The following is a 57671-nucleotide window of genomic DNA, read 5'->3' as shown; positions in this document are numbered from 1 at the left end:
CTGGAAGCCAAACCGCGCAATACATGCGGACGCTCTGAAATATTGAACCATTCAGGCAAGACTTGTTTACCCAAGTGATCCAGTAAGAAAGAAGATTTGCGGTACAGGTTGCCACCGCTGATCGCCATCACTAGGTGACCAATCAAGCCAGTTGCCACATCTGCCGCAAACATAATTGGGTATTGGCCCGTTTTCAATCGTTGAGCATCCAGTCGGCTTACAGTATTTTCCGCCGCTTTGCGGCCGACGGTTTCTGGCGTCCACAAATCATCACGATGGCGGGCAACGGTATAGCTGTAGTCACGTTCCATTTCGCCATTTTTGCCTACGCCAATAACGCAGCAGCTTGTGCTGTGTCGGCTAGACGCGTAGCTTGCTAACAAACCATGGCTGTTTCCGTACACTTTGACGCCGTAGTGACTGTCGTAGCTTGCACCGTCACTTTGCTTGATTGCATCGCTGTAGCTTAGCGCTTCTTTCTCAGCGGCAATCGCCACTTGTGCTGCGTAGTCTGGATCTGGAGAGTCTGGGTGGAAAAGGTCAAGATCTGGCACCTCTTTCACCATAAATTCTTTCGGCGCTGGGCCTGCGAACGGGTCTTCAGATGTGTAATGAGCGATATCAAGCGCGGCATTCACTGTCTGTTCAATCGCCGCTTCACTCAAATCAGATGTGGAAGCGCTGCCCTTACGTTGGCCTCGGTAAACGGTAATGCCAAGCGCACCATCACTGTTGAACTCGACATTTTCTACATCACCCATTCGAGTGGAAACACTCAAACCTGTGCTTTTAGTAATTGCGACTTCTGCTGCATCCGACTTCGCCGACGCGAGCTCCAATGCTCGTGCCACGGCTTGCTCTAGCTCGGTACGTTGCTCAGCAACCTGCTGTTTAATATCCATTGTCTTTCACATCTTGTATTCAATACGCAATAGAATAACAAGAATTTCGCTTTCTCCCCACGATTCTTGTTAAAATAGTCATAATATTAATCAAAACACAGGCAACTGAAATGGCACGTAAGAATCAAAAAGCGCCATGGGAACCAGAAGAAGAGATCATCTGGGTAAGTAAATCCGAGATGAAGCGAGACATGGAAGAGCTGCAAAAGCTTGGCGAAGAGCTTGTCGGCCTAAAGCCAGCAGTTCTCGAAAAGTTTCCATTGAGCGAAGACCTGCGAGAAGCAATTGCCGATGCACAGCGCTTTAAGAACGAAGCGCGTCGTCGTCAGCTACAACGTATCGGTAAATTGATGCGTTATGAAGACCCAGAACCAATCCAAGCGGCATTGGACAAAGTACGCAACAAACACTCACAAGCAACAGCAGCGCTTCATAAACTGGAAATGCTGCGTGATCGCGTTGTGGAAGAAGGCGACAAAGCCATTGATGACGTCATGGAATTGTACCCAGAAGCGGATCGTCAGCGTCTACGTCAACTTGCACGCCAAGCAGCGAAAGAGAAAAAAGCCGGTAAACCAGCAAAATCTTACCGTGAAATTTTCCAAATCCTGAAAGCGTTAAACGAAGAAGAAATCTAATCTTCCTTCGTAAACCATAAAGACAAAGCAGACCACTAGGTCTGCTTTTTTAATGCGGATAATCAACGCCCACTAAGCGAGGCGATTGAGGAGCTCTCCGCGCTGAAACGCGTTAATGTTCTCAATCAGAATGTCAGCCAAGCGTTGAATCGACGAATCACTTCCCCACGCAACATGAGGCGTTAACAGCAAATTCGGTAAGTGAATATTAGCGATCAGAGGGTTGCTCTCATCGGCAGGCTCCTGAGTAAATACATCAAAACCCGCAGCTGCGATCTCACCCTGTTTTAGCGCATCCACCAACGCTTGCTCATCAACCAAACCGCCACGACCGGTGTTGAGTAGAATCGCGTTTGGTTTCATTTGCTGTAACTCGGCTTTGCCAATCAAATTCTGCGTATGCTCGTTAAGCGGACAGTGCAAAGTCAACGCGTCAGAGTGTTTCAACACTTCCTCAAATGGCACATAACCTGGTCGACATCCTGCCGCCCCTTTACGCTCCGCAAATAAAACGGTCATACCTAGCGCTTGAGCCAGATTCGCCGTGGCTTGCCCCAATGCACCACTACCGATGACACCTAGCGTACTGCCGCCAACATCCCCGATGGAATGAGTAAAAAAGCAGAACTGCTTATTACGCAGCCATTCGCCAGCCGTAATGTCTTGATGGTACCCAAACAAGTTTCGACGCAAAGCAAACAACATCGCGATCACATGCTCAGGCACAGATCGAGTGGCATAACCACGAACGTTCGCGACTGCAATGCCATGTTCAGCACAATAGTTCACGTCGACATTGTTAAACCCTGTCGCCGCAACGGCAATCATCTTGAGCTGAGGCAGCTGCGAAAGTACCGATTGATCCAACACCACTTTATTGCTGATGACGATATCGGCATCAGCCAAGCGCTCAACCACGAACTCAGGCGGTGTCAGTTCATACTCCATCCAATGATGCGGAAACTCAGGGCGCGAGACTTGAATGTGATTGGGAATGGTGGCGCGGTCGAGAAAGACCACTTTAGGCAGTGACATAACGGCTCCTTGTTCACTGCCTAATGAAATCTATTTATGGACGTGGCAGTGTTTTGTAATCAGGTAATTTACGCTCTGGATCGAAATAGTCAAAGATCATCTCTTCGGCTTCCGGGTAAAAGTCACACGGAACAAAAATACTGCGGAGCCAGTGACTTTTCGGGTGGTAGAAGCTCAGTTCAGAAGCGTGCAGTTCCAAACGTTCAGAGAAGGCTTTGGCTTCTTCGGTCGCGTAAAACTCGTCACCAACAATAGGGTGACCCAACGCTTGCATGTGCACACGCAATTGATGTGAGCGGCCAGTAATAGGCAGTAAGCGCACGATGGTCGTCTTTGTGCCGTCTTCGTGATCTTCTCGCTTCGCGACTTGGAAGAGAGTTTTTGATGGCTTACCATCTTCAAAACACACTTTTTGCAGCGGACGGTTCGGCCAGTCACAGATCAATGGCAGATCGATTTCGCCCTCTTCCTGCTCGACATGACCCCAAACGCGTGCGTAGTAAATTTTATGCGTTAAGCGGAACTGGAACTGCTTTTTCAACGCACTTTCTGCTCGCTTGTTTTTAGCCAGTACCATCAATCCCGACGTCGACATATCTAAGCGATGCACGACTTGGATATCTGGGAACTCTTCCTGTAAACGACTCCACATGCTGTCATGGTGCTCTGCAAGACGTCCCGGAACTGATAACAAACCAGATGGCTTATTCACAGCCAAGATATGGTCGTCCTCAAAAACGATGTCGATCCAAGGATCAGTCGGTGGGTTGTACTCAAGCATTGCCATGGGTGGGATCTCTAGAAAATAAAAACGCCGCGATTATAACGAGGGCTCAGTCAAAACGCATTTTAATTTCGCGACCAATGAAAACACCAAAACCAACAGGGTCGACCAAGTCAATAAATTCGAAAAATAAAATAAAAACTGATTTGTAAATATAGTTTGACAAGTACTGCGGGAGTGATATTTATAGAGTGGTTACCCAAATAACTTTATTCCGTTCGGAAAAGTACCCCATAACATTAAATAAGGTTTCACGCCGTTTGGATTCCCGCGAACCGTTCTCGCGGGGGAAGGTTATGTCGCTATACACAACATCAAAGGACAATAAGAAATGGAATCCGCCGTACCAGATCAACCCCAATCCAGAATATCGCTATTTTTCCGCTCACTTGGCCCAGGCATCCTAATGGCTTCTGCGGCGGTGGGTGGCTCTCACCTTGTAGCCTCAACCAAAGCGGGTGCCATCTATGGCTGGCAACTTGCCGCACTCATCCTGCTCGTAAACCTGTTTAAATACCCATTTTTCCGAGCTGGCGTGCAATACACGATGGGCACAGGGCTTACGTTAGTCGAAGGCTACGCGAGACTGGGGCGCCCTTACCTTTGGCTGTTTCTGTTCTTAAGTGTGGTGTCGGCGGTGATCAACACCGCAGCATTGTTGATGTTTAGTGCGAGCTTGCTGGGTTACTTCATACCGTTTTCACTGTCGATGGCATCGTTGAGCATCATCGTTTTGGTCACGTGTTTGATCATTTTATTCGCCGGCCATTACAAAGCACTCGACACACTTTCGAAAGTGATCATGTCCGTGCTCACCATTGCAACTCTGCTTGCTGTTGTAATTGCGTTTGGTAACCCAGTGGAACCCGTCGCGAACTTTGAATCGCCTTCCCCTTGGTCAATTGCGGCAATTGGTTTCATCGTGGTTACGATGGGGTGGATGCCAGCACCAATTGAGATTTCGTGTTTAACCTCAGCGTGGCTAAAGCGCCAGTCGAGTCAGCAAGAAGTAACACCTCGCTCTGCTCTGTTTGACTTCAACGTTGGCTACATCGGTACAGCCGTTTTGGCGCTAGTGTTTGTTTCGCTCGGTGCATTAATGCTGCACGGTTCTGGAATTGAACTGAAGAGCTCCGGGGTAGGCTTCTCGCATCAGTTGGTTGGCTTGTACGCTTCGACCATCGGTGAATGGTCACGTTACTTAATCGCAGTGATCGCTTTCTTCTGTATTTTCGGCAGCACAATTACCGTTATTGACGGTTACTCGCGCGTAATTGCCGACTCACAACGCCTGTTGCGCTCTCAAGCGGAAACCGATCCAAAAGCAACGTCGGCGATTATGTTGGCGGTATCATTGCTGGCGCTGGGTATCGTCGTATTCTGGGCATCGGCACTGCTACCTATGCTCGACTTCGCGATGGTTCTGGCGTTTATGACGACACCATTCTTCGCGTTACTGAACTACATCTTAGTGAGCAAAACGGACTTGCCGGAACCGCTGGCTGTGGGACGCAAACTGAAATGGCTATCGATTGCTGGGCTGATTTACTTGTTTGGCTTCTTAGCTTTGTTTATTTGGTGGAAGTGGTTGATGTAATCCGCAGGCAAACCGCAGATAAAGAAAAAGGTCTTCGATTGAAGACCTTTTTTAATGCGTTTAATGCGATTAGTTGTGGCTCACCACGATCAGACGCAGCGAATCGAGCTGCACTTGAGCTTGATTGATGTAACCCGTCAGCTCTTTGATTTGCGCTTCAATCGCTTCAATCTCTTCATCACGAATGTTTGGGTTCACCGCTTTCAAGGCTTGTAAACGCTCTAGCTCCGCATTCAAGCTTTGCTGCATATCTTGCTGTGCTTGCTTGCGAACGGCTTCCACTTTCTCTTCAACCAGCACATCACCTGCTTCAATCAAACGGTGCACGTCTTTTTGCACAGACGTCACCAGCTTGCTGCCAAGATGACGGTTTACTGGGCTAAGTTGACGGTTGAAACCTTCAAACTCTACTTGAGCCGATAGATCGTTACCACGCGAGTCCATCATCAGACGGATTGGCGTTTTCGGTAAGAAACGAGTGATACCGCTGCGTTTTGGTGCTTGCGCATCTACCGCGTAAATCAGTTCAAGCAGAATCGTACCAACTGGCAACGCCTTGTTTTTCAACAGAGATACCGCAGAAGTACCCACACCTTCACTCATCAGAAGATCGATACCACCTTGGATCATTGGGTGTTCCCAACTGATGAAGTGCATGTCTTCACGAGAAAGCGCGGTATCGCGATCAAAAGTGATCGTCGCACCTTCGTATGGCAAACCAGGGTAGCTTGGCACCATCATGTGCTCTGATGGCGTCACCACCAGTGCATTTTCGCCTTTGTCGTCTTGGTTCAAACCAATCGTATCAAACAGAGAAAGCGCAAACGTGACTAGGTTTGTATCACCATCGGTTGATTCAATTTTCTCAACGATTTGCTGAGCTTTTTCGCCGCCGTTGGAGTGCATTTCTAGCAAGCGGTCACGACCTTGCTCTAGTTGCGATTTCAATTCTTTGTTCAGCTTCGCTGATTCTTCGATGATCTCATCCAGAGTGCTGGTATCTCCTGATGCAAGAATCTCAATCAGAGCGTCTGAGTACTTGTCGTAAACCGCACGACCTGTCGGGCAGGTTTCTGCAAAGGCGTTCAAACCTTCATCGAACCAACGCGCTAGGATCGCTTGCGATGTGCCTTTCAAGTAAGGAACATGAATGTCGATATCGCGGTTTTGACCGATACGGTCCAAACGACCAATACGTTGCTCAAGCAAGTCTGGGTTGAATGGCAAGTCGAACATCACCAGTTGGTTGGCAAATTGGAAGTTACGACCTTCAGAACCGATTTCGCTACAGATCAGAACCTGTGCACCGCCTTCTTCTTGCGCAAAGTAAGCCGCAGCTTTGTCGCGCTCAAGAATCGACATGCCTTCGTGGAAGACCGTCGCACGGATGCCTTCGCGTTCACGCAGCGCTTGCTCCAATTGCAATGCCGTGCTCGCACGAGAAGCAATCACGAGAATCTTCTCGCCGCGTTTCTCTTTTACTTTTTCAAGTAGCCAGTTCACACGTGAGTCAAACTGCCACCAGCTTGCGTCATCGCCTTCAAATTCTTGGAAAATTTCTTCCGGGTACAAGTTCTTCATCGCACGCGCTTCAGAACTCATCTTACCGCCAATCATCCCTGCCACACGCATTGACGTGGTGTACTGCTGTGGGATATCCATCGGCATAAGATGCACATTACGCGTTGGGAAACCTTTGATTGCCGCACGCGTGTTACGGAACAAAACGCGCCCAGTACCGTGACGGTCCATTAGGTTATCGATAAGCTCTTGGCGCGCTGATGCTTTCGCCTCTTCATCGCTGTTGCTTTCGATAATGCGGAAAAGTGGTTCTACGTCTTGTTCAGACAACAGCTCAGTGATCTGGTTTTTCGCTTCATCAGGCAGCTTTTCGCCTGAGAATAGTGAAGTAATCGCATCCGCTACAGGCGCGTATTGCTCTTCTTCCTCGACGAAGGCTTCGTAATCATAGAAACGATCGGGATCCAGCAGGCGTAGACGAGCAAAGTGGCTTTCACGACCAAGCTGTTCTGGTGTTGCCGTCAGTAGCAACACGCCCGGAGTACGTTCAGCCAAGCCTTCTACCACTTGGTATTCACGGCTTGGTTTGTCTTGGCTCCACTCAAGGTGATGCGCTTCATCGACAACAAGCAGATCCCATTCGCCTTCTAGCGCTTGTTCAAAACGCTTGCGGCTCTTACGTAGAAAATCGAGAGAACACAGCACGTATTGCTGAGTATCAAATGGGTTTTCAGCGTCCGCGAATGCTTCAATACAACGCTCTTCGTCGAAGATAGAGAAATGCAGGTTGAAACGACGCATCATCTCAACTAGCCATTGGTGTTGCAGTGTTTCAGGCACCACAATCAAAATGCGTTCAGCACGACCAGACAGCACTTGCTGGTGGATGATCATGCCCGCTTCAATGGTCTTACCCAAACCTACTTCATCCGCCAACAAAACGCGTGGCGCGTGACGGCGACCGACTTCGTGCGCGATGTAAAGCTGATGAGGGATCAAACCTGCTCGCATACCACACAAGCCACGCATTGGGCTCTTGTGCTGTTCAAACTGGTTGGTTAGCGCACGGTAACGAAGAACGAAGTTGTCCATGCGGTCGATTTGACCCGCATACAACTTATCTTGAGGTTTGTTGAAACGAATTTGGTTGCTAAGGAAAATCTCACGCAGAACAACTGCGGTTTCTTGCGTATCTTCACGAGTACCGAAATAGGTGTACAGACCTTCATCTTCCAGTACTTCTTCAACTTTCAGAGACCAACCTTCTTGGCAATCGATGACATCACCGACGTTAAACGTTACTCGGGTAACAGGTGCATCGTTACGTGCGTAAACTCGGTTTTCCTCTGACGCTGCAAACATCAATGTCACAGTACGAGCATCCATTGCTACTACGGTACCTAAACCTAAATCGCTTTCCGTATCGCTAATCCAGCGCTGCCCCAAAGCAAATGTCATGAATTGACTACCTCGTTATTAGTTCTTGATTCGTATTTCTTGTTGGTCTACTCACACCCGAGGGCATGGATAATAGTTTAGATCTGATTCTGGCTTCTGCTATGCACATTGAGCTCGTCATGCGAGTGTGGACTGAACATTTTTAAGTCAGCTCAACATGATAAATCGGACGTAGCCTATGCGCAGAAAAAGGTCGCTAATCTTACTTGAAGCTGTGATTTAGGTCACGCCGAAACCGCACCAAGCGGAAACTTTTTTTCCCAAATTACAAATGCAATCAAATTGTAAAAAACTCATGCCAATTATTAACTTGTTGGAAGTAAATATTACGTATACTTCTAATGAGGGGCGCTTAAAGACATTGCATATAATTTGAGCGCATTAGTACACGATTAGGATCAACACGGGTTTGCAGTAAGTTGTCTTGCTACTCGGTTGCTAACTAACCGACGATAGCCCGATAACCTCTATTGCAAGCAATCAGAGTTAGGTCATTTCTTATGTTGAATTTGGCTTAACCACTCGCAAGCAAAGCCGCGCTGCGGCAAGGAGACGCTATGGGCGATACCGATCGGAAACTGTTTGTACTTGATACCAACATCCTTCTTCATGAACCCTTCGCCATCTTCTCTTTCCAAGAACACGATGTCGTCATCCCTATGACCGTGTTGGAAGAACTCGACCGAATTAAAGACAGCAAACGCGATGTCGCAAGAGACGCACGCGTAGCTATTCGCGCTTTGGAAGATCTCTTTAAAGACGCAACGCCAGATGAAATTTCAGAAGGCATTCCCGTATCGAAAGAAAAACCAGACCAAGGCTCTATTTCCATTTTGGCGGATTTTGAATTGCAGGAAACCGTCAAAGCTTTCGCCGACAAAGCCGGTGACAACCGTATTCTCAACGCGGTGCTTTATCTGCAAAACAAACGAGCACCACGAGAAGTCGTGCTTATCACCAAAGACATCAACATGCGTCTGCGCGCGAAAGGAGCCGGAGTTCGCTTTGTTGAAGACTACCGAACCGACCAACTCATCGACGACATTCAATACCTCACTAAAGGCTTCCAGCAACGAGAAGGCGATTTCTGGAGCGGTATTGATGAAGTTGAAAGCTACGCGTTGGGCGGCAAAACCTACCACAAACTCAGTCGTGAGCCTTTTGACCCAACGTTCATCAACCAATACGTCATTGATGAAGACAGCGATTTTGCAGGCCGCGTTGAAACCATCAATGAAGACAAGCTAACCCTACTCGACCTAAGCCGAGAACGCATGATGCACCGCCGAGCTTGGGACATCACACCAAAAAACATTTATCAGGCCATGGCGCTCGATGCCCTGCTCGACCCTGACATTGATTTGGTGATCCTCACTGGTGCGGCGGGTAGCGGTAAAACGCTATTGGCCATGGCAGCTGCGCTCGAGCAAACTATTGAAAAAGGCATGTTTGATAAAATCATCGTCACGCGTAACACGCCAGACATTGGTGAGTCGATTGGCTTCTTACCAGGCTCAGAAGAGGAAAAAATGATGCCTTGGCTGGCGGCGGTAACCGATACTTTGGAGGCGCTGCATAAGCACGATCACTGCACCGAAGGCTCGTTGAAATACATCTGCGATAAAGCCAACATTCAGTTTAAGTCGATCAACTTTATGCGTGGCCGTTCGATTCAAAATGCTTTTGTGTTGCTTGATGAGTGTCAAAACCTCACAGCATCACAAATCAAAACCATCATCACCCGCTGCGGTGAAGGAACCAAAATCGTCTGCTCCGGTAACTTGGCGCAGATTGACTCACATTACCTCACCCCAGTGACGTCAGGTTTGACCTACATGGTCGAACGCTTCAAGAACTTTGAAGGCAGTGCGAACATTCACCTCAACGGCGTGGTTCGTAGCCGCTTGGCAGAGTTTGCAGAAGAGAACCTCTAACCCACATCGTTTCACGCACAAAGTAAAAGAGCGCTCCAATGAGCGCTCTCTTTATCAAGGTTCGAGTGATTTACTCGGTGCCACCAACAGTCAGTGAATCAAGCTTCAACGTTGGCTGACCAACGCCTACTGGCACGCTTTGCCCTGCTTTACCACAAACGCCAACACCTTTATCGAGGCTTAAGTCGTTACCGACCATCGACACTTGCTGCATCGCTTCAATGCCTGAACCGATTAGAGTTGCCCCTTTGACGGGACGAGTCACTTTACCATCCTCAATCAAATACGCTTCTGATGCAGAGAACACGAACTTACCAGAGGTGATGTCCACCTGACCACCACCGAAGTTAGGCGCGTAGATGCCTTTCTTCACGGTCGAGATGATTTCTTCTGGTGTGTGTTCACCTGGCAGCATGTAGGTATTGGTCATGCGTGGCATCGGTAAGTGCGCGTAAGATTCGCGGCGACCGTTACCCGTTGGGTTTACTCCCATTAGGCGCGCGTTCAACTTGTCTTGCATGTAGCCTTTCAATACGCCATTTTCGATCAGCGTGTTGTACTGACCATTCACACCTTCGTCGTCCACATTGAGTGAACCACGTAGATCTTTCAGCGTACCATCATCCACGATCGTACATAGCGATGACGTCACCTGCTGACCCATTTTGCCAGAGAATACCGACGACTCTTTGCGGTTGAAGTCCCCTTCTAAACCGTGACCTACCGCTTCATGCAGCAATACGCCCGGCCAACCAGAACCCAGAACTACAGGCATCATACCTGCGGGTGCAGCTTCTGCTTCTAGGTTAACTAACGCCATACGAATGGCTTCGTCCGCGAAGTGGAAGGCTTGCTTCAGGCCATCTGTTTCAGACAAGAAGAAATCGTAGCCAAAACGACCACCACCACCAGCACTGCCACGCTCGCGACGGTCACCTTTCTGTGCCAGTACACTGATGGATAGTCGAACAAGAGGACGAGTATCACCAGCGAAAGTGCCATCTGTAGCGGCAACTAGCATTTGCTCGTGCACGCCACTGATGCTGATAGAAACTTCTTTGATCAGAGGCTCTTTAGTGCGAATGTACGCATCCAAAGACATCAGTAACTCGGTTTTTTGTTGTTTTTCCCAGCTTGCTAGCGGGTTAACCGCATCATAGTAAGCTTGATTTTCCGAACGTTTGAATGCTTGAACTTTGCCATTTTGGCCCTGCTGCGCAATGCCTCGCGCCGCAATAGCACTTTGCTTCAAACCTTCCGGATTGATTTGATCTGAGTAGGCGAAACCGGTTTTTTCGCCCGTCACCGCACGCACACCGACACCACAATCAATGTTAAAAGAGCCATCTTTGATGATGCTGTCTTCTAGAACCAGAGACTCGTGCCAGCTGGACTGAAAGTAGATGTCCGCATAATCGATCTGGCGCGTAGCAATGCTGGCAAGCGTGTCAGCAATGTCCTGCTCTGTCAGACCATTTGGGGCAAGGAGTGCCTGTTCTATTTGGTTTGTGCTCATAGTTAGCTCTTTTATTTCCGTCTCAATTCATTTTGAAAGCGACTGTGTTGAGTCAGCGGCATATTCTGCCTTACTTGCTGGGTTTGTGACAAATCTATCTCTGCCACCAGCAAACCCACTTGGTCTTGAAGTTGTTTGTGAATGCGTCCCCAGGGGTCAATCACCATTGAATGCCCCCACGTTTTACGGCCGCAAGAGTGTGTTCCCGTTTGTCCACTGGCTAAAATCCAACATTGCGTTTCAATTGCTCGAGCTCGCAGCAACACTTCCCAGTGAGCTTGCCCAGTAACCGCAGTAAACGCGGCGGGAACAACAATGATATCCGCCCCCGCTAAACGCAGTGCTTTGTACAATTCGGGGAAACGAACGTCGTAACAAATGCTCAAGCCGACGCTGCCGATATCCGTTTCTGCCACCACAATTTGGTTGCCCGCGGTAAAAGTATCTGACTCTCGGTAGCTGCCATGGCCATCTTCTACATCGACATCAAACATATGCAGCTTGTCATAATGGGCAATGCATTTTCCGTGAGGTGGTAAAACGAGCGTCGTCGTTGTCACACCACGCGCGGTTTGAATCGGCATACTACCAACGACAAGCGTCTGTTGATGACTCTTCGCGATATTGGCTAAACGCTCTTGAATAGCACCGCTACCTAACGGCTCTGCATGTTGATGGTACTCTTCTCGACTGGCAAACAACACCGCATTTTCCGGCGTGAGCACCAGCTTTACTCCTTGATTGGCCGCCAAAGTACATTGCTGGTCAATAAAGTCCAAATTCGCCTGAATATCAGGCCCCGAAGTCATTTGAATGATGCCAACACGTTCCATGTGTTCTCTTCCTTCTACCACTTAGTCGGGCGATCTATTTAGCCTGCTCACGCAGTTTTTCTGGCAGCTTGTATTCGCCTTTACTACGTGAAATCTCTTTTACGGTTGGTGAATCTAACGGGCCTTTGACCTCGTAATTCACTTGGGTGAACACCTCTACAACAGGAGAAATTACCGTAGAAATCGCCAGCACGTACAGAGCAGTTTGAGGGGCTACCGCAAACGCCGTCAACATTGGCAACCCTGACGTAATATCCGGCGTAAACTTCACTTCCGCATCCACCATTCTGGTGGTCATGTTTGCAATACCACGAATTTGCATTTCACCAGCTAGCGCATCCATCACAATATCATTGGTGATGAACACACCATCTTGGATTTTGCCTGTACCCGTGATGGAGTTGAACGCCATGCCTTTGTCGAATACGTCGGTAAAATCGAGCTGCATCTTACGAATGATGGAGTCCAAGCTAAATAGGCCAAGCAAACGCGCCGCGCCGCTGACTTCACTCACAACCCCTTTGCCAAACTCCGTCGAGACATTCCCCTGCAAGGTTGGTGTCTTCATCGACCAAGGCGCACCATCCCAATTCATATTGGCGTTGATCTCAAATGGCGCTTGCTGGATCCCAGACGTGATACCAAAACGCTCCATCAGATCCGTGTTGTTATCGCCTTTCATTTTTAACGTCAGATTGGAATGGCTACGATCTTTGGTCAGCTCCCACCAACCATTCATATCGATGCGGTTTTTGCCGCTACTGAAGGTAATGTTTTTCCACTCCAAACGATCATCTTGACGCTGTAAGTCGACATTCACTTTGCCAACTTTGTAACCTTGCAGCCAAAAATCGTCGATGTTCAACGTTAAGTTTGGCATCTCTGCGTGAAACTTGCGGTCAAAGTTGGTAATAAGTGGCGCATTCTGATCTTCACTAGCGAAAATCGAACTGCGCTCTTTGGTCATTTCCTCAAAGTCTGGCAAGTACAAATGCAGATGGTCTAGAGACACCGATAAATCGTACGGTTTGAGGTACGTTGCTTTGCCTTTCACCTCTTGGCTACTCACGTCCAACTGCCAACTTAGGTTCTTTTTACTGGCGTTCAATGCCACATCGTGAAACTCAATGCCGCCCAGCAACAAGTTCGGCGTTTCGACTTCAATACGCGTTGGTAAAGGAATCGTAGGCGTCTTCATGTTTGCCAGCACCGATTGCGCTTTACTCTCTGGTGTATCCAGTAACGTCGCCCACTTATCTAGGTTTAACTCATCTAGACGAATCGAAGCATCGTGCCCAACGACAGGACTAATTTTAAAACCGCCTTTGCCTAACACTAAGTTGGTCGCGGTTAACACTGGCACATCGCCCGAGATATCAATTTCGGTCTGATATTTCGCATTTGGGATTTGCAAACGAGCCGAAATGCTCTCCTGATTCCCCGATGCTTGGAGTTTCGCCTGACCAGCTTCACCGACCTTTTTCGTCAATGGGTATGGGTATTCACTGGCTAATCGACCAAGCTGCGCCAACACATCCACTTGGTAAGTAAAACCCACATCGTTGAGCTGCAAGTCAATGTCCATTTGCCAAGGCGCATGACCGGAAACCAAGCTCAACCAACGTTCACCTAAATAAGGCTTGAGAGGCTCTACATCCCAATCACCTAAAGTATTGATGGTCACGTTGTAGCCTTGGTCCGCACTTTCGCCGTGGAAATCGAGTGAAATAGGCTGCGAGAGTAACTCTGCTGAAAAGCCAGATGTCGTCACCACATCGTTATCGAACTGAATGCGGCCTGTGGCTTTTTCTAGCATCATTGGCGGCGCATCAATATCAACACGGTTGTCTTTCAAATCCGCATAACCCCAAGCTCGCGCGTCTTTTTCCATATCAAAAGGAATGTTGAGTTGGAACTCGGAATACACCGGGCCACTGACTTGCAAGGCCGTCAAAGCGGCACCAACCGAGTCAACCAGCGGCGTAGCCATCATGTAGTCGCGAACTTCATTACCCGGAGCTGTGGCTTTAGCTTCAATTTCGATATGGCCATCTTCAGCCAACTCCGGAATGCGCCCCGTGATGCGTTTAGCGTGAACGCCATTTAACGTCGCCGATTTGGAATCCAGATACATGGCGTCGTTTTCAAACAATAGATCAAGCTGCAAGTCGGTAATGGTTGGCCACGCAGTATCAAAACTGAACTTCGCGTCTTTTAAGCCAACCCATGCCTGGAACATGCCGTTGTGCTCTTTGTAAGGAAAATCTCCTAACTCGCCATACCATAGCAATTTGGCCGTGTTTACTTTACCGCCTTGAATTGCGGTCGATAGGTAATCCGTTAGATCTTGGCCTAATGCCAAAGTTGGCAAGTAACGCCAAGTTTCACCAGCGTTGTAGAGATCCGCCTCAGCATAAAACGATAGGAATGGGCTTTGCTCTTTAGGGAAATCGAGTCGAAATGCGCCCAACACTTGAAGGTCCGGAGTCGCAGCCGTGACTTTATCCGACCACAAACGCCAACCTGTCTCATCTTGCTGCCAGATGATGTCGACTTCGCCTTGCTTGATGTTCAATGGGGCTTGGAATACATCGCCGTACGGGAAAACATCATCAATGACCGTGACTTTCGCTTTCGCTTGCTTCAAGTCACCCGCAACGCTGCCTTGCACATGTTGAAAGCCCGGCAACAGTTCCCATTGAGTCATAGCTAACTCATCGAGGTCTGCCGAATAACGCAGCGTATCTAAGCCACCATTCATGGCTAAACGAATGTCTTCAACACGACCTTTCGGCGCTAATTTATTGAGTAAGTCACTGGTTGATTCCGATTCCGGCGCGAGCTTAACGAGTGGAATCAGCGCCTCAATGTCGAGCTGAGAAAGATTGAGCATCCAGCCATCTGGTTGCCAATCAAAAGCCGCATCAAGTTCAGGCCAGGATTTGTCATCGGTGCGAATTTGAAGTGAGTGACCATTTACTTTCCAACCTTGCTTATCAGGCAAGAGCTTAAACACTCCCGATTCGATAAACAGTTCATGGCGGCCATTTTCATTCCATACGAGCTCAGATGGTTGCAGCTCTACGTACGCATAATTAGGTTGGCTGTGTTTGAGAGTCAGCCAGGTATTCAAACTGACCTTGCCAGACTCCGCACCCGATTCTTCTTGCATGTACGTGGTAAGCCAAGGTGTTACCGAGACATCTTGCGCACTCACGTAAAACTCACCAGACACATCACGCAGCGAACCATGGTCTTTAAAGTTAGCATTTACTAACAGTGAGTTCAGGCTAGCGTCTGCAATACTGACTGTGCCTTCCACTAAGTGACGTTTACCTTGATTACTCCAGCGAAGCTGTTCGATATCGAGTCGACGAGTTTCGCCCGATACCGATTTGTACCAGACGCGTGAATTCGTAATGGTGAAGTCTTCAAACTGACGCAGCAATAGTGAGTCCAGCTGATCAATCAGCTTAATTTCATTTTGATCAACATCAGTGGTCGGCTCTTGATTGCTCGACGTAGGTAGAAGATCGACCGTGCGAATATCTAATGCCAAGTTATGAATGGTTAAGTCTGCCACGACGGGCTTAAACTGAAGTAATGATTGAATCAAATCGAATTCAATTTGAATTTCATCAACGGCGAATCGAGCTTCTTGGTTATTCGGTAAGTTAGCTTCTAAGCCGAATAACGCGATAGAGGGATGGCTATTACGCCAAGAACCAGCAACGCTGGAGATAGAAAAGTCAAAACCTGTGCCTTGTTTGACCCAGGTTTTGATCTCATCTTGGAAGTGGTTAAGTTGTGGCAATGTGACGCGTAGAGTGGTCACTAGAATGGCTAAAAAAACCAAGACAGTGACTAACGTCCACGCGCAAAAACGCCCAAAACGGTTAAAACCAGAATTCACAAATGTTCCAATTACATCATCACGACGTCAAACTGTTCCTGAATGTACAGGGGTTCAGCCTGAATACGGACTTGCTTACCAATAAATACTTCAAGTTCTGCCAGCGCATGAGACTCATCACCCAAAAGCGCTTCTGCAACAAATGGCGATGCGTATACGACAAAGTTGTCTGCATCGTACGCTCGGTTTACACGAGTGATCTCGCGCAGAATCTCGTAACACACCGTTTCAACCGTTTTCACGGTGCCACGGCCTTCACAAGTAGGACAACCAGAACAAAGAATATGTTCAATACTTTCGCGCGTACGCTTACGCGTCATTTCAACCAGACCTAACTGCGTAAAGCCATTGATGTTGGTTTTCACGCGGTCTTTCGACAATGCTGCTTCTAACGAAGTTAGTACTCGCTGACGATGCTCTTCTGACGCCATATCGATAAAGTCGATAATGATGATGCCACCTAGGTTACGCAGACGTAACTGGCGAGCAATGGCTTGAGTCGCTTCAATATTGGTATTAAAGATGGTCTCTTCTAAGTTACGACGACCAACAAACGCACCCGTGTTGATGTCGATGGTGGTCATCGCTTCTGTTTGATCGATGATTAAGTAACCACCCGACTTGAGCTCAACTTTGCGCTCCAAAGAGCGTTGAATTTCGTTCTCAGTGTCGTACATATCAAAGATAGGCTTGTCACCTTCGTAAAGCTCAAGCTTATCGGTCAGCTCCGGTACGTACTCAGAAGTAAACTCTTTGAGGTTCTCATATTCTAAACGTGAATCGACCAAAATCTTGTCGAGTTCCGTTCCAACGAAGTCACGCAAAATACGTTGTGCAAGACCAAGCTCGCCATACAGCGTTGAACGTGTCTTGTACTTAGAACGACGCTCCATGACTTTCAGCCATAAGCGTTTTAGGAACGCAGCATCTTGAGAGAGTTCTTTCTCGTCTGCCCCTTCTGCGGCCGTGCGGATAATGAAACCACCGTGCTCATCGCAGTAGTGATTCACCACTTTTTTAAGGCGCTCACGTTCGCTTTCGCTTTCAATACGTTGCGATACACCAACGTGGCTAGCGCCAGGCATAAAGACGAGATAACGGGAAGGAAGTGTGATGTCAGTAGTTAAACGCGCACCTTTAGTGCCAAGAGGATCTTTAACTACCTGTACGACGATATCCTGACCTTGGCGAACCAGTTCAGAAATGTCACGAACTTGAAACTGCTGTTTCTCGTTCTCTGCCACACATTCAGTATGCGGAACGATATCAGACGCATGTAAAAACGCCGCTTTATCTAAACCGATATCGACGAAAGCCGCTTGCATGCCAGGCAGCACTCGGCTTACTTTGCCTTTGTAAATGTTGCCCACAATACCGCGACGAGATTCGCGCTCGATATGAATTTCTTGTAGTACTCCACCTTCAATCATGGCCACACGAGTTTCACTCGGGGTCACGTTAAGCAGCAATTCTGCACTCATGTGCACACCTCAAAACAATTATAAAAATTCTTGAATTAGCTGATCGGTTTCGAACAAAGGTAAGCCTACTACAGCGTGATAACTGCCTTCGATTCGGGTGACAAATCGCCCTCCGAGTCCCTGAATACCATAACTTCCAGCTTTATCGCATGGCTCTCCTGACTGCCAATATTGTTCGATTTCTTCGTGAGTCAGTGGCTTGAACCATACGTCAGTGGTGACGACCACCGAGTGTTGTTGTTCCGATGATACGACGCTCACCGCTGTCATCACTTGATGACGACGACCGGATAAGTCAGTAAGCATACGCTTTGAATCTTCAAAACTTTTGGGCTTCTCTAACACACGGTCATCGCATACTACGACCGTGTCTGAGCCCAATACAACGGAATCAGGCTTAGCCAACGCTAAGCCTGCCTGAGCTTTTTCCAAAGAAAGACGCAGCACGTAATCTTGTGCTTGCTCATCAGCCTGTTTGGCTTCTTCGATGTCCGGTAATACGATATCAAAGTCATAGCCTAGTTGAGCAAGCAGCTCTTTTCTTCTCGGAGAACCCGAAGCGAGAACGAGAGATAGGCTCTTTTTCACCGCATTACCTTACGTGCCAAGCGCGACGAACTCGTCGCATTAATAAAAACATCCATGGCCAAAGTATACAGTTTATTGCCGCCGTCCACAGAGATAATGGATTAAATACTACGTCCTGGTTCAAATATTCCCCACAGAATATCAAAACTTCCAATAACGCAGTAAAAAAGGCAATTAAAATCGACTGTTGCCACAATGCCATGTTACGAATTAGCAAGAAATTCAGTGCCACCAAGTAGATGACAATGGACATCATCATGCCCCGAATTCCTAGCGTTGAACCAATGAGAATGTCCCACAATAAGCCCAACACTAACGCCGTGCCGACGTTTACTCGATGCGGCAATGCCAGCACCCAATAACACGTCACCAAAAATAGCCATGAAGGACGAAGTAGGTCCAATACACCTGGCCAAGGAATGGTTTGCAGTACTAGCGCAACGAAGAAACTAACACCAATCACCATTCTGCTACGCAATACATTACTGGCCATTAGTTACCTCTTGTTCTTGCTCTAACCCGTCATTCGCATTGGATTGCAATACTTTGTGCTGACGATCTTCGTTTGGCCAGATCAACAGCAAGTATCGTAGACGATCAAACTCCACCACAGGTTCGGCTTTGATTGATGCAAACTCTTGACGAGTATCGTGATCCACATTCGTGACCGTCGCCACAGGGTAGCCTTCAGGGTAAATGCCTCCCAGACCGGATGTCACAAGTAAATCACCGACTTGAATATCTGTACTGGTTGGAATGTGTTCCAGTTGGATTTCATCCATTTCACCATTACCTGATGCAATTACTCGAATGTCATTACGAATGACCTGAACTGGAATGGCATTTTTTGCATCTGTCAGTAGCAATACGCGCGCATTGTGCGCCGCAACAAACGTAACCTGACCGACAATACCTTTTTCATTAATGACTGGCTGACCAACGTACACACCGTCAATTTGGCCTTTATCAATCACCACTTGATGACGATAAGGTGAAGTATCCACCGCCATTACTTCGGTCACGACCTTCTTCTCATCACGAACAAAAGACGAGCCAAGCAACTTACGCAAGCGTTGGTTCTCTTCTTTATATTGGTCGAGCAAGATCAATTCGCTTTTTAGACGAAGCACTTCGCGCTTTAAGTTGCGATTGCCTTCTACTAATGCCTGACGAGTATTAAAACGTTCGAATACACCGTCAAACATGCTACGAGGCATATTCGCTGCGTACTGAATTGGCGCAACCATACTGTTGAGTAGGTAGCGAACGTTGGAAAACGTATCTAGACGACTATCAGCCAGCATCAAGCTCGCCGACACGATGACAGCAAAAAACAGACGTAATTGCAGAGACGGGCCTCTGCCAAAAATCGGTTTCATCTTGTTTTTAACCTGATTGCTTCCATGATTATTGAGCCTTACTTGGCAACCTGAAACGCGTTCAGATATGGAGCATGTTTGAATTACAGAGAGAGCAGAAAAGAAGGTGAAGCCCGTAATGAGCTTCACCTACATTTTTATTCTTCAGAGAACAGATCGCCACCGTGCATGTCGATCATTTCTAGTGCTTTACCACCACCACGTGCCACACACGTTAGTGGATCTTCAGCGATAACTACCGGAATACCCGTTTCTTCCATAAGTAGGCGATCAAGATCTTTCAGTAGTGCGCCACCACCGGTTAGCACCATGCCGTTTTCAGAGATATCTGAAGCTAGCTCTGGTGGACACTGCTCTAGCGCAACCATGACTGCAGAAACGATGCCTGATAGCGGCTCTTGAAGCGCTTCTAGGATCTCGTTTGAGTTCAAGCTAAAGCTGCGTGGCACCCCTTCTGCAAGGTTACGGCCGCGAACTTCAATCTCTTGAACTTCATCACCAGGGTAAGCTGAACCGATTTCGTGCTTGATTTTTTCTGCCGTAGCTTCACCAATCAAACTGCCGTAATTACGACGCACGTAGTTGATAACGGCTTCATCAAAGCGGTCACCACCGATACGTACAGAAGACGAGTAAACCACACCATTTAGAGAGATAACGGCAACTTCAGTAGTACCACCACCGATATCGACCACCATCGAACCTGTTGGCTCAGAAACACGCAGACCTGCACCAATCGCCGCCGCCATTGGCTCGTCAATTAGGTAAACTTCACGTGCGCCCGCACCCAATGCTGATTCACGAATCGCACGGCGCTCAACTTGAGTAGAACCACAAGGAACACAAACTAGTACACGAGGACTTGGCTTAAGGATGCTGTTGTCGTGCACTTGCTTGATAAAGTGCTGAAGCATTTTTTCGGTTACGTAGAAGTCAGCGATTACACCGTCTTTCATTGGACGGATAGCTGAAATGTTACCAGGTGTACGACCCAGCATTTGTTTTGCTGCATGACCGACTGCAGCAACGCTTTTTGCAGAACCTACACGATCTTGACGAATAGCAACTACAGAAGGTTCATCAAGGACAATACCTTGTCCCTTTACGTAAATTAGAGTGTTGGCAGTACCCAAATCGATAGATAGATCGTTAGAAAACATGCCACGAAGTTTCTTAAACATACTCTTCGCTCATCCTGCAAAAATTTAGAAGACAAAAATTGTCCTAAATGTACCAATGCCTCGCTGTCACAGCAAGGCATTGGTACACAAACATGAGCAGAAAGCCTCAATTTCTTGCAGTTTCCTTACTTAACGCAAGAAACCGAAGTTGTTACTGTCCGGTTAATCCCGGCTCGCCACGATAAATCACGCGATCATTACCACGGTGAATACCAAATGTGACAACGGAAGATGGATTTTCTTCTCCAGCGTTCTTATTATCCCAGTTGTATTTGAGCCAAGGTAAACCATTGGTTGAATCATCAAGATCTAACCAAACGCGCGTTTGCTGACGGTATGGTTCAGCTTGAGTTGCAGTTACAGAGCGAGAAGAACCAGAAGACACTTCACCACCAGCTCCTAGTGTAACAGCTTTAGGATCAGCATCAGCACCTGTTGGCCAAATATGCCTTTCAGCGGCAGTGACACCTTTCACATCGGTTTGATTGTCATTAGGGTTGGCAATAAAGCGGCTACCATTCCAGTATTCAACTCGAAGTGGCACATGCAATGTCGAGCCTTGGTTACCACCAACATCATCTAGATCAATACGACCGAAGCGGATATCGGGTTGTTTAACTAAACGCGAATTAGAGCCTTCGTTAGAAATGTACTCAACCGGATCGGCATTATTGGTATATATCAAACCGATTTCTGATTTAGCGGTACCGATCACTGAGTTAAATGGGCCATCAGGGTAGTTGCCACCCAGGTCTTTGTTCCAACAAGCGCTGCCAATGCATTGCCCACTATTGCTGATTGAGAACTCTCCGATACTTTTATCCGACTCATTACTCCAACTACCGGCACCAAAACTTGGCGCATCAAAGCGACCGGAGTAACGGTCAATATCATCTAGATTGAATTCGGCTTTCGTCGTAAAGCCCGCATAGTTCTTAATAGCAGCTTTATTTGCATTCAAGGCTTCTACGCTGAACTCGACAGCATCGAAAGGCTGGTTCATGTAAGCAAAGCTTTGTGAACCAGGGTAATTCCAATCACTGGCGATGACTTGGAAGTATTTAGGATAAAATCGACCAATAACCCGACTATCTTCATCAAGCTTAAAGTCGCTAGCTAAATAAGTCGCATTAGTCGTCAAACTTAATGAACCGACCTCATTCCAAACGTATTCTCCTTCCTTACCTGACGAGGCTTCAGCCTTAGTAAAAGTCGAAGAACCAATAAAACCATTGTCTTCAGACAAGTTCGCCAGATCACCACCAGCTGGGTACGTAACACTAAACTTAACTTCTAAGGGAGCATTGGTATTATCACTTGAGAAATAATTTTGAGTCAGTGGGTAGTCACAAATTTCCGTTGCATTGCCTCGAGATTGACTATGAACGACAGGCTTGTATGTAACATTGAAGCTTGTCGCTGAAGGAATAAAACCATTCCCTGCACCTTGAGTACTAGGATTGCTCACATCGCCCTCTTTAGACTTCACGTCACAAATAGCAATTTTCCAAGGACGAGATTTAACATTAAACGAGCCATTTAATATGACAGTTTCCTGTTGAGATTCATCGCCTTCTTTAGGCGCGATTGGACAATCATCGGCATATTGCGGATCACAAACAAAGTTTGGGTCTGTGAGCGTTACTGTATATTCGCCTGACTCCATCAATTTGAAGTCTTCAGTCGAACTGCCATTATCATTTTTTACAAAGTTAGGCTCGTAGCTCAATAAACTAGCATCGCTACGACCACTATTTGGTGTTTCCAGCTTGAAAGAAACGTCAGGTGTGCCAATATAGCTTTTGACTACAGTTTGCTCGCCATCACTACATGCTAAGACTTGTGCAGTAACAGGTTTCGTTTGTCCAGCAATAACCCTCTGTTCATCGACGTGGAATTTAAATGGTACATACTTAAATGTAGCTGTTTGAGATTGGTTTCCGTCTTCTTCTAATGTCACCTTTAATGAGTATGTTTGGTCAAGATCGACTTTCACAGTATTTTTAACTGAGACAGATATTTCAAGTTCACCTTTACTCCCCTCATTCATACTGGTACGAAAACGAGGGTAAGTACCTGAACCGATGTCATTTGCTACAGATATCGTAAAGTTATTCGCGCTATTCGCAGGAAGTACTTCGACACTAACCCAAGCACTTTCAAGTTCACCTTGGTTTCTCGTTTCGATAGTAAAGGTTGGCTTTTCAACGCCACACATCAGTGCATATTGTGCTTTTGGTGATACTGTCAGTTCATAATCATCTAACGGCGGTAAACACGATGTTGCGGCATGCACTTCGGCGTTGTTGTTCATGTCGATATCTTTCGCCGTGACCGCACCGTATATCACGCTATGGTCACTCAGATAAACTTTGTCTTCACTGTAAATCAAGCCGACAACTTTAGAATGGTTGGCGATATCAACCCGATCATGAATTGTACTTCCTGCTACAGGAGTTAAGCCGTAAACATTTACGCGCATGTTCCCGCTAAAGACAGGGGTATTCTCAACATTCACATCCATCCCCATATAGGAATAGTTTGCTAAAGCGAGCGCCTTAGTATTAATGATAACTTCAGTCCCCTCTTTTATGAGAAGCTTACCGCCAGTATTGATTTTGACTGAATCAAACCAGTATTTACCTGGCTCAAGTGTTAGCACACCATCAACATTCAAGTGCTTAACATTGGTACCTTCAGAAAAGGTGACTCTGTCATTTGCACCTATGATTTGGTTATTCCAACTAGTAGTTATCGGGAAGTTCTCTAACCCCTCTTTACCTATCAACAAGCCCTCATCACCGTGACATTCATATCCATCACAGGCATCCGACTTGTTTTCTCCAGAGACAGTACGAGGCATGAAACCAACCACTCGCTTCCGGTCCCCACCGACTGTTAAGACTGGAGCTCCCAAGATTTTTGATGTATTGGATAGAACTAGAGTGCCATCAACAGCATCATTAACTAACTCTCTTCGCCATGTCTGAACCGGAGCATTAAATGCATCACAGATAGGGTTAGGGTTGGCCTTCTCAAACATAAACCAGCCCACATCCTCATCCAAGTGGCCACGCTCTCTATCTTTCTGCATGTCTTCTTCAACGATAAATGCAACAGAGTCCTTCTTAATGTCACAACGGCGTAACCAACCACCGTTATTACCACGTCGGGAATTTTTATTGGCCACTAAAACAGGTGGGCTAACAAACCCTGCTGTATTAGGGAAAGGAGTGTAAACCTTACATCCCTCATAGATTGGATCGATTACCGGATCTTGCTGATCTAGCGTGTATTTTGTCCTACCTTGCCCTAACCAGAAACGTTGTCCATTGATATAACCAAAGCCTTCACCAGCCACAAACGCAACAGTCTCGTTATCGCTGAGAATATTGAAGGTTTCGTGCCCTTGGTTATTCTTCTTATAAACTTCTGACTTTTCCAAAGCGAGTTTAAAGGACGTTGTATTCGCATCCCTAGCCATACCAGTAAACCAGTTATTAATACCGCCATTATTTTTGGTTTGTGGTTGAACTAACACGCCGGGTTTCCCATCAAACCCCGTCAAACCATAGTCGTCAAAATCAATGGTGATGCCATTATTCTGCTCATTGATGCCTTTGTTATTATTTTTATATTGAGATGCAGCAACGTTGGTCTTGATAGTACCCGCGACAATTTTTGCACCATTATTCAGCTCTAAAACACCGGGCTCGATAACAAAGTAATCAACCTTCGCCAGTTCCTTTTGTACCTGAGAACTATTCTTATCTAAAAAGATAACATTTCGATCTGCTTTTTGATGCGGAGGGAACTCCTGCACGATAGTTGCGGAGTTATGTGTCGTGTGAACAACAGAGATACTCGATGGATACTCTGTTTTACGAGGATTCTTGCTAGACAATGTTTTATCGATGGTAGGCATGACAAACACAAGCGGTTTAGGATGGCTTGCGTCGTACGTATTTTCAAAGTGGATAGTACAAGTGTACTTACCGCCGGTCATGCTACAGGTGCTATTGTCAACCGTACCAAATTCAAAATCAGGTGAACGATTAATTGGACCTCCAGGATTGCCGGGATCCACAGTGTTAGAACACTGAATATTGTCGACATCATCTCCAACATCAACAACCCAATACTGACCATTATCCAAATTCACGGTTTGGGTTTCTATTAGCTTATAATTCGCCGCACCTTCAAATTTTCGGTAATACTTCAACGTATTTGAGCCAGCCTCATGAGTAATCTGTATGTTGTAATCAACATCATTAATGAGCTGCTGTTCATTGAACAAGTAGTCATAGTTATTGGTATTATTTCTTTTGTAACCGGTATACCACAGTACGTAACCATGACTTCCTTGCTTTAGCTTTACAGCCTGGTATTCATCATCTCCCTCGACATCAAAGCTGACTGTAAAGTTATCTTGACCTTTAACTGAGCACTGTGAAGCATACACAAAACTCGGCAGCATGAGCATGAGTGCTAATAAAGCATTTAGCGTTTTCATTATTTTTTACTCCCTAACCCAAATCTCTTGTTGTCGCTGTACTTGTGCAACCCCGGAACCACAAATTGCTGTGGCTTGCACCCTAAAGAGAGATTCAGCTTCAGAGGTACCTACATTAAAGGTACCAATGTTTGAACATGTCATAGCACTTAATTGGCAACCAGTGCCTTGTGTAACATTTGGTATAGCGCCACTCACCGTATTGGCACAAAAATCAGCCACATCTGGAGTAGTGTCGTTTAAAGGATACAGCTGAGTAAGCGCCCACTCATTGGCAGATTGCGCAATAAACCAAGCTTTCGTTCCTAAGAACTCTCTGGTTAATGTGCTTTGGTTTGACCAACTCACCTTCATTAAAGATGCAGCTAGATAGCCCATCACAATGATGACGAACAATACGACGATCAGGACATTACCTTGCTGAGCTTTTTTATGGGACATTGAGCACCTGTACGTCTTGTTGGTAAACACTACGCTCCCCATTTTGAGTGAACTCTAAGTTAATATGCACGATACCGCCACGTTGAAGGGTTGGCTCGAGGTAATGCATATCGCTAACGGAAGTATCGACACTGTCCGCAACCGTAATGCCATTACGCGTGATTTGACTGTTGTCAAAACAGTAACGTACTTCTGAATTGTTCTGGTAGATGTAATGACGGCTAGAAATGGAAGTTCCACCAATCGTACTAGCTGCACCACTGACAACAAAAACATCACCAGTTTTCGCTAGATTGCCAACCGCCAAACTCTGAGGAGAGGCAGATTGCAAATCTTCATAGCGACTTGGATTGATCACCATCCAACGATCCTCAGGAATAGGATTCAATGTAGAGTCATTGCCTAACAGAAACTCTAAATTGTTATTCGTCAGCGTGTAAAAACCAGAATATTCAATCGGCATAAATTCCAAACAATTGGTAGCTCCGGTAGGCACATGAAAGCTGTTTGGTACGGCGTGACGAATTTCTCGCGACATTTTCTCTAGCACAAATTGCGCTTGCATTTGCATTCGTTGGCGCTCAATCGTGTCTGCGTACCCCTTCATGCCTAACTGCACATAACCTGCAATACCAAGCATGATGAAGCTACCAATTACGATGGTGACGATCATTTCCATTAAGGTGAAACCACGAGTTTTCATTCAGTAGTTACCTCTTATTGCAGTCAGTGTCAGAGGTTGAGTGTTACTAGCAAAAATCGTAATCGTGACTTTTTTATAGTTAGTGATTCCTGTCGGTGGTGTAGCAGTCAGATTGTCATATTCCACGCTGACTTCAACTCGGAAGTTTCGGTACTTGTCTTCACTACTTGTACCTAATATGTCTGAGATATTGCCACGACTGGTTCCTTGGCATTGACTCGCCGTCGTTGGTGTACTCCAACAACCGATGTAATCATCTACATCGTCAAAATTTTCGGGAATAGACTCACCAGAGTCAGGACCAAGATTGGCTGGTAGGGTGCAGGAAGTCGAGTTCTCCCCACAACGTAATAGGCCGCCATCAAAGTCGCTGTTCTCATCAAAACCACGCGCCAAAATTTGCGACATAAAACTTTGCCCAAGCGCGGTTGCTCGGGTTTGGTAATGTGGCATTGCAGAGTCGCGAATTTGAGGAACAAGAAAAGAGGTGAACGCAACCATCGCAATGCCCATTAGGACAATAGCAATGATCATTTCAGCTAAAGTCATACCGAGTTGCTTTCTCATGAGCATGAACCCTCAGAGACATAACCTTGAGAGTTAATCAGCACTCGACATTGGCTTTGACCGTTTACATCACGGATAAGAATAGACACGCCACCAGAAGCAACACTCAATGGATTCCCTAACAAATCAAAGCTAATTGGGCTTGTTGCGCCAGTTAGACTAAACGTTGCAGCGGAATCTTCAACCAAGTCACTACGAGCGTCCTTCACGTTCCCACTCAGCGAACAAGCCGCAACGGAGCCGATACAACCAGAGGAGACTTGTAATTGGAAGTTGGTATCCGTGGTTGAGGTGTTTGATTGCATACGATTCACCTGCACTTGGCGAATCACTGAAATAGCTTGTTCTTGAAGTGCAAATGCAGACACACCACCTTTACCCATAAAACGGCTGGCTGCAAAAAGTGAAAGGATAGAGAGGAGGACAATCACTAGGATTAACTCCATTAAAGTGAATCCTAATGCAGAGCTGCGAATTTTCATAACCCAACCTTAGGCTTAGAACAAGCGAGATAAGTATACGATGAAATTATGAGAATAATGATAGGTTTATAATTTTTCGATTCGAAGTGTGAACAGACGAACAAATAACCAATGTCTAGTTATTTTGCCCTTTTGAACGACCAATCTCTTCTTCAATTCGATCGTAAGTTTCTTTATTGCTCAATGTTTCAGAAACGTGCTCGGCGGTTTGCTTGGTTTGCTCCCACTTTGCTTCATAAGTTTCTGGCTCAAAGCTGATAAATCTTGGTAATACCACATAACCGATCACACCCAAGATAACCAGCACAACGACAAACTCAATTGCACTAAGACCCGATGATTTACGCATATGAACCATTCCGAGATTAATCAAAATATGGAGATAAAGGCCAGACTAGCTGGCCTTTATAACACCGATTAACAACCAGTATCTGTTACAGCAGTTGTAGAAACTGCTGCAGAAGTTGCTTCAGTATAAGTCACGTAACAGTTACCTGCTTTTACCTTAGCTGCAGTGTTGCCTGCGTCTAAACCTTTTTTAAGGTCACCACTAATAAACGTAGCAACAAGTTTATTAGGAGTCGTACCCTCTAAAGCTAGAGCCCAATCTTCATCCAAACCAGTTACTGCATTGTTAAGACCGTTATCTGCTGCTACTGGGTAACCGTAACCAACTAAAACATCCTCAACTTTAACGTCACTTGCTGGAGCTTTCGTCTCGATACCCTCAATTGCTGATTTACCGAAAACAATACCAGAAGCACCATCAATCGCACCTTTTAGGCCTTGAAGCGCAGATTCTCGAGCATCTGATTGTAGGTTAAGGAAACGTGGTGCTGCAGTTACCGCTAAAATACCTAGGATTACAATAACCACTACTAGTTCGATAAGGGTGAAACCACCTTGTCTTTTCATTGTTTACTCTCTCTATGTAAGCATGCAGTGTGACTGCAAGGTTTCGTTTAGGTCACGCGACCATTTTGGATATTGTCAAAACGGTTTGGGGCAGCAACGTTCACTAAAACTGACCGTGAAGTGGATACTGTATCTACCGCTTGAGCAGAATGACGAATCGCCATTATTCCGAAAAGGTTTGATAACAAAGGTAATCATTTTATGGTTTACCTTTTATTACAACCTTAGGCTTATGGTAATGTTTGCATTATACCGACTTTCATTCCCATTTATAGTACTTAAGTGTCAAAAAATTCACTCCGCCGACATTTCGACGTCTATTATCAGTCGATTAGCGGTAGACATAACTACAATTGTTTGGCCACTTTCGTAAGTATAGTTGCAGATATAACGATTACTTTTGATTGTTCCGCTAATATCTAATAACTCACTAGCCATAATCTTACGTTGCGGATAATGAACAGCTAACCAATATCCGCAATCGAGTACGCCTTGTTGTGTGAATGGCGACACCAATCCCCCTTCAGTCATGGTGAGTTGAAAACCATCCATTTCCATATGATTGGGCTCACCTTGCACTAACCACGCTTGGTGATAACGCTGAACACTGTCTAGCATCCAAACCTTTGCGAGTTTTGCACCTGTCGCTTGTGCTTCTTCAGTGACTGGCTGCAATTTAATCGCCATTCCAACCACGATGATGACCGCAACTAAGCCAAACATAATGAGCGTTGCTCGGCTTTGATTCTCAACCACGCATTAGCCGCCTTTGATGATGTCCAGCATCCCCCACATTGGTAAGAAAATACCCAATGCAAGTACCATCACCATCCCAGCGACAATGACCAAAAGTAATGGTTCTATTCTTGCCGTCAGTGTTTTAAGGTCATAATCCACTTCTCGATCATAAAAATCTGAGACTTCGAGCAAAAGTTCATCAATACGACCCGTTTCTTCACCAACTGCAATCATTTGAATAACTAATGGCGTAAAAATATTGCTGTTGATGGCAGTAACAGAAATGGTGCTACCCGCTTCGATGGCTGCTTTCATCTCTAAAATTCGATTTTCTAAAAAGCGGTTACCCAATGCTTCACCAGCAAGTGCCAAAGATTGATTGAGCGGCACACCTGATTTCAACATCAACGAGAATGTTCGAGCAAAGCGCGACAATTGAGCGCGATTTACGATATCACCGACGATTGGTAAGCGGAGGCGAAATTTATCAAACTTCTCCCGTCCATCTGCTGTCGCAACCCAAGCTTTGAACACAAAGAATGCACCGACCATAGCGGCAATGAGCAATCCCCAGTAGTGAACAAAGAAGTTGGACGTCGCAATCAAAATCCGAGTTGGAAGTGGCAACTCAACCCCAAAACGAGTAAACATCGATGCAAACTCTGGGATAACCAGAATGTTCAGAATGAACATGGCGATGGTAATAAATACGATAACGAACGTCGGATAGCGCATCGCGGCTTTAATGCGTTTACGTGTTTCTAGCTCTTGCTCATAATAGTTTGCTAGCTGCAGCAATGCCTCATCGAGTCGACCGGTATTCTCACCCACGTTGATCATGGAAACGAATAACGGACTAAACACTTTGTTGTGCGGCTGCATCGCAGACGACAAGCCACGACCATTACTCAACTCAGAAACCACATCTTCTAGCGCTTCTTTAAGCTGTTTGTTTTCACAGTTTTGCAGTAAGCCGCGCATTGAGCGCAGCAAAGGCACACCAGCTTTAGTTAAGCTGAACAACTGACGAGAAAACAGAATAATCACTTCCAGTGGAATGGCAGGAACCAACAATTTAGACAAACTAACGTGGTTCTTTACGCCTTCTTTCTCTAAGCGCAGATTGAGCGGGATGATCCCTTTATTCATCAATGCTTCCGCTGCAGCTTCTGAATTCACCGCATCGATTTTGCCACTGGTTGATGAGCCGTCTAATGTGCGGCCTTGATAACGAAAAGTTGGCATTCACTTACCTACATGAAAATGGGATCAGTTTTACCCGAAGCGTCACCCTCGCCGAGGGTCATCACTTCATCCAGGCTCACAGCACCTTGCAGCGCAAGCTCCATTGCTGAGGCAAGAAGCGGTTTGTAGTTTTCTGAACGTCGAGCCGCTTGTGCAAAGCCAACCGCATCATTCGCACGCAGCTTGTCCATCATCTCATGTTCCAGCTCAAGCATTTCAAACACACCGATTCGACCTCGATATCCCGTCAAGTTACAGTTTTGACAACCTGCTCCTTTGTGGAAAGTCACCCCAACTTGATTTGGAAAACGCCCCGCTAACCATTGTTGACGCGACTCATCGAGATGATCTTGGGTTTTACAATCTGGACAAACACGGCGAACCAATCGCTGAGCCACAACGGCACGCACGGCACTGGCAACGAGATAGCCTGGCGCTCCCATGTCGATCATACGCAGTGCGCTGTCGACCGCATCGTTGGTGTGCAACGTACTCAATACTAAGTGGCCGGTTAGTGCTGCTCGCAAGCCAATCTCTACCGTCTCTTGGTCGCGCATCTCACCAATCAAAATGATGTCTGGGTCTTGGCGTAAGAAGGTGCGTAGCACGCGTGAAAATGTCAGGTCGATCTTGCTGTTGATCTGTACTTGCGTGATACGTGGTAAACGGTATTCCACCGGATCTTCTGCGGTGATGATCTTTTTACCCGGCTCATTGAGCTCACTCAACGCACCGTAAAGTGTCGTGGTTTTACCCGACCCCGTAGGGCCAGTTACCAAAATCATGCCATGAGGACGAGATAACTGACGACGTAAACGCGCCAGTAGCTCAGGCGGTAAACCCGATTCTTCTAATGGACGTAAACCTGACGACTGGTTAAGCAGACGCATTACGACCGATTCACCGTACTGAGTCGGTAACGTCGACATACGAATATCAATCGATTGACCACGAACTTTGATGTTGAAGCGACCATCTTGCGGCAGACGCTTCTCAGAAATATCCAAGTGCGCCATCAATTTAAGGCGTAATACCAATGCAGAAGCGATGTTCACTTCGTTCAGAATGGTTTCATGCAGCACACCATCGACACGCTGGCGTAAACGCAGGACTTTATCGTCTGGTTCGATATGGATATCCGATGCACCAACTTGCACCGCGTCTTCAAACATCGAATTAACCAGTTTTACAACAGTGACTTCTTCACTGTCAGCTTCATCGATGCCATAGTCAAAGCTTTGTACGTCTTGGTGCTCGGCTTGTAACTGCTCAGCAAAGGACGCGATCTCTTTGGTACGGCGGTAGTAACGGTCGAAACTGCTGATCAACTGACGCTCAGAGGCTATGATGAACTCAAGGTTGTACTCACCTAGCAAGTTCATTAAAGACTCTTGGGTAAACAGATCCGCCGGATCACTCATCGCAACACGTAAAGTGTCACCATTACGAGCCACCACCATTGCACGTAAACGACGAGCATGCACTTCTGGCAGTATTTGCACCGTATCCGCATCCACTGGAGCGCGTCCAAGATCGATCAACGGTAATCCTAGTTGCTGAGACAAGAACTCCAGCATTTGCTTTTCGGTAATAAACCCGAGGTCAATCAGGGCATCACCTAATTTTTGTCCGGTACTGCGCTGAGCGGATAGAGCTTGCTGGATTTGATCTTCCGATACGATGCCTTCTTCAACGAGTAGGTCACCTAAGCGTTTTCTCAACTGAATTTTCATTGTGCGCTCTCCAGTTGCTTTAAGATGGTTAATCGATCGCGAATGAAAGCTTGCGACTGATTCGAGATCCCTACTTTACCTAACGCTTCGTTGTAAGAGTTAATCGCAGCAGTAAAAGTGAGCGCTCGCTCTTGCTGAATCGCCAAACCAAGCCACCAGCGGGCATTGTCTGGCTCGCGTTGAGTCAGTAACTGGTAGCTTTCTAATGCGATGTCGTTTTGCTTTTGTTTCTGCGCAAGGGCTGCGCGCATTGCCAAGTAATCTCGACTCGGCATTGGAGGCAAGTGAACCAGTGGGCTCAGTGCCGCAGAAGGCTGATTGGCTTTAACCAATAGCTTCGACAACGCGAGTCTTAGCGGTTGGTTATCCTTATCAAGGTTGATGCCTTCTTGCAGGATTTCGTAAGACTTTCTGGTATCACCTTTACCGAAATAAAGCGCCGCCAGCTTTTGACGCGTTTCGATATTACTTGGTTCATAACGCAATGCTTCGGTATAAGCAGAAAGCGCCGTTTCCATATCGTTTGCATCAATGGCTTTTTCTGCTCGACTGATCGCTTTCAACGATAACTGACGGTGTGAAAGTTCAACTTGCTCAATGTGCATTGAACTCTCTTCAACCAAATTGGCTGTCGTATTGCTCGGTGCATTCGCTACTTGCGCGATCAGCATCGGAGCGTCTGAACTCATATCCACATCCGCACGTGAACCAAATACGCCCTCACTAGGTTGAGGCGTTGGTAATGCTGCAACAGCTTGCGGTTTTTCTACAGGTTTAGAATAAACCACGTTGCTGGTTTCTGGCGTCATCTTATTGGTAGGAGAAGATGCCAGACGGTCAGCATTAGTGGTGTCTAAAGGTTGCGTTGCGCTTGGTTGGAACGATGTGATCTCATCCGAAGGTGCAGGGCCTTGGGACACAGCCCAGCCGCCGACGGCAAGACTTAATGAAAAACCAGCAACCAACCACAGCCAAGGCTTACTGCGTGAGACATTCGGAATCTCAGCACGAGTAAGTTCACTCGGTGATGTTTTTTCAGCAAGTTCAGATAATGCTTTATTGATGGCACTCAAGGTTGACTCCATCCCCAAAATACGGGTGTTTTAAACTTAGGTTTACGGGCATCAAACGTATCGTGCATGGCCGCATAAACGTGATGATTTTTCAGTAAGGTACAACGGTCGTTAAACGCAGCTAACAGAGCTTTATGGCTAATTTGGTTGATTAACCTTGGTATGCCCATGGCAGAACGCCAAATCGCTTTTTTCTGTTCAATGGAGAAGATGTGCGACCCATTGCCCGCTTTGTCTAAGCGATTATTGATGTACGCAACCCCTTCATCGACAGATAACGGACGCAGCCCACAACTGAACGTAATGCGTTGACGAAACTGCCGTAATTCGTGCATGGACAAGCGTTCATCCAATTCAGGCTGACCGAAAAGTACCAACTGAATCAATTTGTCTTGCTCGGTTTCTAAGTTGCCGAACAAGCGCAGTGTTTCTAAAGCCTCAGGAGAAAGAGCTTGAGCTTCATCGACGATCAGAACGGTTTTCTTCCCGGTTGAATGCACACGAATCAAGTGTTCTTGAATTAAAGAAACAATGCGCAATGGATCGTCATTATCAATACCTAGCTCTCTTGCCACGGCAAACTGCAATTGCTCTCCGTTGAGCACAGGATTGGGTAGATAGACCAATTCCACTTGCGATTCGATCTGTTCAATCAGCTTGCGACAAACCATGGTTTTGCCCGTACCAACTTCACCTGTCACCTTAATCACCCCTTCACCCATCTGCACGGCAGCTAAGATGGTTTGAATCGCCTCATAGTGAGGCACTAACCCCAAAAACATTTCCGTATTTGGGGTCAGTGAGAAAGGTTGAACTCGAAATCCAAAATGCGACAAGTACATAACGAATCACAAACTCTTTGAAAAGCTAACGTTTCTTCTGCGCTTATTGCGCATCAGGGAACCACTCTTGCAGCATATCACGCGAGCGCTCTAGCTCTTTTTGCCAAGAGTTCACGCCAACAACGGTCGGTTTAAGCAGAATAACTAGCTCGGTTTTTTGTGTCACATTCGAAGTGTTGCGGAACAAGTGACCCAGAGCTGGCACGTCGCCAAGGAATGGGACTTTTGACACTTGCTCGACATTTTGTTGCTTCATCAAGCCACCGATAACCACAACATCGCCATCTTTCGCACGAATGACCGAATCTGATTCGCGAATCGAGCTTTTTGCCAATGGCAATTGAATGTTTTGGAATTGACCGCCAAGGTTTAGCTGTTTTACCTCTTCCGTTACTTCAATAACTGCTGGGTGGACGTGCAGGAACACGTTGCCCTTGTTGTCGATTTGTGGCGTCACATCAAGTGAAATGCCCGAGAAGAATGGCGTCAGCTCTACTTCAGGAACCGCATTAGAGTTTTCACCATTACCCGCATTACTGGAAAGCTCAGTCACAAAGTACTGATCGGTACCAACTTTGATCACTGATTTTTGGTTGTTCGCCGCCGTAATACGTGGGCTTGAGAGTACATTGAGGTCGCCTTGCGTCGACATAAAGTTTAATACAGCCTCGAAGTTACCATCAGATATCGTAACGTTGGTTTGACCGCCAAGAAGCGTACCAATCGCATCTAATGGAGGCAGAGCAGAAGCGGGGCGATTAACAATGATACTGCCTGAGTTACCAATTGACGCCGATAAGTTCGACCAGTTAATACCTTGCTGGTAACCATCGCTAAGCGTGACTTCTAAGATTTTCGCTTCAAGAATCACTTGGCGTTGCATTCGTTCTTGAGACACACCCAAAAACTCGCGCACTTCACGAATATCATCAGGGAAAGCTCGCACGGTGATCACGCCAGCTTGTGGCGTAACTACCACACTTTGACCTTTACCCGAACCAATTAAGTTCGCCACCGCTTGTTGCAACATTGGCCAAAAATCACTTTCGGTGATGGTTTCAATGCGCGTTCCGCCTGTTGATGTCGTCGAGCTATCATTGCCGTTATTGCTGTTGTTGGAATCTGAAGAGTCTGAGCTGTCAGAGCTACCACCAGAATTGGACGTACCAGCCGAAGTAACGGAGCCCGTGACAATGCTCGTCAGTGAGCGACCTGAGCGTTTAAACTGTAGGTAGTCGACTGGAATCGTCACCGTACGCATACCTGCCGGATAAACTTGGATTACTTTGCCCGATTTCATGACATCGTAACCGTACATGTTTTGTACAACGCTAAGCACTTCATCTAATGTCACGTCAGAAAGGTTGACCGTGATATTGCCTTGAACCGCTGGATGAATCGCGACGCTGTATTCTGTCCCTTTTACCAATGAAGCAAAGAAACTTCTCGCCTCTACTGCATTGGCTTGGATACGAAAACGCTTTGACGTTCCGTTATCGGAAGAAACATTGGAGTCTAAGTTAGGCATAAGATCCGCTTCTACCGAAGAAGGAATTTCCTCCAACGCGCGGCTATTCGCTTGATTGATAGATTCATTGAGAGCTTGCTTCACTTCAACCGGATCGCGGTGACCCATCGAACATCCCATTAAAGAAGCAATCGTTATTCCTACAACTAATTTGCGCATATCTGATCAGGCTCTGGTTATTATTTTTTTACGTTTAAACCAAAAAGCTCAAGGTTCCACTGACGGCTACCACGCTTTAAAGTTACAAATTCACTATTGATGCTTGCTACTCGATAACCGTTAAACAGTTCACCCTGTTCGACAAGCCGGTTATTCATGATTGCGACACATTCGGTATTTGGCTTACAGACAATGCTGTTCAGTGTCGGCAAGCGGTATTGTTTCGCTTTGGGCTTGGCAGACACCTCTGCTGGTTTTTGCCAACCAAGTGGTGCAGTTGGATCCTGATTTGCCAAGACTGAACCAGACAAGGCGATAGCCGCGATTGAGATAATGAGTTTTTTAACCACCGATAAACTCCTCTCGAGAACCTAATGTGTACACTTCAAGCACTAACTTCGCTTTTGGATATTCTTCTACTTTGTAACTGAAGCTACGCCAAAAATAGCTGGCAGGTAAGCTCTCTAACTTGTTTAAGTAGTTGGCGATAGAAAAGTAGTCACCAGTTAGCTCCATGCGTACTGGGTGTACGTAGTAGCCAGAGTATTGTGATGCTTCTTTATCTTCTGTGATCGGCTCAGATGGCAGAGTCTGCAATGACACCAAGTGAATGCCACTTTGCTGCTCTAATACGCTCTCTAATACGCCCGCCATTTGTGAAGGCGTTACCAAATGTTCAATAATTTGTGACAACTGCATCGAAAGATGCTGACTTTCCGTCAACAGGTTGGAAATTTCCAAATCAATATCCGCGTTTGGATCTTTCTTCAATTGAGCCTTAACACGTAAAATATCAATTTCTGTTTTTTGGTTTGACTGCTTTAAGTTACTCAGCTGTCTTTCATTGTTTGAGATCTGATTGAGCTTAGGTTCTAGCACCAACGTAAACAGCAACATAACTACGGTCACGAAGCCACACAGCGCCACCAGCATTTTCTCGCGCGCGCTCATGTCTCCAAAGCGCTCTTCTAATGAGCTCCAGAATTCGTTCATTTCTCTTTATCCTCGCGCGTTTTCAACTCAAACGTCACTATGTCTTTCTCATTGCGACCGATTTTCACGTCGTCAAATGTTCGCCCAACAAGACTGATCTCATTCTTGAACTGGCTTACCCAACTCGGCACTGAACTCGGAGCTTTCGCTAAGCCTTTTAAATCCAAGGTGTTGTTGTTGATGCGAATTTCGGATAAAGAGATTTCTTGGTTGCCCAATTTTGCTAATGACTGCATCACACCTGAGTAACCCGTGCGTTGCGAATCATCGTACTTGCCCACCGCTTTCAAGGAATCTCGCTTAGCTTTGACTTCACGCTCTAGACGCGCTTTGGCCGCTAACTTATTTGGATCAGGTTGATGCTTACGCAGCTTCACTTGGTAGTAATCTAAGTCAGATTTAAGAATATCGCCCTTGCCTTTCACAATCGCGATTTCATCTTCCAAACCTTCACTTTGCCAAGACACGTAGCCGTAAGACAACAGAATCACAGCCGCAGCCGCACCCCAAGAAATCGCCACATTTTTTAGCGTAAGGAGATCTTTTTTCGGCTTTAAATGATCAGGATATAGATTGACGCGTCGATTTGTAGACGCCGCCGCCGCATCCGCAAGCACATGACCAGAGAGTTCATGTTCTTCAGGCAGTAGTGACGATACTTTGGTGCTTAAGCGGTAGTTAAGCGACTGAACCAATTCGTTCTCATCTTCTTCATCACAGCACACTTTCAATTGGTGCAACTGAACCTGACGAAGCTGAGCAGAGAGGTAGTCTATCGAACGTTGTAGCTCCAGAGACAAACTGTCCATCTGTAGCTCGCTTGACGGTACGCCAGTAAGAGGAGGTGTCACGCTACGAATCGAACGATGGAATGCAATGGTGTGCTCAACAAAAGCACTGATGCGGAAATGCCCACGCGCGCTGCGTTGCAGCAACAAAAAGTTACCAAGCTCACCAGCGGTATCACCCCAAACATCATCTTCCGGAATGATCGCTTCTAACGGCAATTGAGCACGACTAGCCAGTAGCACAATTTTATCAAGCATCTTTCTTGATAAAACATAAGCTTGCACTTTACTTGAGTTTGGTAGCTCTACCGCATCAGCGATGATGTCGATGGCACGCTCAGAAATAAGCTCTTTGAGTAAAAACGGCAGCGCCGCCGACCACTCTTGGCGTGGCATGGCTGGCTTGTCGATTTGATACATCTGATAGTAGTTGTGTGACAGCACTACGGTCAGAGAATCATAAGCGCTCGCGGCAACGCTTAACGCTTGCTCAACAGCGCGTTCCCAATTTGATTCAGAAATTTCAAACTGAGACGGACGGCCACTTTTAGCTGGTGATGATAAATAAACTGCGTCTGGCTGAATAACCAAAAAGCAAGAGCGACCACCACCAGACGATCGCATCAGCTTGTCGAATACTGCTTTAAATTCCATGATTATTATCTTTATTTTTTCCGCCAGCGATTTCGTCTTCCCAATTTAACTTGGGATTCTGATTGAGAATGTTGCGCTGTTTGTGGGCGAGGAAGATATTGCTGCTCTGCAGAAAAATAGCGTCCTTGTCCGCCGTACACACCTAATTCAAGAAGCGTGTTTAGCTCTTGTTGATTCTCAATTCCCACTGCTATGATTTTGGTTTTGCTGTTCGCCGCTGCACCTAGCATACTGCGGACAAAAAGCTGGTTCTCATGTCGCTGATCGATTTTTGCTACCAAGCTGCGATGAAGCTTGAGATAACGAATGTCCACTTCTTTTAGGTAGTGAGTGCTGACGATGGTTCGTCCCGCTTGCCCCACCATGAGATGGCATCCCAAACCGGCCAGCATTTTAGCGACTGGTCGCATAAAGTCTAAGTGTCTTACAAATTGTGCTTCCACAAACTCAAAATTGAGACACTTTCTCTGCTCGCGTGACAACTGTAAAAGTTCATCACGAAACCACTTGAAGTATTCGCGACTCGAAAAAGGCGTCACATTTAGATTGAGAGCATAATTTTTAGAGCTGTCAAAATTCTCTTTAAAGTCTTTTAAGAATTTATGAAGTACAGCTCTATCCATTTGAGCTTCATAGCCCACTTGTCTGATAGCAGAGATAAACCGGGACGCTTTAACAATGCCATTTTCAGGATCCCGAATTCGACATGTTAACTCTTCGTGTAAGGCTTTTTTATGCGTCGCATCACTTATTGAGTGAACCGATTGTGCGTAGAGTATCACATTTTCTGATGTAAGTGCCGTATCAAATAACGTACGCCATCTCACACTTCCGCGCGCTTCTTCATCGTGGTTCCATTTCTTAAAACGGCTCCAGTTATTGTTGTTTTGTAGCTGCGCACTTCTGAGTGCCGTTTCCGCCTCATCAATAATTTGGCTGTGTCGCTCTCCCTCTTTGTACATAGTGATACCAATATGGCACCAGTTGTCGGGGTCGAGCGGATCTGGCGGCGTAAGTTTCTCTAGTTGACGAATACATTGTGAGGCCAAGTTGGCAACATCTTTGGCGCTTTGATGAGGTAAGAACAGTGCAAAATCGGCATCGTAATAACGAGAGAACACCACGTCTGGGTAACGCTGCACTAAATTGGATAACAAGCTGCCGACTTCAACAATAAACTCGTCGGTGATTTGCTTATCTTGCTCTTCTTCCACGAGCTTCCAATCTTGAATACGAATCAGCAAGACCGCGCCACGTGCGCCACTCTCTAAAAGAGCCGATTCCAGCTTGCTATCAAAGAGCACTCGATTGGCTGTTCCAGTGAGCTTATCGAGAAAAGTTTGAGTGCGGATAAAGGTATCAAAGCGGCTACGCTCCTGGCGCGCATCCTGTAATTCTTCGATCAACACATCGAGTGCTTCACTCGCGGTGTAAGGCCACTCTTTTTTATCTCCCTTGGCGTATTGCTCAACTCGCCCCGCCAAGATCATTCTTCCTCGCTCTTCCAGCATTTCTGAACCAGCAAGCTGCTCTTTTAGCCACGCAACACCGCGCATCAAACAAAAGATGATCAAAATAACGGCGAGAGTGATCGACCACAACGCCTGCATGGAGTAGCTGTAACCTAAGTAAGGAGGGATGGCTTTAAAGCGGATGACATAGTCTTGATTGTGAGTCAGCTGGTACTCAGTTTCAAACAAGGCCGACGCTTCTATTTGATGCGAAGTGTCTTTGAACCGATAAACGACGGCGTTGTTTGTCGAGAGTGTCATTTCAACGATGTTGCTTGCTTGCAACATTTTGGGCATCCAACGCTGCATAGAATAAGCTGCATCAGGATCTTCCATCTCTTTATCAACAACCTCGACAATCCCTTCCAAGTAGTGGGTAAGATATTCTTGCCCAAGTCGTTTGAAAGAGAGGGTGCCGCCGACAAACAAGATAAACATTGCGCATATAACGATCATGGTGACAAAAGCCACCAGCCGCGTGCTTAGCTTAAGAGTTGGGGTATACCTCATGAATACCAAATTCCTTTTCTATTCATCATATACCTTATTGAAATATTTATACTTGATAAGTGCTCGGCAAACAATCGGATTAGTCTGATTGTGAGAGTTTGAAGCATATAGAGAATTGCTTTCATTGATAAGCTTTATCGTTAGTGCGAAGTGATTAAAAAGATCGGGCTCACATGCTGAATTCAGGCAATAAAAAAGCCGCGATATTCGCGGCCTTTTCGATTCAAACATAGCGGGGATTTAGAACGGAATATCGTCATCAAAATCCATTGGTGGCTCGTTGTATTGCTGCTGTGGTTGCTGCGGAGCCTGTTGCTGCTGTTGAGGTGCATTGTACTGCTGCTGAGCCGGTTGTTGAGGTTGACCCCAACCGCCTTGCTGCTGTTGTTGACCGCCCATTGCAGGAGCGCCACCTTGAGCACGGCCACCAAGCATTTGCATTACACCATTGAAACCTTGAACCACAACTTCTGTTGAGTAGCGATCTTGGCCACTTTGGTCTTGCCATTTACGAGTTTGAAGTTGGCCTTCAACGTAAACTTGTGAACCTTTACGCAGGTATTCACCAGCAACTTCTGCCAACTTACCGAACAACACAACACGGTGCCATTCTGTTTTTTCGCGCTGTTCGCCAGTCGCTTTGTCACGCCATGACTCAGAAGTAGCAATCGTGATGTTTGCTACCGCACCGCCATTAGGCATGTAACGAATTTCAGGGTCGTTACCTAGATTCCCCACCAAAATAACTTTGTTAATTCCACGGCTGGCCATGATGTGCTCCGTTTCACTCTGGATCTGTATATTAATTTTAGCGCAATAGAATACACGCTTTGATGTTTTGGTTAAAGCCCAATGCCATTGTGTTCGATCACGCCCTACGCTAGAACCAAAATCTCAGTTCAACTTTCATATGTAGCATTTTTGATTCGCGTTGCAGACTTCATTCGTGAACCTTTGAATCTCAACGCATTTATTCACCAAAGCTATAGCTCTCCCCATACTTTAATGCCAACTTACGGCCTCTACTGAACCTTGGGAGATTTGAACACGTGAGAAAGTCGGCTTACGCAAGAAAGCTATTTCTGATTAGTATGGAAGACGATGCTGCGCAGAAAGTCGCATCATTAGAAAAGTACATCGATATGAGCATTCCTGTAATCTCAACCGATGCCCTAATGGAAGCGAAACCCGAACATCGAAATAAAATTCTACTCATTGACTTCAGTGAACATAAATCACTCGTTCAATCGATTAAAAACCTGCCATTGGTTTGGAAGAACTTTGAGACGGTCGTGTTCAACGTTCCAAAACGCCTCACTACGGATGAACTGCTCGCCTTCGGTCAATTAAAAGGCTTGTTTTACAGCGAAGATTCTTTAGAACAAGTAGGCGAAGGACTGAAAGGCATTGTCAACGGGCAAAACTGGCTACCACGCAACGTAACCAGCCAACTGCTGCACTACTATCGAAATGTGATAAATACTCACACCGCGCCAGCAACCGTCGATCTCACCATTCGCGAACTGCAAGTGCTGCGTTGTCTGCAAGCTGGGGCATCGAATAGCCAGATGGCAGAAGAACTGTTTGTTAGCGAATTTACGATCAAGTCGCACCTGTATCAGATCTTCAAAAAGCTCTCGGTGAAAAACCGAGTTCAAGCCATTGCTTGGGCCGATCAAAACTTGATGTCTTAACCTTACATTCATGTATTAAGACGACTAATAGAACCAGAGATTACGAGCCCAGCGAGTCGAATAGTGAACACAAGGAGAGGGTAAGTTTCCTGATTATTGTTAGACATAGCTCCTCAACAGCGGCACGGCCTGACTGATCATGCTTTTTTCCGCACTGCGTCTCACATTTTTTCCTACTTTATTCATGATTCATGCGCGACTCTCGTGTTAAAGTGTTGCGCAGATTCTTGATAATGACGAGAAAGGATATTCCCCCAATGATTAAAAAATGTCTGTTCCCTGCTGCAGGCTACGGCACGCGCTTTCTTCCAGCTACAAAATCAATGCCAAAAGAAATGATGCCAGTAGTGAACAAACCGTTGATTGAATACGGCGTTGAAGAGGCAATTCAAGCTGGTATGAACGGTATGTGTATTGTGACAGGCCGTGGCAAACACTCAATCATGGATCACTTTGATAAGAACTACGAGCTTGAGCACCAAATTAGCGGTACCAACAAAGAAGAGTTACTTGTCGATATTCGTGAGATCATTGAATCAGCGAACTTTACCTACATTCGCCAACGTGAAATGAAAGGTCTAGGCCACGCGATTCTAACGGGGCGTGAACTGGTTGGTGATGAACCTTTCGCTGTAGTACTTGCCGATGACTTGTGTGTGAACGAGGAAGAAGGCGTTCTTGCTCAAATGGTTGCGCTGTTTAAGCAATTCCGCTGTTCTATCGTGGCAGTACAAGAAGTACCTGCTGATGAGACGCACAAATACGGCGTGATTTCTGGTGAAATGATCAAAGATGACATCTACCGCGTAGATGATATGGTAGAAAAACCAGAACCAGGCACAGCGCCAAGCAATCTTGCGATCATTGGTCGTTACATCCTTACCCCTGATATTTTTGAACTCATCGAAAACACAGAACCAGGTAAAGGTGGTGAAATCCAAATTACGGATGCGCTGCTGAAACAAGCAAAAGCAGGTTGTGTTCTCGCATATAAATTCAAAGGTAAGCGCTTTGATTGTGGTAGCGTAGAAGGCTACATTGAAGCAACAAACTACTGTTTCGAAAACTTGTACCTAAAAGATGAAAAGAAGTCTGAATTAGGTAAGCACGCGACAAAGAAAGAAGTGTAAACCTTTCATCAGCCTAGACTCTAAAGCCCGGTTTTATACCGGGCTTTTTGTTTACTGTTTTTTTGTCCAGTATTCCTTTGCACATTTCTCACACTATGTAATACTTGCCCAACTTGGTTATACATAGAGCAAAAATGATGGATAAAATAGAAGTTCGCGGTGCCCGAACCCATAACCTCAAAGACATCAATCTGACTATTCCTCGCGATAAACTGACAGTAATTACTGGTTTAAGTGGCTCCGGTAAGTCCTCTCTCGCATTCGATACCTTATATGCAGAAGGCCAACGACGTTATGTCGAATCACTGTCTGCTTATGCTCGTCAGTTTTTGTCTCTTATGGAAAAACCAGATGTCGACCATATCGAAGGTTTATCACCGGCGATTTCTATTGAACAAAAATCGACATCTCATAACCCTCGCTCAACCGTCGGTACCATCACCGAAGTTTACGACTACTTACGCCTGCTTTACGCTCGTGTTGGTGAACCACGCTGTCCTACTCACCACGCCCCATTAGCCGCACAAACTGTCAGCCAGATGGTGGATAAAGTATTGGAACTGCCAGAAGGCAGCAAAATGATGCTGCTTGCTCCAATCGTAAAAGAGCGCAAAGGCGAGCATGTAAAAACACTAGAAAACCTTGCAGCCCAAGGTTTTATTCGAGCGCGTATTGACGGCGAAACTTGCGATCTTTCAGATCCTCCAACACTTGAGCTACACAAAAAACACACCATTGAAGTCGTGGTCGACCGATTCAAAGTTCGCCCAGATCTGCAACAACGTCTAGCAGAGTCATTTGAGACGACGCTAGAGCTTTCTGGTGGTATTGCGGTGGTTGCTCCGATGGATGGCGATGGGGAAGAAATCATCTTTTCAGCGAACTTCGCTTGCCCGCAATGTGGCTACAGCATGCAAGAGCTGGAACCGAGATTGTTCTCATTTAACAACCCAGCAGGCGCGTGTGGAACTTGTGATGGCTTGGGTGTACAACAGTATTTTGATCCAAGCCGAGTGATTCAAGATGACTCACTCAGTTTGGCACAAGGTGCCATTCGTGGTTGGGATCAAAAGAATTACTATTACTTCCAAATGCTGACTTCATTGGCGGATCATTATGGATTTGATTTGCATGCTCCGTTCAACTCTCTGCCAAAGAAAACGCAAGACGTTATTCTCAAAGGCTCAGGCCGCACCGAGATCGAGTTTAAATACATCAATGATCGCGGCGACATTCGCGTAAAGCGCCACCCATTCGAAGGGATTTTAAATACGCTTGAACGTCGTTACCGCGACACCGAGTCCAACTCAGTTCGAGAAGAGTTGGCTAAATACATCTCGACAAAATCATGCTCAAGCTGTGGCGGTACTCGTCTACGTCTTGAAGCACGTAATGTATTTATTGCCGATACCACCTTACCTGAGATCGTTGAGCTCAGTATTGCAGATGCCCTTACCTTCTTCCAAACACTCAAGCTAGAAGGTCAACGTGCGCAAATTGCAGAAAAGGTCATGAAGGAGATCAATGATCGTCTACAGTTCCTTGTAAATGTGGGCTTGAACTACCTTAATTTATCCCGGAGTGCAGAGACGCTATCCGGTGGCGAAGCACAACGCATTCGCTTAGCGAGCCAAATTGGTGCAGGTCTTGTTGGTGTCATGTACGTCTTAGATGAACCGTCAATTGGCCTCCACCAGCGTGATAACGAACGACTCCTAAAAACACTGACTCATTTGCGCGATTTAGGTAATACCGTACTCGTGGTAGAACACGATGAAGATGCCATTCGCTGTGCCGATCACGTGATTGATATTGGCCCGGGAGCGGGGGTACACGGCGGTAATGTGGTTGCCGAAGGAACGATGGATGAGATCATCGCCAACCCGAACTCTCTCACAGGTCAATATCTAAGTGGCGCAAAAGAGATAGCAGTCCCTAAAGAGCGTACCCCTCGCGATCCAAAGAAAACCGTCGAGCTACTAGGTGCAACAGGTAACAACCTGAAGAACGTCGACTTGTCTATTCCTGTCGGATTGTTTAGCTGTATTACTGGCGTGTCTGGCTCCGGTAAATCAACCTTGATTAACGATACTTTTTTCAAAATTGCACACACCCAGCTCAATGGCGCTACTACTGCACACCCATCGCCTTATAAGTCGATTAAAGGTCTAGAACATTTCGATAAGGTTATCGACATCGATCAAAGCCCAATTGGCCGAACACCGCGCTCGAACCCAGCGACATACACGGGAATCTTTACCCCTATTCGCGAGCTGTTTGCTGGTACGCAGGAATCACGTTCACGTGGTTACAAACCTGGCCGCTTTAGTTTTAACGTTCGCGGTGGTCGCTGTGAAGCTTGTCAGGGGGATGGTGTTATCAAAGTCGAGATGCACTTCTTACCAGACGTGTACGTGCCATGTGATGTGTGTAAAGGTAAGCGCTATAACCGCGAAACACTGGAAGTACGCTACAAAGGCAAAACCATCGATGAAGTACTGGAAATGACCGTCGAGGATGCTCGCACCTTCTTCGATCCTGTTCCTGCGATTGCCCGCAAGCTGCAAACTCTAATGGACGTTGGTCTGTCTTACATTCGTTTAGGTCAAGCGGCAACCACATTATCAGGCGGCGAAGCACAGCGAGTGAAATTGGCAAGAGAGCTATCCAAGCGTGATACGGGTAAAACCTTGTACATTCTAGATGAGCCAACAACTGGTCTGCACTTCCATGATATTCAGCAGCTATTGACCGTACTTCATCGCCTGCGCGATCACGGGAATACCGTTGTGGTTATCGAACATAACTTGGACGTCATCAAAACAGCAGACTGGATCATCGACTTAGGACCAGAAGGCGGACAAGGCGGCGGAGAGATCATTGCCCAGGGAACACCAGAAGATGTGTCTCAGATCGAAGGTTCGCACACAGCTCGATTCCTTAAGCCTATGTTGAAATAGAAAAAACGGGTAAAGTACAAAGACCAGCCAACGCTGGTCTTTTTTCATTCAAAACAACGCAATATATATGGCTACTATACATGTAAGTGGAACCAAACTTTCTCCTGAAAAAGTACAAGTTCCTCTCAATCGCAAGTTTCTCATCGCTTTGGCCGTTCTGTTTTTACTGGCCATGCACTTTTTTATGCCCAATCCAGGTGGATCAGGGTTAGCCCTATCCTTCAACGCAACAACGTGGATTGCATTTAGCTTTACGTTAGGTATCGGTTGCTATCAGCTCGCGAGTAACCGCATTTTACGCTATTCAAAGCTAACCATCGGGTTACTGATCAGCGCGATCATCATGACGTTGCCAGTATTCTACCCCAATGCGGACAGCACTCTGGCAGCGAACAAACTTATCGGCCTGTGGAGTGGTTTCCTGTTTTTTGTTGTCTTACAGCAATTTCATTTCAGTAATAAGCATCGCCAACGGTTACTTTGGTTCATCGTACTGGCAGTCGTGATTGAAGCTCTATTTGGTCTGACGCAATATCTTTTTCTAAAACCAGGGAATCCTTTCGGCTACGACACGATTGCTAACCGTCCGTACGGGATCTTTCAGCAACCGAATGTGATGGCTAGCTTTCTCGCTACTGGATTAGTCATTGCCAGTTACCTTCTTGCTCGTCAACCCTATAAGTACTCACGTAAGCTAAGCGACGTTTACCTTTTGTATGCCGTACCTGTTGTTACCTTGCCGTTGATTGTCGCGTTAGCTTCGCGCACAGGATGGCTAGCGACCATCATCGGTTTGTTGTTAGTGATTCCTTATATGTATCGCTTTGCAACCAAAGGCCGCTTTATTCGCTGGATCGCGGCTTTGGTTACGGGCTTGGTACTCTCGTTCGTTGTAATGAGCATTGCATTCCCGGATGGAAGTGGACTGGCGGCAGAGAAAGTGAATATGGAATCGCCTCGAGCGTACACTTTCCCTCAAACCTTGGATATGGTGATCGAGAAACCGTTCACTGGCTACGGTTACGGTAAGTTTGAATCTGAGTACATGCTGTACACCGCGCGCCAGCATGCGCTGAATGAGAACTATCCTGCAGGCTTGCCATCGATGGATCATCCTCACAATGAAATGTTGTACTGGGGCGTAGAAGGTGGGCTTCTGCCTGTATTAGGCATAATCCTCGCAATGGGATTGGTTTTACATAGGATTTATCAAGCCAAACGTGGCACACGCCTAGCGTTGCTCGCGTTATTCATTCCTATCGTACTTCACTCTCAGTTGGAATATCCGTTTTATCACTCTCTCGTGCACTGGCTGATTTTCATCATTTTGCTGTATTGGGTCGACCAGCGTGTCTCGCGCTATCGCCAAGTTGGGTTTAGCAAAGTGACCAAAAGTCTGCTACGTGTTTTTAGCTTGGTGATTCCGGCCGTGTTTACCTTCTATATGGTGAGCGCACTACACACGAACTACATTCTGACGAAGTTCGAAACTACGCGACCGACTAACCCTGATATTTTGAATCAGGTAAGTAACCCGGTCGTATGGAAAGACAGATTTGACTGGGACGTTTACAGTACCTTTTTGAATATTGGTCTGTACAAGCAAGATCCAAGTTTGATTCAACCTTATATTGATTGGTCATTGCAGATCATTAAAGATAAGCCACGCCCTGCGTTCTACAATAACTTGATCTTGGCTTATCAAGGACTAGATGACAGCAGTAAAGCAGAACAAATTCGTGCTGAGGCTCAATTCCTATTTCCGAACATTGACTTTAGCCAAGTAAATTATCAACCACCCTCACAAGCCCAATCGACAACGCCTAGCGTGTCTGATGCGGAATAGACAAACAAAAAAGCGAAGGACGTCCTTCGCTTTTTTGCTTTCAGCCCAATGATTTTAAGCCCTATTGGTTATGAGTAATAGAGTTCCAAGCTCTTGAGACGCTCTAATGCGCAACTCTTACTCGGTTAAAGACTCTTCCAGAGCCTTCAAGCACAGTGCGACGTTTTCCGCACGAGCACCGTATCCCATCACCCCAATACGCCATGCTTTGCCAGCTAACGCACCTAACCCTGCACCAATTTCAAGGTTGTAAGTTTCAAGTAGATGCGCGCGAACTTTCGCTTCATCGATCCCTTCCGGCACATAAATCGCGTTCAATTGAGGTAAACGGTAAGATTCTTCCACTACAAATTCAAAACCCAGTTTCTGAAGACCATCTTTCAACTTCTCATGCATCAATTGATGGCGAGCCCACGCGTTCTCAAGCCCCTCGTTCTGCAACACAAGCAGCGCTTCATGCAATGCATATAGGCTATTCACTGGAGCTGTGTGATGGTAGCTACGCTTACCTTCCCCACTCCAGTACCCCAACACTAAGCTTTGATCGAGGAACCAACTTTGAACTGGCGTAGTGCGCGATTGAATTTTTTCGATAGCAGCCGGAGACAGCGTCACCGGAGACAAGCCAGGCACACACGACAAACACTTTTGACTGCCCGAGTACACAGCATCAAGCTGCCATTCATCAACTTTTAACGGTACGCCGCCTAACGATGTAACGGCGTCCACAATCGACAGCACATTATATTGCTTGGCTAACTTACCTAGAGTTTGCGCATCACTGACAGCACCGGTTGATGTCTCAGCATGTACAAAAGCCAAAATTTTTGTATCAGGATGTTGCTGTAGTGCTTGTTCAACTTTATCTACTGAAACAGGCGCCCCCCATTCATCATCGACTAGCACCACTTCACCACCAGCACGAATAACGTTTTCACGCATGCGCTCGCCAAAGACACCGTTTCGACAAACGATGACTTTGTCACCTTTCTCGATCAAGTTAACGAAACAAGTCTCCATCCCAGCACTGCCTGGAGCAGAAACCGCAATAGTGAACTCATTTTCGGTTTGAAAAGCGTATTTCAACAGCTGTTTAAGCTCATCCATCATCGCGATAAACAAAGGGTCTAGATGACCAACCGTTGGACGGCTAAGGGCTTGCAATACCTGCGGATAAACATCGGAAGGACCAGGGCCCATTAAAATTCGGTGAGGGGGAATAAAGCTTTGGATCGGCATGTCAGCTCCTTGATTGCAGTCATTTAGCCTGAAAGAAGTCATTTTTAGAATTATTTGCCATCAAAACATCGTCACTCTTCATGCTTTGCAAGAAAACTCACTTGAATTATTTAACAAGTCGTTCACCAGAAAACAGGAGCCATTTTTATTTCGATTAGCAATACATTCAGGCATCAAAGGTTTCACACTAATGTATTTTGTTGCACACGGCAATTAGCCCTAAGTATAGAGGTCAAACCACTGTCACAATTTCGTTAATAAAAACCATCATTCTGGTTGAAATATTGATTGACATTGTGACGTCAAAACCGTTCAATGTTTGAGCTTTATGTAGAAGAGGAGCACTGCCCAGGCAGATGATTTGTGGAACCGCAATTCCAATACCAATCATTCAGGGGGAGTAGTGCCGAGGTAAGTCAAAATTGCAGGGTTTGGCTTGTCGGTTGACTTGGGTTGAGTCCCATCAACTGTCATCAGCACCGTCTGATGAAGAGCTTCTGAGGGTACATTTTCAAATGACAATCTAACTACCTCTCTTTTTGCTCTGTTCCTTTCCTCACAAAACATTGGATGTGTATATTTTTTAGGAAGTCGTGGGAGAAACGCAGTGAGCGCATTTAACGTAGCTAAATTCGGTGGGACCAGTGTTGCCAATTTTGAGGCAATGAGTCGTTGTGCCACCATCATCGAAAACAATCCAAATACTCGCCTTGTTGTTAGCAGCGCTTGCTCTGGGGTAACCAACATCTTGGTAGAACTGGCCAATGGCGTTCAAGATCAGGAACACCGTGCTGAGTTACTGAAAAAACTAGCTGAGATCCATGATTCCATTTTGGCTCAATTGGAAGATGCGACAGAAGCCTCTTCAGAGGTGTACGGAATTTTAGATACCGTGACCAGCCTTGCAGAAGCCGCCTCAATTCAAGCAAACACCAAACTGACCGACCACCTTGTGGCATGTGGTGAGTTAATGTCGACGCACATTTTGGCGCAGCTCATGCGAGAGCGTGGTATCAATGCAGTACGATTTGATATTCGTGAAGTACTAAGAACCGACGACAACTTTGGTCGCGCAGAACCGAATGTCGAAGCTATTGCTCAACTAGCGCAAGAGAAGCTTATCCCTTTATGTCTTGATTCTGTCGTCATCACACAGGGCTTCATTGGCTCTGACGAAGAAGGCAATACAACAACGTTAGGCCGTGGTGGTAGCGACTACAGTGCAGCATTGATTGCTGAAGGTGTGAAAGCATCTGGACTTGAAATTTGGACAGATGTTCCTGGTATTTACACGACCGATCCTCGCATTGCACCAAAAGCGTCACCAATCCCAGAGATCAGTTTTAGTGAAGCCTCTGAAATGGCTAATTTTGGCGCGAAAATATTACACCCATCAACACTGGTCCCTGCTCTACGTCATGATATCCCGGTTTTTGTTGGCTCATCCAAAGAACCAGAAAAAGGCGGCACGTGGATTCGTCATCAAGTCGAAAGCTCACCACTGTTCCGCGCCCTCGCTCTGCGTTGTAATCAAACGATGGTCACTCTACGTAGTGCGAACATGTTCCATGCGTACGGCTTCTTAGCAAAAGTATTTGAGATTTTAGCCAAGCACAAAATTTCGGTAGACCTTATTACCACATCAGAAATCAGTGTGTCACTCACACTGGATCAAACTGATACCTCAGGAGGCGCACCACAACTTCCTCAAGCAGCACGTGAAGAGTTGGAAGAGTTGTGTAAGGTCGAAGTAGAACATGACCTTTGTTTGGTAGCCTTGATTGGTAACAAGATGAGTGAACGTAAAGGCTATGCGAAGCAAGTGTTTGGTACGCTAGAGGATTTGAACTTACGCATGATCTGTTATGGAGCAAGCCCTCATAACCTGTGCTTCCTTGTGAATGAGTCGGTGGCGAAGCAAGCCATTCAGAAGCTGCATACAGAGCTCTTCGAACAATAACATTGGTTTGTTCCTCAAGTGACCACTAACGTGGTTCAAAAAGCATAACGTGTTTTTTGAGGGAACAACGACAAACTGAAGGGCTGCACATTGGCAGCCCTTTTTATTGCTTGTTCACTTGATTTAGCCGTTAATGTTTGGCCCCAACCATTTTTCAGCTTCGATCCGATCCCAACCTTTACGATCAGCATAACTCTCTAGCTGATCATCTTGGATCTGAGCGATCGCAAAATAGCGAGAGTCTGGATGTGAGAAGTACCAACCGGACACTGATGCCCCCGGATACATTGCATAGCTCGTTGTTAGTGACATACCGATGTTCTCTTCAACATTCAGTAACTCCCAAAGCGGGCCTTTCTCTGTATGCTCAGGACAAGCTGGGTAACCCGGTGCAGGACGAATCCCTTGGTAGTTTTCACGGATGAGTTCATCATTCGATAGATTTTCATCCGCTGCATAGCCCCAAATTTCTTTCCTGACACGCTCATGCAAGTATTCAGCAAAAGCTTCGGCTAAACGATCCGCCACCGCTTGAATCATGATTGCGTTGTAGTCATCGCCTTGCGCTTTGTACTCATCGGCCAACTCACGCTCACCGATACCGCCAGTTACTGCAAACGCTCCAACCCAATCCTGTTTGCCAGATTCTTTTGGCGCGATGTAATCCGACAAGCAGTAATTAAAGCCTTTAGGCTTTTCTGTTTGCTGACGAAGATTGCGCAATACTTTAGCAACCTCGGTACGCGACTCATCGATGTACACTTCAATATCATCACCCACGCTTGCCGCTGGGAATAGACCACATATACCGCGAGCCTTAAGCAATCCTTCACGTTCAACTCGATCAAGCAACTCATTGGCATCATGGAACAGACGCTGAGCCTCCTCACCCACCTCTTCATGTTTGAAGATTGTCGGGTATTTTCCTACCAGCGACCACGTCATGAAAAACGGCGTCCAGTCGATATACTTGCGTAAGGTTGCGACATCAAAATCATCGAAAATATGGAGGCCTGGTTTTGCAGGAACTGGTGGCGTGTATGCATCCCAATCTATCGCGACTTTGTTTGCACGCGCTTGTTCTAAAGTGACAGGCTTAGTACGCGGCTTCTTACGATTGTGTTGGTCACGAACACGCTCATAATCCGCATCCAGTTTTTCTATAAAGGCAGGTCGACGTTCATCGGAGAGTAATGACGAACAAACCCCTACTGCGCGCGACGCATTGTTTACGTAAACCACCGGATTTTTGTAGTTCTGCTCAATCTTAACGGCGGTGTGCGCTTTGGATGTGGTAGCTCCACCAATCAGAAGCGGAAGATCAAAATTGAGACGTTCCATCTCTTTAGCAACATGAACCATTTCATCTAGAGATGGGGTAATCAACCCTGACAAACCGATAATATCAACGTTCTCTTCTAGCGCGACTTTTAAGATCTTTTCACACGGTACCATCACGCCAAGATCGATGATCTCGTAGTTATTACACTGCAATACAACGCCTACAATGTTTTTGCCGATGTCGTGCACGTCACCCTTCACTGTCGCCAACAAAATTTTTCCGTTACTGCTACCAGATTGTTTTTCGGCGTTAATAAAAGGCTCTAAATGCGCGACAGCTTGCTTCATCACACGTGCTGATTTCACGACTTGAGGTAAGAACATCTTACCTTCACCAAATAGGTCCCCCACCACGTTCATGCCATCCATCAAAGGACCTTCAATCACTTCAAGTGGTTTTGCCGCATTCACACGTGCTTCTTCAGTGTCTGCGACAATGAACTCTGTGATCCCTTTAACTAACGCATGCTCTAAACGTTTTGCGACAGGCCAAGTTCGCCACTCAAGCGCAGAGGCATCTTCTTCTTTGCCAACACCTTTATCTGCGTACTCAGCTGCGATATCTAACAATCTTTCTGTAGCGTCATCTCGACGGTTAAGCACAACGTCTTCTACTGCTTCTCGTAATTTTTCCGGTACGTTGTCATAAATTTCGAGCTGCCCCGCGTTCACAATGCCCATGTCCATACCGTTTTTAAAACAGTGATAAAGGAATACGGCATGGATTGCTTCACGAACGTAGTTATTACCGCGGAAAGAGAAAGACACGTTCGACACGCCACCGGAAATCATCGCGTGTGGCAAATCGCGCTTGATGTCCGCTACAGCTTCAATGAAATCAACAGCATAGTTGTTGTGCTCATCAATACCCGTTGCGACGGCAAAAATGTTCGGGTCAAAAATAATGTCTTCTGGCGGGAAGCCAACTTCATCTACCAAAATACGATAAGCATTTGTACAAATTTCTAGCTTGCGCGCGCGTGTTTCTGCCTGACCAACCTCATCGAATGCCATGACGATCACAGCTGCGCCATAACGACGGATCAGTTTAGCTTGCTCAACAAATTTCTCTTTGCCTTCCTTCAAAGAGATAGAGTTCACAATGCCTTTACCTTGAATGCATTTCAGACCCGCTTCGATCACTTCCCATTTGGAAGAGTCGACCATGATTGGCACTTTGGAGATTTCTGGTTCTGAGGCACATAGGTTTAGAAAACGCACCATACAAGCCTGTGCATCTAACATCCCCTCATCCATGTTGATGTCGATGATTTGGGCACCATTTTCAACTTGCTGACGCGCGACTTCTAATGCTTCATCGTATTGTTCTTCTTTGATCAAACGTTTAAAGCGAGCAGAACCTGTGACGTTAGTTCGCTCACCGACATTGATGAATAAAGTCTCTTTCTCAATCGTTAATGGCTCTAATCCGGAGAGACGACAAGCAACAGGCAAATCTGGCAAAGCGCGAGGTGTAACACCTGCAACGGCCTGAGCCATTTGGCGAATATGCTCCGGCGTTGTGCCACAGCAGCCACCAATCAGATTTAAAAAGCCGCTGCTAGCCCACTCTTTTACATGCTCTGCCATATCCTCTGGAGAAAGGTCATATTCTCCAAAAGCATTCGGCAAACCTGCGTTAGGGTGTGCGGAAACAAATGATTCAGAAATACGAGAAAGCTCTTCCACGTATGGGCGCAGTTCATCTGGCCCCAATGCACAGTTAAGACCGAAAGATAACGGCCTTACATGACGTAGAGAGTTGTAAAATGCTTCCGTGGTTTGCCCTGATAACGTGCGCCCCGAAGCGTCGGTAATCGTACCGGAAATCATGACAGGCAGTGCAACACCAAGCTCTTCAAATACAGAATCGACAGCAAAGGCACATGCCTTAGCATTCAATGTATCGAAAATAGTTTCGATCAAAATAAGATCAGCGCCACCTCTGATTAACGCTCGAGTTGACTCGGAATACGCTTCAACCAGCTCATCGAAAGAAACATTGCGGTAGCCGGGATCATTCACATCAGGGGAGATAGAGCACGTTCGGTTGGTTGGACCAAGTACACCTGCAACGTAACGAGGTTTGTCAGGCGTTTTCGCCGTCCACTCATCGGCAACTCCACGAGCCAGTTTTGCCGCGGCGAAGTTAATCTCTTCACTCAGGCTTTCCATCTCATAGTCAGCCATCGCAATGGTGGTCGCGTTAAAGGTATTGGTTTCTAGAATATCAGCGCCGGCTTCAAGGTAAGCGCTATGGATTTCCTTAATTAGTTGAGGCTGGCTTAGCACCAACAAGTCGTTGTTGCCTTTTAGATCACAGTGCCAATTGGCAAAGCGCTCTCCTCGGTAATCTTGCTCTTCAAGTTTGTACCCTTGGATCATGGTGCCCATACCACCATCAATCAATAAGATACGTTGCTTCAATTGAGCTTCAATCTGTTGTCTTACTTTGCTTCCCACAGTACAGCCTCATTCCTTTAGTTATGATTCCATCCTATCACACAAACCTCAGGAGTCTAGACGTCTAAATGGAGATTTAATGATTATTTTATCTCCTTCTTAACTTGCAAAATAAACCCGAAAAAATGTTTGCTATTTAGACAGCATCAACCGAGAATTCCATTCATAAAATGTTACAAATAGAGAGCTCTATGTCGGTCTATCATACTTTATGTTTTCTATCCGCAGCTGCAATGCTAATTGCTTTTGTAAACAGCAAGATAGGAAAGATGCAAACCACCATCGCCATTACAGCTGGTTCAATGGTTCTTTCTCTACTTATTTTGATCGCCGGTCAAAACAACTGGTTTCACCTTACGGAGATTGCAACCGAGACGGTAACAAGGATCAACTTTGAAGACTTTTTGTTGAAAGGCATCCTTGGATTTTTGCTTTTTGCTGGCGGCTTGGGCATCAAGTTACCCAACTTAAAAGATCAAAAGTGGGAAATCACGGTATTGGCTCTTGGAGCAACCCTGTTCTCAACCTTCTTCATCGGCTTTGTTCTTTATGGCCTTTGTATGCTGATCGGCATACAGTTTGATTTGGTTTACTGCTTGCTATTTGGCGCATTAATCTCGCCTACCGACCCGATTGCCGTTCTAGCTATCGTTAAAAAGTTAGATGCACCTAAACGTATCTCGACACAGATCGAAGGGGAGTCACTATTCAATGATGGCTTCGGCTTGGTTATTTTCGTCACGCTTTTCACCATTGCATTTGGCTCAGAAGCACCAACAGTCGGTAGCGTCACTCTACTCTTCATCCAAGAAGCGATTGGCGGGATCGTCTATGGCTTTCTATTGGGCTTAGTATTCCACTACCTAATCAGTGCTACTGACGATCACTCAATGGAACTACTACTTACCATCGGTGTTCCTACAGCAGGTTACGCATTTGCTGAGTACATTCATGTTTCAGGCCCACTTGCGATGGTGGTGTCGGGAATTATGATCGGTAACTGGACACGCTTTATTGGCTTCTCTAAAGAGAGTGAAGACCACCTAGACCACTTCTGGGAGTTAGTAGATGAGTTCCTAAACGGCGTGCTATTCCTATTAATTGGTATGTCGATGCTGCTATTTAAGTTCCATGAAGAAGACTGGATCATGATGGCAATTGCAGTCCCTCTGGTGCTAGCCTCTCGCTATCTCAGCGTCTTTATCTCATACATAGGCTTTAAACGTTACAGAAAATACAACCCATGGTCAGTAAAAATTTTGACTTGGGGTGGCCTACGTGGCGGCCTAGCGCTAGCAATGGCACTTTCAATTCCATCAGGAATTTGGGTGGTTCAAGACAAGCTGATCGATGTAAAAGAGATCATCCTTGTAATGACCTATTCGGTTGTGGTGTTCTCTATCCTTATTCAAGGTTCAACCATTACACCAATGATTGAAAAGGCGAAAGCTGAAGAAAAAAAGATGGAAGATGAAAAGCTAGCTCAAAGCTCTTTAGCAGAACAAAGAGAACAAACTGAAGCCTAATTCCATTCTCCCCATATTTAAAAAGCAGCCTTAGGGCTGCTTTTTTATGCTCTAAAATTCGAAGACTTCACCAACAATATTATCTAGAAACCTCGCCGTTCTACTCTCCTCAGAGCGAAGCCCGAGCCTAATACCAATCTAAGTAAAAATATGAACTAATTGAGGCCATTCAGATGAAAATGAGACTGCTGGCCCTTGCTCATTTCAAAGATGGGTACTCACGCACACAAATCGCCCAAGTTTCTCAAGATAAGCCGAACCAGTGTCAATAAGTTGGTCCAAACCTTTCTTGAAGAAAGGCTGGAAGGACGGCAAGAAAAGCCAAGAACAGGAAAACCACCATTCTTAACTTCCGAGCAAAGAGAACAATTGAGTCAATATAAAAGATAAAGCCAATGATACACAAGACGGAGAACTGACTGGTTCCGACATCCTCGCTTATATCGTGAAAGAATTTGGCGAGCACTACCACCCTGACTCTATCTATTACCTGCCAACCACATGGGCTTTTCATGGATAACTTCCCGCTCAAAACACGACAACACACTTATGGACTGAAAAAGCAGCTCGCCCAAGAGCCGAGAAACAACAATTTGAGTATGCTTATCTGTTCGGTTCAGTCTGTTGCAGAAGAGGAATTGGTGAGGCTATCATTGTCCCTGGGTTAATAAAGACATCATGATAGAGCACTTAAAACAAATATTGGCAGTCACGTAGGAAGGACGTCACGCCGTCGTTGTAATGGATGGCGCAGGATGGCATACAGAAGAAATTGCCAATGACTTTAAATGTCAGTGTAATCAAACTTTCGCCCTATTCTCCAGAGCTAAACCCTATCGGACAAGTATGGCGTTGGTTGCGGCAATGCTATTTAGCCAACCAATCTTTTACTGATTACCACTACATCATCTCCAAAGTCTGCGATGCATGAAATCGGTTTTTGGATTGCTCCAAAAGAGTCACCAAAATGCATTCGTAAAAATGGATAGACCTAACCAGTTAATTTTCCAGATGGTATAATAACGGTATGGAGAGATATCTTCAGCTCAGAGCTGCAGATACAAAAAAGCCCCAGTCTTTCGACTGAGGCTTTAAATATGGCAGGGGTGGAGAGATTCGAACTCCCAACACGCGGATTTGGAATCCGCTGCTCTGCCAATTGGAGCTACACCCCTGTTGTACCTACAGTTTATCACATTGTAGATTCAAAAAAACCTCGCAAAAGCGAGGTTTTCGAAATAAGTGGCGGAGCGGACGGGACTCGAACCCGCGACCCCCGGCGTGACAGGCCGGTATTCTAACCAACTGAACTACCGCTCCGCACTGGTTAGACCTAAGTCTAAATTTAAAGCCTGGC

Annotated in this window: 41 protein-coding genes, 2 tRNA genes and 1 riboswitch (1 of these 44 running past the window's edge); of the genes, 9 read left to right on the top strand and 34 right to left on the bottom strand. The window is 46.2% G+C overall.

From position 1 onward, the window contains the following. A protein-coding gene (gene pmbA, locus NL646_RS20170) for a metalloprotease PmbA (protein WP_253664612.1) crosses the window boundary here: on the bottom strand, positions 1 to 902 show its 5' portion. 442 nt of this gene lie to the left of the window's left edge; only the first 902 of its 1344 coding nucleotides appear in the window; it begins with the start codon at positions 900 to 902; its stop codon lies off the left edge, out of view. Positions 903 to 1012: 110 nt separating this feature from the next. Between pmbA and yjgA the strand changes: the two genes are divergently transcribed. Next, positions 1013 to 1540: a ribosome biogenesis factor YjgA gene (gene yjgA, locus NL646_RS20165; RefSeq protein WP_005457057.1), complete on the top strand. Its 528-nt coding sequence runs from the start codon at positions 1013 to 1015 to the stop codon at positions 1538 to 1540. Positions 1541 to 1612: 72 nt separating this feature from the next. Here the strand turns inward: yjgA and NL646_RS20160 are convergent, their stop codons facing one another. Both NL646_RS20160 and rluA read right to left on the bottom strand, forming a co-directional pair. Further along, positions 1613 to 2575 (bottom strand): D-2-hydroxyacid dehydrogenase, encoded by a 963-nt coding sequence (locus NL646_RS20160; RefSeq protein WP_140064950.1) that lies wholly within the window; start codon positions 2573 to 2575, stop codon positions 1613 to 1615. A gap of 34 nt (positions 2576 to 2609) precedes the next feature. After that, positions 2610 to 3362, bottom strand: a complete 753-nt coding sequence (rluA, locus tag NL646_RS20155; protein ID WP_025634587.1) for a bifunctional tRNA pseudouridine(32) synthase/23S rRNA pseudouridine(746) synthase RluA — start codon at positions 3360 to 3362, stop codon at positions 2610 to 2612. A gap of 328 nt (positions 3363 to 3690) precedes the next feature. Between rluA and NL646_RS20150 the strand changes: the two genes are divergently transcribed. Beyond that, on the top strand, positions 3691 to 4956 hold the full coding sequence (locus NL646_RS20150) for an NRAMP family divalent metal transporter (protein ID WP_025625478.1): 1266 nt from the start codon (positions 3691 to 3693) through the stop codon (positions 4954 to 4956). 69 nt (positions 4957 to 5025) lie between these two features. Here the strand turns inward: NL646_RS20150 and rapA are convergent, their stop codons facing one another. Then, positions 5026 to 7935, bottom strand: a complete 2910-nt coding sequence (gene rapA / locus NL646_RS20145) for an RNA polymerase-associated protein RapA (protein ID WP_005484912.1) — start codon at positions 7933 to 7935, stop codon at positions 5026 to 5028. Between the two features lie 557 nt (positions 7936 to 8492). Between rapA and NL646_RS20140 the strand changes: the two genes are divergently transcribed. Further along, positions 8493 to 9869, top strand: a complete 1377-nt coding sequence (locus tag NL646_RS20140) for a PhoH family protein (protein ID WP_005461836.1) — start codon at positions 8493 to 8495, stop codon at positions 9867 to 9869. Between the two features lie 70 nt (positions 9870 to 9939). Here the strand turns inward: NL646_RS20140 and tldD are convergent, their stop codons facing one another. From tldD to NL646_RS20010, 26 genes are all read right to left on the bottom strand, one after another. After that, entirely contained in the window at positions 9940 to 11385 is a 1446-nt protein-coding gene (gene tldD, locus NL646_RS20135) for a metalloprotease TldD (RefSeq protein ID WP_253664611.1), read from the bottom strand. Between the two features lie 11 nt (positions 11386 to 11396). Continuing rightward, on the bottom strand, positions 11397 to 12218 hold the full coding sequence (locus NL646_RS20130) for a carbon-nitrogen hydrolase family protein (RefSeq protein ID WP_253664610.1): 822 nt from the start codon (positions 12216 to 12218) through the stop codon (positions 11397 to 11399). 34 nt (positions 12219 to 12252) lie between these two features. Beyond that, positions 12253 to 16131, bottom strand: coding sequence for a YhdP family protein (locus NL646_RS20125; protein WP_253664609.1), 3879 nt, complete (start codon positions 16129 to 16131; stop codon positions 12253 to 12255). An 11-nt stretch (positions 16132 to 16142) separates the two neighbouring features. Continuing rightward, positions 16143 to 17612, bottom strand: a complete 1470-nt coding sequence (rng, locus tag NL646_RS20120; RefSeq protein WP_005461826.1) for a ribonuclease G — start codon at positions 17610 to 17612, stop codon at positions 16143 to 16145. Positions 17613 to 17630: 18 nt separating this feature from the next. Beyond that, the gene (locus NL646_RS20115; protein WP_005461824.1) at positions 17631 to 18200 is read right to left on the bottom strand and encodes a nucleoside triphosphate pyrophosphatase; all 570 of its coding nucleotides are present in this window, start codon (positions 18198 to 18200) and stop codon (positions 17631 to 17633) included. Between the two features lie 4 nt (positions 18201 to 18204). After that, a complete protein-coding gene (gene mreD / locus NL646_RS20110; RefSeq protein WP_005461823.1) occupies positions 18205 to 18693 on the bottom strand; it encodes a rod shape-determining protein MreD in 489 nt (162 codons plus the stop codon). Continuing rightward, the gene (mreC, locus tag NL646_RS20105) at positions 18683 to 19579 is read right to left on the bottom strand and encodes a rod shape-determining protein MreC (RefSeq protein WP_005461822.1); all 897 of its coding nucleotides are present in this window, start codon (positions 19577 to 19579) and stop codon (positions 18683 to 18685) included. The genes mreD and mreC overlap by 11 nt, the downstream gene beginning before the upstream one ends. Positions 19580 to 19716: 137 nt before the next feature. Then, entirely contained in the window at positions 19717 to 20760 is a 1044-nt protein-coding gene (locus NL646_RS20100) for a rod shape-determining protein (protein ID WP_005381144.1), read from the bottom strand. Positions 20761 to 20911: 151 nt separating this feature from the next. After that, positions 20912 to 25273: a DUF6701 domain-containing protein gene (locus tag NL646_RS20095; protein WP_253664608.1), complete on the bottom strand. Its 4362-nt coding sequence runs from the start codon at positions 25271 to 25273 to the stop codon at positions 20912 to 20914. A 6-nt stretch (positions 25274 to 25279) separates the two neighbouring features. Further along, on the bottom strand, positions 25280 to 25714 hold the full coding sequence (locus NL646_RS20090) for an MSHA biogenesis protein MshP (RefSeq protein WP_005480999.1): 435 nt from the start codon (positions 25712 to 25714) through the stop codon (positions 25280 to 25282). After that, a complete protein-coding gene (locus NL646_RS20085) occupies positions 25704 to 26417 on the bottom strand; it encodes a PilW family protein (protein ID WP_025631907.1) in 714 nt (237 codons plus the stop codon). The genes NL646_RS20090 and NL646_RS20085 overlap by 11 nt, the downstream gene beginning before the upstream one ends. After that, complete coding sequence (locus NL646_RS20080; protein ID WP_253664607.1) at positions 26418 to 26984, bottom strand: prepilin-type N-terminal cleavage/methylation domain-containing protein; 567 nt, start codon at positions 26982 to 26984, stop codon at positions 26418 to 26420. After that, positions 26981 to 27466, bottom strand: a complete 486-nt coding sequence (locus NL646_RS20075; protein ID WP_069537166.1) for a type II secretion system protein — start codon at positions 27464 to 27466, stop codon at positions 26981 to 26983. Before NL646_RS20075 ends, NL646_RS20080 begins: the two co-directional genes overlap by 4 nt. 115 nt (positions 27467 to 27581) lie before the next feature. Continuing rightward, positions 27582 to 27815 carry a hypothetical protein gene (locus NL646_RS20070; protein WP_017821316.1) on the bottom strand — a complete coding sequence of 78 codons (234 nt, stop codon included), beginning with the start codon at positions 27813 to 27815 and terminating at the stop codon, positions 27582 to 27584. 68 nt (positions 27816 to 27883) lie between these two features. Further along, positions 27884 to 28381, bottom strand: a complete 498-nt coding sequence (locus NL646_RS20065; protein ID WP_005481011.1) for a type II secretion system protein — start codon at positions 28379 to 28381, stop codon at positions 27884 to 27886. A 294-nt stretch (positions 28382 to 28675) separates the two neighbouring features. Then, positions 28676 to 29137 carry an MSHA biogenesis protein MshF gene (locus NL646_RS20060; protein WP_005456302.1) on the bottom strand — a complete coding sequence of 154 codons (462 nt, stop codon included), beginning with the start codon at positions 29135 to 29137 and terminating at the stop codon, positions 28676 to 28678. Between the two features lie 3 nt (positions 29138 to 29140). Further along, positions 29141 to 30364, bottom strand: coding sequence for a type II secretion system F family protein (locus tag NL646_RS20055; RefSeq protein WP_021484749.1), 1224 nt, complete (start codon positions 30362 to 30364; stop codon positions 29141 to 29143). An 8-nt stretch (positions 30365 to 30372) separates the two neighbouring features. Beyond that, entirely contained in the window at positions 30373 to 32097 is a 1725-nt protein-coding gene (locus tag NL646_RS20050) for a GspE/PulE family protein (RefSeq protein WP_253664606.1), read from the bottom strand. Beyond that, positions 32094 to 33170 (bottom strand): lipopolysaccharide assembly protein LapB, encoded by a 1077-nt coding sequence (locus NL646_RS20045; protein WP_253664605.1) that lies wholly within the window; start codon positions 33168 to 33170, stop codon positions 32094 to 32096. The genes NL646_RS20050 and NL646_RS20045 overlap by 4 nt, the downstream gene beginning before the upstream one ends. After that, positions 33167 to 34012 carry an ExeA family protein gene (locus NL646_RS20040; protein ID WP_005497278.1) on the bottom strand — a complete coding sequence of 282 codons (846 nt, stop codon included), beginning with the start codon at positions 34010 to 34012 and terminating at the stop codon, positions 33167 to 33169. Before NL646_RS20040 ends, NL646_RS20045 begins: the two co-directional genes overlap by 4 nt. A 43-nt stretch (positions 34013 to 34055) precedes the next feature. Beyond that, positions 34056 to 35699 carry a pilus (MSHA type) biogenesis protein MshL gene (gene mshL / locus NL646_RS20035; protein ID WP_253664604.1) on the bottom strand — a complete coding sequence of 548 codons (1644 nt, stop codon included), beginning with the start codon at positions 35697 to 35699 and terminating at the stop codon, positions 34056 to 34058. Between the two features lie 20 nt (positions 35700 to 35719). Beyond that, positions 35720 to 36049, bottom strand: coding sequence for an MSHA biogenesis protein MshK (locus NL646_RS20030; protein ID WP_005481006.1), 330 nt, complete (start codon positions 36047 to 36049; stop codon positions 35720 to 35722). Then, positions 36042 to 36692 carry a type II secretion system protein GspM gene (gene gspM / locus NL646_RS20025; RefSeq protein ID WP_005497276.1) on the bottom strand — a complete coding sequence of 217 codons (651 nt, stop codon included), beginning with the start codon at positions 36690 to 36692 and terminating at the stop codon, positions 36042 to 36044. Before gspM ends, NL646_RS20030 begins: the two co-directional genes overlap by 8 nt. Continuing rightward, positions 36689 to 38134: an MSHA biogenesis protein MshI gene (locus NL646_RS20020; protein ID WP_005481017.1), complete on the bottom strand. Its 1446-nt coding sequence runs from the start codon at positions 38132 to 38134 to the stop codon at positions 36689 to 36691. Before NL646_RS20020 ends, gspM begins: the two co-directional genes overlap by 4 nt. A gap of 11 nt (positions 38135 to 38145) precedes the next feature. After that, positions 38146 to 40155 (bottom strand): RNase E specificity factor CsrD, encoded by a 2010-nt coding sequence (csrD, locus tag NL646_RS20015; protein ID WP_011106082.1) that lies wholly within the window; start codon positions 40153 to 40155, stop codon positions 38146 to 38148. Between the two features lie 240 nt (positions 40156 to 40395). Further along, complete coding sequence (locus NL646_RS20010; protein ID WP_005466625.1) at positions 40396 to 40926, bottom strand: single-stranded DNA-binding protein; 531 nt, start codon at positions 40924 to 40926, stop codon at positions 40396 to 40398. A gap of 278 nt (positions 40927 to 41204) precedes the next feature. On the opposite strand from NL646_RS20010, the gene NL646_RS20005 reads away from it, so the two are divergent. From NL646_RS20005 to NL646_RS19990, 4 genes are all read left to right on the top strand, one after another. Continuing rightward, positions 41205 to 41849, top strand: coding sequence for a LuxR C-terminal-related transcriptional regulator (locus tag NL646_RS20005; RefSeq protein ID WP_005480993.1), 645 nt, complete (start codon positions 41205 to 41207; stop codon positions 41847 to 41849). A gap of 257 nt (positions 41850 to 42106) precedes the next feature. Then, positions 42107 to 42979, top strand: a complete 873-nt coding sequence (gene galU / locus NL646_RS20000; RefSeq protein WP_005466627.1) for a UTP--glucose-1-phosphate uridylyltransferase GalU — start codon at positions 42107 to 42109, stop codon at positions 42977 to 42979. Positions 42980 to 43116: 137 nt separating this feature from the next. Further along, entirely contained in the window at positions 43117 to 45939 is a 2823-nt protein-coding gene (gene uvrA / locus NL646_RS19995; RefSeq protein WP_005490537.1) for an excinuclease ABC subunit UvrA, read from the top strand. Positions 45940 to 46006: 67 nt separating this feature from the next. After that, complete coding sequence (locus NL646_RS19990; RefSeq protein ID WP_140147352.1) at positions 46007 to 47785, top strand: PglL family O-oligosaccharyltransferase; 1779 nt, start codon at positions 46007 to 46009, stop codon at positions 47783 to 47785. A 117-nt stretch (positions 47786 to 47902) separates the two neighbouring features. Here the strand turns inward: NL646_RS19990 and NL646_RS19985 are convergent, their stop codons facing one another. Further along, the gene (locus NL646_RS19985) at positions 47903 to 49024 is read right to left on the bottom strand and encodes an alanine--glyoxylate aminotransferase family protein (RefSeq protein WP_253664603.1); all 1122 of its coding nucleotides are present in this window, start codon (positions 49022 to 49024) and stop codon (positions 47903 to 47905) included. A gap of 326 nt (positions 49025 to 49350) precedes the next feature. After that, positions 49351 to 49529, top strand: a riboswitch (Lysine riboswitch). Positions 49530 to 49631: 102 nt separating this feature from the next. Here NL646_RS19985 and lysC point away from each other — a divergent pair. Continuing rightward, on the top strand, positions 49632 to 50984 hold the full coding sequence (lysC, locus tag NL646_RS19980; protein ID WP_025592220.1) for a lysine-sensitive aspartokinase 3: 1353 nt from the start codon (positions 49632 to 49634) through the stop codon (positions 50982 to 50984). Positions 50985 to 51107: 123 nt separating this feature from the next. Here lysC and metH read toward each other — a convergent pair whose 3' ends face one another. Beyond that, positions 51108 to 54788, bottom strand: coding sequence for a methionine synthase (metH, locus tag NL646_RS19975; RefSeq protein ID WP_253664602.1), 3681 nt, complete (start codon positions 54786 to 54788; stop codon positions 51108 to 51110). A gap of 191 nt (positions 54789 to 54979) precedes the next feature. Between metH and NL646_RS19970 the strand changes: the two genes are divergently transcribed. Beyond that, complete coding sequence (locus NL646_RS19970; protein WP_011106084.1) at positions 54980 to 56314, top strand: sodium:proton antiporter; 1335 nt, start codon at positions 54980 to 54982, stop codon at positions 56312 to 56314. A 1098-nt stretch (positions 56315 to 57412) separates the two neighbouring features. Here the strand turns inward: NL646_RS19970 and NL646_RS19965 are convergent. Further along, a tRNA-Trp gene (locus NL646_RS19965) sits at positions 57413 to 57489 on the bottom strand. Positions 57490 to 57557: 68 nt separating this feature from the next. Further along, positions 57558 to 57634: transfer RNA gene (locus NL646_RS19960), tRNA-Asp, on the bottom strand. Positions 57635 to 57671: the final 37 nt, after the last annotated feature.

This window comes from Vibrio sp. Y20_XG_PY13, from assembly GCF_024181925.1.
Taxonomy (GTDB): Bacteria; Pseudomonadota; Gammaproteobacteria; order Enterobacterales; family Vibrionaceae; genus Vibrio; species Vibrio parahaemolyticus.
The sequence above is the reverse complement of the archived record's forward strand: the minus strand, read 5'-3'. Positions and strand labels throughout refer to the sequence as shown.

Bases quoted from the DNA above. Each gene is read 5' to 3' on its own strand.
- NL646_RS20055 (WP_021484749.1), bottom strand. From the start codon at position 30,364: ATGCCAACTTTTCGTTATCAAGGCCGCACATTAGACGGCTCATCAACC.
- uvrA (WP_005490537.1), top strand. From the start codon at position 43,117: ATGGATAAAATAGAAGTTCGCGGTGCCCGAACCCATAACCTCAAAGAC.
- csrD (WP_011106082.1), bottom strand. From the start codon at position 40,155: ATGAGGTATACCCCAACTCTTAAGCTAAGCACGCGGCTGGTGGCTTTT.
- NL646_RS20065 (WP_005481011.1), bottom strand. From the start codon at position 28,381: ATGAAAAGACAAGGTGGTTTCACCCTTATCGAACTAGTAGTGGTTATT.
- NL646_RS20040 (WP_005497278.1), bottom strand. From the start codon at position 34,012: ATGTACTTGTCGCATTTTGGATTTCGAGTTCAACCTTTCTCACTGACC.
- NL646_RS20150 (WP_025625478.1), top strand. From the start codon at position 3,691: ATGGAATCCGCCGTACCAGATCAACCCCAATCCAGAATATCGCTATTT.
- mshL (WP_253664604.1), bottom strand. From the start codon at position 35,699: ATGCGCAAATTAGTTGTAGGAATAACGATTGCTTCTTTAATGGGATGT.
- NL646_RS20070 (WP_017821316.1), bottom strand. From the start codon at position 27,815: ATGCGTAAATCATCGGGTCTTAGTGCAATTGAGTTTGTCGTTGTGCTG.
- NL646_RS19970 (WP_011106084.1), top strand. From the start codon at position 54,980: ATGTCGGTCTATCATACTTTATGTTTTCTATCCGCAGCTGCAATGCTA.
- galU (WP_005466627.1), top strand. From the start codon at position 42,107: ATGATTAAAAAATGTCTGTTCCCTGCTGCAGGCTACGGCACGCGCTTT.
- NL646_RS20090 (WP_005480999.1), bottom strand. From the start codon at position 25,714: ATGTCCCATAAAAAAGCTCAGCAAGGTAATGTCCTGATCGTCGTATTG.
- NL646_RS20085 (WP_025631907.1), bottom strand. From the start codon at position 26,417: ATGAAAACTCGTGGTTTCACCTTAATGGAAATGATCGTCACCATCGTA.
- NL646_RS20075 (WP_069537166.1), bottom strand. From the start codon at position 27,466: ATGAAAATTCGCAGCTCTGCATTAGGATTCACTTTAATGGAGTTAATC.
- yjgA (WP_005457057.1), top strand. From the start codon at position 1,013: ATGGCACGTAAGAATCAAAAAGCGCCATGGGAACCAGAAGAAGAGATC.
- gspM (WP_005497276.1), bottom strand. From the start codon at position 36,692: ATGAACGAATTCTGGAGCTCATTAGAAGAGCGCTTTGGAGACATGAGC.
- NL646_RS20100 (WP_005381144.1), bottom strand. From the start codon at position 20,760: ATGTTTAAGAAACTTCGTGGCATGTTTTCTAACGATCTATCTATCGAT.
- rluA (WP_025634587.1), bottom strand. From the start codon at position 3,362: ATGGCAATGCTTGAGTACAACCCACCGACTGATCCTTGGATCGACATC.
- NL646_RS20140 (WP_005461836.1), top strand. From the start codon at position 8,493: ATGGGCGATACCGATCGGAAACTGTTTGTACTTGATACCAACATCCTT.
- rng (WP_005461826.1), bottom strand. From the start codon at position 17,612: ATGAGTGCAGAATTGCTGCTTAACGTGACCCCGAGTGAAACTCGTGTG.
- mreC (WP_005461822.1), bottom strand. From the start codon at position 19,579: ATGAAACCGATTTTTGGCAGAGGCCCGTCTCTGCAATTACGTCTGTTT.
- NL646_RS19985 (WP_253664603.1), bottom strand. From the start codon at position 49,024: ATGCCGATCCAAAGCTTTATTCCCCCTCACCGAATTTTAATGGGCCCT.
- mreD (WP_005461823.1), bottom strand. From the start codon at position 18,693: ATGGCCAGTAATGTATTGCGTAGCAGAATGGTGATTGGTGTTAGTTTC.
- NL646_RS20020 (WP_005481017.1), bottom strand. From the start codon at position 38,134: ATGGAATTTAAAGCAGTATTCGACAAGCTGATGCGATCGTCTGGTGGT.
- NL646_RS20050 (WP_253664606.1), bottom strand. From the start codon at position 32,097: ATGAAAATTCAGTTGAGAAAACGCTTAGGTGACCTACTCGTTGAAGAA.
- tldD (WP_253664611.1), bottom strand. From the start codon at position 11,385: ATGAGCACAAACCAAATAGAACAGGCACTCCTTGCCCCAAATGGTCTG.
- rapA (WP_005484912.1), bottom strand. From the start codon at position 7,935: ATGACATTTGCTTTGGGGCAGCGCTGGATTAGCGATACGGAAAGCGAT.
- NL646_RS19990 (WP_140147352.1), top strand. From the start codon at position 46,007: ATGGCTACTATACATGTAAGTGGAACCAAACTTTCTCCTGAAAAAGTA.
- NL646_RS20010 (WP_005466625.1), bottom strand. From the start codon at position 40,926: ATGGCCAGCCGTGGAATTAACAAAGTTATTTTGGTGGGGAATCTAGGT.
- NL646_RS20095 (WP_253664608.1), bottom strand. From the start codon at position 25,273: ATGAAAACGCTAAATGCTTTATTAGCACTCATGCTCATGCTGCCGAGT.
- NL646_RS20160 (WP_140064950.1), bottom strand. From the start codon at position 2,575: ATGTCACTGCCTAAAGTGGTCTTTCTCGACCGCGCCACCATTCCCAAT.
- NL646_RS20130 (WP_253664610.1), bottom strand. From the start codon at position 12,218: ATGGAACGTGTTGGCATCATTCAAATGACTTCGGGGCCTGATATTCAG.
- NL646_RS20080 (WP_253664607.1), bottom strand. From the start codon at position 26,984: ATGAGAAAGCAACTCGGTATGACTTTAGCTGAAATGATCATTGCTATT.